At 53.6% G+C, this 57,544-nt stretch carries 54 protein-coding genes and 1 pseudogene; 10 read left to right on the top strand and 45 right to left on the bottom strand.

What is annotated here, in order from left to right; all coding sequences use genetic code 11:
* Positions 1-177: 177 nt before the first annotated feature.
* Together V7787_RS16715 and V7787_RS16710 are read right to left on the bottom strand one after the other, a co-directional pair.
* Positions 178-666, bottom strand: a complete 489-nt coding sequence (locus V7787_RS16715) for a GNAT family N-acetyltransferase (protein ID WP_336088718.1) — start codon at positions 664-666, stop codon at positions 178-180.
* A 357-nt stretch (positions 667-1,023) separates the two neighbouring features.
* Positions 1,024-1,530: a hypothetical protein gene (locus V7787_RS16710; RefSeq protein WP_336088717.1), complete on the bottom strand. Its 507-nt coding sequence runs from the start codon at positions 1,528-1,530 to the stop codon at positions 1,024-1,026.
* 469 nt (positions 1,531-1,999) lie between these two features.
* Here V7787_RS16710 and V7787_RS16705 point away from each other — a divergent pair, with 469 nt between their 5' ends.
* Positions 2,000-2,869 (top strand): hypothetical protein, encoded by an 870-nt coding sequence (locus tag V7787_RS16705; RefSeq protein WP_336088716.1) that lies wholly within the window; start codon positions 2,000-2,002, stop codon positions 2,867-2,869.
* Positions 2,870-3,145: 276 nt separating this feature from the next.
* Here the strand turns inward: V7787_RS16705 and V7787_RS16700 are convergent, their stop codons facing one another.
* From V7787_RS16700 to V7787_RS16615, 18 genes are all read right to left on the bottom strand, one after another.
* Positions 3,146-4,030, bottom strand: coding sequence for an alpha/beta fold hydrolase (locus tag V7787_RS16700; RefSeq protein ID WP_336088715.1), 885 nt, complete (start codon positions 4,028-4,030; stop codon positions 3,146-3,148).
* 78 nt (positions 4,031-4,108) lie between these two features.
* Positions 4,109-6,709: a bifunctional aconitate hydratase 2/2-methylisocitrate dehydratase gene (gene acnB, locus V7787_RS16695; RefSeq protein ID WP_336088714.1), complete on the bottom strand. Its 2,601-nt coding sequence runs from the start codon at positions 6,707-6,709 to the stop codon at positions 4,109-4,111.
* 79 nt (positions 6,710-6,788) lie between these two features.
* On the bottom strand, positions 6,789-7,976 hold the full coding sequence (prpF, locus tag V7787_RS16690; protein ID WP_336088713.1) for a 2-methylaconitate cis-trans isomerase PrpF: 1,188 nt from the start codon (positions 7,974-7,976) through the stop codon (positions 6,789-6,791).
* 18 nt (positions 7,977-7,994) lie between these two features.
* Entirely contained in the window at positions 7,995-10,583 is a 2,589-nt protein-coding gene (acnD, locus tag V7787_RS16685) for a Fe/S-dependent 2-methylisocitrate dehydratase AcnD (RefSeq protein ID WP_336088712.1), read from the bottom strand.
* A 55-nt stretch (positions 10,584-10,638) separates the two neighbouring features.
* Complete coding sequence (gene prpC / locus V7787_RS16680) at positions 10,639-11,766, bottom strand: bifunctional 2-methylcitrate synthase/citrate synthase (RefSeq protein WP_336088711.1); 1,128 nt, start codon at positions 11,764-11,766, stop codon at positions 10,639-10,641.
* Between the two features lie 43 nt (positions 11,767-11,809).
* Positions 11,810-12,697 (bottom strand): methylisocitrate lyase, encoded by an 888-nt coding sequence (gene prpB / locus V7787_RS16675; RefSeq protein WP_442965317.1) that lies wholly within the window; start codon positions 12,695-12,697, stop codon positions 11,810-11,812.
* An 11-nt stretch (positions 12,698-12,708) separates the two neighbouring features.
* Complete coding sequence (locus tag V7787_RS16670) at positions 12,709-13,404, bottom strand: GntR family transcriptional regulator (RefSeq protein ID WP_179052640.1); 696 nt, start codon at positions 13,402-13,404, stop codon at positions 12,709-12,711.
* A 335-nt stretch (positions 13,405-13,739) separates the two neighbouring features.
* A complete protein-coding gene (locus tag V7787_RS16665; RefSeq protein ID WP_336088709.1) occupies positions 13,740-14,504 on the bottom strand; it encodes a CbtA family protein in 765 nt (254 codons plus the stop codon).
* A 12-nt stretch (positions 14,505-14,516) separates the two neighbouring features.
* Complete coding sequence (locus tag V7787_RS16660) at positions 14,517-14,729, bottom strand: CbtB domain-containing protein (protein ID WP_179052638.1); 213 nt, start codon at positions 14,727-14,729, stop codon at positions 14,517-14,519.
* A gap of 149 nt (positions 14,730-14,878) precedes the next feature.
* Positions 14,879-15,880: a helix-turn-helix domain-containing protein gene (locus tag V7787_RS16655; RefSeq protein WP_179052637.1), complete on the bottom strand. Its 1,002-nt coding sequence runs from the start codon at positions 15,878-15,880 to the stop codon at positions 14,879-14,881.
* A 349-nt stretch (positions 15,881-16,229) separates the two neighbouring features.
* Positions 16,230-16,604 carry a nitrile hydratase accessory protein gene (locus tag V7787_RS16650; RefSeq protein WP_336088708.1) on the bottom strand — a complete coding sequence of 125 codons (375 nt, stop codon included), beginning with the start codon at positions 16,602-16,604 and terminating at the stop codon, positions 16,230-16,232.
* Positions 16,605-16,607: 3 nt separating this feature from the next.
* Positions 16,608-17,219, bottom strand: a complete 612-nt coding sequence (gene nthA, locus V7787_RS16645) for a nitrile hydratase subunit alpha (protein ID WP_336088707.1) — start codon at positions 17,217-17,219, stop codon at positions 16,608-16,610.
* 20 nt (positions 17,220-17,239) lie between these two features.
* The gene (gene nthB / locus V7787_RS16640) at positions 17,240-17,938 is read right to left on the bottom strand and encodes a nitrile hydratase subunit beta (RefSeq protein WP_256873150.1); all 699 of its coding nucleotides are present in this window, start codon (positions 17,936-17,938) and stop codon (positions 17,240-17,242) included.
* Positions 17,939-18,266: 328 nt separating this feature from the next.
* Complete coding sequence (locus V7787_RS16635; RefSeq protein ID WP_179052633.1) at positions 18,267-19,187, bottom strand: NAD(P)-dependent oxidoreductase; 921 nt, start codon at positions 19,185-19,187, stop codon at positions 18,267-18,269.
* Between the two features lie 100 nt (positions 19,188-19,287).
* Positions 19,288-19,572 (bottom strand): YciI family protein, encoded by a 285-nt coding sequence (locus V7787_RS16630; RefSeq protein WP_179052632.1) that lies wholly within the window; start codon positions 19,570-19,572, stop codon positions 19,288-19,290.
* A gap of 169 nt (positions 19,573-19,741) precedes the next feature.
* The gene (locus V7787_RS16625) at positions 19,742-20,644 is read right to left on the bottom strand and encodes a LysR family transcriptional regulator (RefSeq protein ID WP_179052631.1); all 903 of its coding nucleotides are present in this window, start codon (positions 20,642-20,644) and stop codon (positions 19,742-19,744) included.
* A 27-nt stretch (positions 20,645-20,671) separates the two neighbouring features.
* Entirely contained in the window at positions 20,672-21,601 is a 930-nt protein-coding gene (locus V7787_RS16620; protein ID WP_336088706.1) for a LysR family transcriptional regulator, read from the bottom strand.
* A gap of 29 nt (positions 21,602-21,630) precedes the next feature.
* The gene (locus tag V7787_RS16615; RefSeq protein ID WP_336088705.1) at positions 21,631-22,605 is read right to left on the bottom strand and encodes a quinone oxidoreductase family protein; all 975 of its coding nucleotides are present in this window, start codon (positions 22,603-22,605) and stop codon (positions 21,631-21,633) included.
* Positions 22,606-23,041: 436 nt separating this feature from the next.
* On the opposite strand from V7787_RS16615, the gene V7787_RS16610 reads away from it, so the two are divergent.
* Positions 23,042-24,673, top strand: a complete 1,632-nt coding sequence (locus V7787_RS16610; protein ID WP_179052628.1) for an MFS transporter — start codon at positions 23,042-23,044, stop codon at positions 24,671-24,673.
* A gap of 38 nt (positions 24,674-24,711) precedes the next feature.
* Positions 24,712-26,238 (top strand): CoA-acylating methylmalonate-semialdehyde dehydrogenase, encoded by a 1,527-nt coding sequence (locus V7787_RS16605; protein ID WP_179052627.1) that lies wholly within the window; start codon positions 24,712-24,714, stop codon positions 26,236-26,238.
* A gap of 89 nt (positions 26,239-26,327) precedes the next feature.
* Here the strand turns inward: V7787_RS16605 and V7787_RS16600 are convergent, their stop codons facing one another.
* The 6 genes from V7787_RS16600 to V7787_RS16575 all read right to left on the bottom strand — a co-directional run bounded on the left by V7787_RS16600 (position 26,328) and on the right by V7787_RS16575 (position 33,327).
* Entirely contained in the window at positions 26,328-27,011 is a 684-nt protein-coding gene (locus tag V7787_RS16600) for a hypothetical protein (RefSeq protein WP_336088704.1), read from the bottom strand.
* The gene (locus tag V7787_RS16595) at positions 27,008-28,525 is read right to left on the bottom strand and encodes an AAA family ATPase (RefSeq protein WP_336088703.1); all 1,518 of its coding nucleotides are present in this window, start codon (positions 28,523-28,525) and stop codon (positions 27,008-27,010) included. The genes V7787_RS16600 and V7787_RS16595 overlap by 4 nt, the downstream gene beginning before the upstream one ends.
* A gap of 298 nt (positions 28,526-28,823) precedes the next feature.
* A complete protein-coding gene (locus V7787_RS16590) occupies positions 28,824-30,299 on the bottom strand; it encodes a purine-cytosine permease family protein (RefSeq protein ID WP_336088702.1) in 1,476 nt (491 codons plus the stop codon).
* Between the two features lie 128 nt (positions 30,300-30,427).
* On the bottom strand, positions 30,428-32,023 hold the full coding sequence (locus V7787_RS16585) for an amidase (RefSeq protein WP_336088701.1): 1,596 nt from the start codon (positions 32,021-32,023) through the stop codon (positions 30,428-30,430).
* A gap of 153 nt (positions 32,024-32,176) precedes the next feature.
* Positions 32,177-32,866, bottom strand: a complete 690-nt coding sequence (locus V7787_RS16580) for an LrgB family protein (protein WP_179052692.1) — start codon at positions 32,864-32,866, stop codon at positions 32,177-32,179.
* Positions 32,867-32,868: 2 nt separating this feature from the next.
* Entirely contained in the window at positions 32,869-33,327 is a 459-nt protein-coding gene (locus V7787_RS16575; protein ID WP_336088700.1) for a CidA/LrgA family protein, read from the bottom strand.
* A gap of 109 nt (positions 33,328-33,436) precedes the next feature.
* Between V7787_RS16575 and V7787_RS16570 the strand changes: the two genes are divergently transcribed.
* On the top strand, positions 33,437-34,387 hold the full coding sequence (locus V7787_RS16570; RefSeq protein WP_336088699.1) for a LysR family transcriptional regulator: 951 nt from the start codon (positions 33,437-33,439) through the stop codon (positions 34,385-34,387).
* Here the strand turns inward: V7787_RS16570 and V7787_RS16565 are convergent.
* The 6 genes and pseudogenes from V7787_RS16565 to mmsB all read right to left on the bottom strand — a co-directional run bounded on the left by V7787_RS16565 (position 34,368) and on the right by mmsB (position 37,903).
* Positions 34,368-34,958 carry an NAD(P)H-dependent oxidoreductase gene (locus V7787_RS16565; RefSeq protein ID WP_336088698.1) on the bottom strand — a complete coding sequence of 197 codons (591 nt, stop codon included), beginning with the start codon at positions 34,956-34,958 and terminating at the stop codon, positions 34,368-34,370. The genes V7787_RS16570 and V7787_RS16565 overlap by 20 nt on opposite strands.
* Before the next feature lie 42 nt (positions 34,959-35,000).
* The gene (locus tag V7787_RS16560; protein ID WP_336088697.1) at positions 35,001-35,414 is read right to left on the bottom strand and encodes a hypothetical protein; all 414 of its coding nucleotides are present in this window, start codon (positions 35,412-35,414) and stop codon (positions 35,001-35,003) included.
* Positions 35,415-35,543: pseudogene (locus tag V7787_RS53105) on the bottom strand (TetR family transcriptional regulator); the annotation flags it as partial.
* A 147-nt stretch (positions 35,544-35,690) separates the two neighbouring features.
* Entirely contained in the window at positions 35,691-36,566 is an 876-nt protein-coding gene (locus V7787_RS16555) for a LysR substrate-binding domain-containing protein (protein WP_336088696.1), read from the bottom strand.
* Positions 36,567-36,699: 133 nt separating this feature from the next.
* Positions 36,700-36,987 carry a DUF1330 domain-containing protein gene (locus tag V7787_RS16550; protein ID WP_179052616.1) on the bottom strand — a complete coding sequence of 96 codons (288 nt, stop codon included), beginning with the start codon at positions 36,985-36,987 and terminating at the stop codon, positions 36,700-36,702.
* A gap of 4 nt (positions 36,988-36,991) precedes the next feature.
* Positions 36,992-37,903, bottom strand: coding sequence for a 3-hydroxyisobutyrate dehydrogenase (mmsB, locus tag V7787_RS16545; protein WP_336088695.1), 912 nt, complete (start codon positions 37,901-37,903; stop codon positions 36,992-36,994).
* Positions 37,904-38,097: 194 nt separating this feature from the next.
* On the opposite strand from mmsB, the gene V7787_RS16540 reads away from it, so the two are divergent.
* Complete coding sequence (locus V7787_RS16540; protein WP_179052614.1) at positions 38,098-38,985, top strand: LysR family transcriptional regulator; 888 nt, start codon at positions 38,098-38,100, stop codon at positions 38,983-38,985.
* Here V7787_RS16540 and V7787_RS16535 read toward each other — a convergent pair whose 3' ends face one another.
* Positions 38,986-39,909: a LysR family transcriptional regulator gene (locus V7787_RS16535; RefSeq protein ID WP_336088694.1), complete on the bottom strand. Its 924-nt coding sequence runs from the start codon at positions 39,907-39,909 to the stop codon at positions 38,986-38,988.
* A gap of 79 nt (positions 39,910-39,988) precedes the next feature.
* On the opposite strand from V7787_RS16535, the gene V7787_RS16530 reads away from it, so the two are divergent.
* Positions 39,989-40,645, top strand: coding sequence for an SDR family oxidoreductase (locus V7787_RS16530; protein ID WP_336088693.1), 657 nt, complete (start codon positions 39,989-39,991; stop codon positions 40,643-40,645).
* 41 nt (positions 40,646-40,686) lie between these two features.
* Here V7787_RS16530 and V7787_RS16525 read toward each other — a convergent pair whose 3' ends face one another.
* Together V7787_RS16525 and V7787_RS16520 are read right to left on the bottom strand one after the other, a co-directional pair.
* The gene (locus V7787_RS16525) at positions 40,687-41,082 is read right to left on the bottom strand and encodes a VOC family protein (protein ID WP_336088692.1); all 396 of its coding nucleotides are present in this window, start codon (positions 41,080-41,082) and stop codon (positions 40,687-40,689) included.
* A 17-nt stretch (positions 41,083-41,099) separates the two neighbouring features.
* Positions 41,100-42,176: an NADH:flavin oxidoreductase gene (locus V7787_RS16520; RefSeq protein ID WP_336088691.1), complete on the bottom strand. Its 1,077-nt coding sequence runs from the start codon at positions 42,174-42,176 to the stop codon at positions 41,100-41,102.
* 194 nt (positions 42,177-42,370) lie between these two features.
* Here V7787_RS16520 and V7787_RS16515 point away from each other — a divergent pair, with 194 nt between their 5' ends.
* Complete coding sequence (locus V7787_RS16515; protein WP_336088690.1) at positions 42,371-42,751, top strand: winged helix-turn-helix transcriptional regulator; 381 nt, start codon at positions 42,371-42,373, stop codon at positions 42,749-42,751.
* 58 nt (positions 42,752-42,809) lie between these two features.
* Positions 42,810-43,715, top strand: a complete 906-nt coding sequence (locus tag V7787_RS16510; protein ID WP_336088689.1) for a LysR family transcriptional regulator — start codon at positions 42,810-42,812, stop codon at positions 43,713-43,715.
* Positions 43,716-43,956: 241 nt separating this feature from the next.
* Here the strand turns inward: V7787_RS16510 and guaB are convergent, their stop codons facing one another.
* The gene (gene guaB / locus V7787_RS16505; RefSeq protein ID WP_336088688.1) at positions 43,957-45,432 is read right to left on the bottom strand and encodes an IMP dehydrogenase; all 1,476 of its coding nucleotides are present in this window, start codon (positions 45,430-45,432) and stop codon (positions 43,957-43,959) included.
* 137 nt (positions 45,433-45,569) lie between these two features.
* Positions 45,570-46,241 carry a gamma-glutamylcyclotransferase gene (locus tag V7787_RS16500; RefSeq protein ID WP_336088687.1) on the bottom strand — a complete coding sequence of 224 codons (672 nt, stop codon included), beginning with the start codon at positions 46,239-46,241 and terminating at the stop codon, positions 45,570-45,572.
* A gap of 344 nt (positions 46,242-46,585) precedes the next feature.
* On the opposite strand from V7787_RS16500, the gene V7787_RS16495 reads away from it, so the two are divergent.
* A complete protein-coding gene (locus tag V7787_RS16495; protein ID WP_336088686.1) occupies positions 46,586-47,233 on the top strand; it encodes a TetR/AcrR family transcriptional regulator in 648 nt (215 codons plus the stop codon).
* A 343-nt stretch (positions 47,234-47,576) separates the two neighbouring features.
* On the opposite strand, the gene V7787_RS16490 is transcribed toward V7787_RS16495, so the two are convergent.
* The 5 genes from V7787_RS16490 to V7787_RS16470 are packed head-to-tail and all read right to left on the bottom strand — an operon-like array spanning position 47,577 to position 53,059.
* A complete protein-coding gene (locus tag V7787_RS16490; RefSeq protein ID WP_336088685.1) occupies positions 47,577-48,647 on the bottom strand; it encodes an asparaginase in 1,071 nt (356 codons plus the stop codon).
* Positions 48,648-48,703: 56 nt separating this feature from the next.
* Complete coding sequence (locus V7787_RS16485; RefSeq protein ID WP_336088684.1) at positions 48,704-49,201, bottom strand: prolyl-tRNA synthetase associated domain-containing protein; 498 nt, start codon at positions 49,199-49,201, stop codon at positions 48,704-48,706.
* Between the two features lie 54 nt (positions 49,202-49,255).
* Positions 49,256-50,668 carry an aspartate ammonia-lyase gene (locus V7787_RS16480; protein WP_336088683.1) on the bottom strand — a complete coding sequence of 471 codons (1,413 nt, stop codon included), beginning with the start codon at positions 50,666-50,668 and terminating at the stop codon, positions 49,256-49,258.
* Positions 50,665-51,642 carry a LysR family transcriptional regulator gene (locus V7787_RS16475; RefSeq protein WP_336088682.1) on the bottom strand — a complete coding sequence of 326 codons (978 nt, stop codon included), beginning with the start codon at positions 51,640-51,642 and terminating at the stop codon, positions 50,665-50,667. Before V7787_RS16475 ends, V7787_RS16480 begins: the two co-directional genes overlap by 4 nt.
* A 43-nt stretch (positions 51,643-51,685) precedes the next feature.
* On the bottom strand, positions 51,686-53,059 hold the full coding sequence (locus V7787_RS16470; RefSeq protein ID WP_336088681.1) for an MFS transporter: 1,374 nt from the start codon (positions 53,057-53,059) through the stop codon (positions 51,686-51,688).
* A 716-nt stretch (positions 53,060-53,775) separates the two neighbouring features.
* On the opposite strand from V7787_RS16470, the gene V7787_RS16465 reads away from it, so the two are divergent.
* Positions 53,776-53,970: a DUF7740 domain-containing protein gene (locus V7787_RS16465; RefSeq protein ID WP_336088680.1), complete on the top strand. Its 195-nt coding sequence runs from the start codon at positions 53,776-53,778 to the stop codon at positions 53,968-53,970.
* Between the two features lie 221 nt (positions 53,971-54,191).
* On the opposite strand, the gene V7787_RS16460 is transcribed toward V7787_RS16465, so the two are convergent.
* From V7787_RS16460 to V7787_RS16450, 3 genes are all read right to left on the bottom strand, one after another.
* Entirely contained in the window at positions 54,192-54,977 is a 786-nt protein-coding gene (locus tag V7787_RS16460; RefSeq protein WP_336088679.1) for a DUF5677 domain-containing protein, read from the bottom strand.
* 120 nt (positions 54,978-55,097) lie between these two features.
* Complete coding sequence (locus V7787_RS16455; protein ID WP_336088678.1) at positions 55,098-56,069, bottom strand: hypothetical protein; 972 nt, start codon at positions 56,067-56,069, stop codon at positions 55,098-55,100.
* A 116-nt stretch (positions 56,070-56,185) separates the two neighbouring features.
* Positions 56,186-57,316 carry a hypothetical protein gene (locus tag V7787_RS16450; protein WP_336088677.1) on the bottom strand — a complete coding sequence of 377 codons (1,131 nt, stop codon included), beginning with the start codon at positions 57,314-57,316 and terminating at the stop codon, positions 56,186-56,188.
* Positions 57,317-57,544: the final 228 nt, after the last annotated feature.

Genomic DNA, 57,544 nt, shown 5'->3' with positions numbered 1-57,544 from the left:
CATGAGGTTTCACTCCCCCTGCGCCTTCAAACTACGCTTCTGAAGCGGTGGCGGTGGCGGTGGCGGCAACAGACTACTGGCGGGACGTTCGAGCCCTCAAGGCTGAGAGATCGACTCCTTGGCTTCTCCAGGACATGACATGGTGATTTCCTCATGGGAGCTGCCGCCCCTAGCCGATCAAATGGTGAGATGCCTCTCCATAGCAACAAGCGAGATATCATCGTATTCATCAACGTCGCCTGTCTCAACAAATCCTCTGTTTATCCAGAATCTACGAGCGTGCGCATCGGTACTGGAACAGCTGAGGTACACCTCTGAAAAGCCTTCTCTGCGCAAATTTTCCAGCGTCAAAGAAACGATCTGGCTTCCGAGCCCTTTGCCCTGATAATGCTTTTTAACCATCAGCAGCCCAATCATCGCACAGCAATCGTCGGGATAAGACTTCACCATCTCCACATACGCGACTAACTCGCCGCCCATAAAAATACCCAGATTGCACTTTTGCGATGGAATTGTTCCTGGAGGAAGTGATTCAAACGTATGAGCCACGAAACTTGATTCCGGGGCTTCATTCATATGGTAGTAGTAGTCAACATTCCCAAGACAAATCTCGGCAATAGATGGCAACCAAGAAGAATCAAGAACTTTTATTTCAAGCTTATTCATATATGACTTTTCGCAATCCACTTTATAGGGCTAACCTTAAGTGCTCAACACCCAAAGAGCCGCACCACTTCCTAAAAAATAAACTTCTCTAGTACCGGTTTAATCGAAGCCGCGCAGGCAAACGGTGTTACACACCGAGGCCGGGCGCCACCTGTGTGGCAAAAGCTCAGCAATCTCTGTCACCCTCGCATTGGTCGGCGAACTAGCAAACCCTTCAATTTTTCATACAAATCGTGTCCATATCACGGGCCGAACGGATCATAATTTTCCTTGATAGTCAAAAACGTCGAGCTTAACTGGCACCACCATGCACATAGCTCGCCATTTCTTGAAAAAACACATTTAGAATTTGACCATTCAGTCACGAATCCAGCGAACTATGCTTATGGCCATGAACTGCTTGATTGCCAGCGCACCTCGCTCATTCCTGGCTCTCGATCCCGGCACCCTCAGGGCAGCCTCCACCTTGTCACGGCTGGCTTCGTACATAGCGAAGGCATTGAAGTCGGAATCAAGTAGTACCAAAAGCACCGTATCGAAGACTTGCCGTAAATCGATAGAGCCCATACGTCCCGTAATTTTCTGCGGGTTAGTAATGCACCGGCCTTTAATCTGGATCTTAACCAAGCCTTCCTGACGAACCTCCGTGGCGTCGTAGCCAGCCTGCCTAGGCGGGTGAAGTCGAAGATTCAGCTTCGTGGCAGCTTCGTACTCTGCCACTTCTCCCGTGATACCCAACGGCTTTCCAGTGAGATCGTAGTAGCGCCGAGCGAGCACCTTTGCATCCCGTAGCACCTCCAAAATTTCGACTTGGGGAGACTCATCGGCACGGAAAATTGGAGAGATTTTAGAGGACGTAGGCACGGCCTGAGTTCCTGAAAATTAAGGTGCATACCATGACCACCCACTCAAGCGGATAAGCGGCGCGCCCGAAGCATAGAATTGATGAACTCTAGCAAAAGGTGACAGAATGTCCCCTCCTCCGCCCTACCAAGGCAATTTTTGCCTTTGCCTGCTCTAAAATCGAGCCGCTCATGAATTTTACAGACACAATCATTACCTTACTATTCACAGAGCGCACCCACAGGGCACGAAACCAACTGCTGGTCTGCAAAAAATTGGCCAAGAAGCTGCCGCATAACGATCCAACTGTACATATGAGACTGGCACTACAAACCCTGCAGCATTGACTTGGCGTCTGTTTAATCCAGACAAATAGCGACCAAAAAATGGCCGCATATTTACTCGGGCCTCAGCCACCACTATCAAATCTTACCGCCACGCAAACAACAGACCAAAGAAAATAAAAAACATTAACCACTAGGATTATCAAATGAAATGGATGTTCGGATTTGGTGTTATTTTTGGGTTGGCCGCCTCTATTTTCTCGATACTCCTTGCGCTTGCTTTCTACCCGAGCGCAGAACCAATGCTACCATCGAGAACCTATGATTTTTTCAAAGACATTCTGGGCCCTGTAGCCGCTGGCTTTGGGGGCGCTATTGCCGGTGCGATTATGGGTGCAATAGCCAATGCTCGCGTTCAAGAAAAATTTGAAAACAACAAAACGGCCATCATTCAAATCACCAACTACAACCTAGGAATAACGATACTGGTCTCTATGTACCGAGAACTAGCTACACTTAAGAAAGACTTAGTCCTTCCCGTCAAAGACAGCCCGTTACGTTTTCTTCTAATGCCTATCACCCATGAATTAAACGTCTCAACCGACCGAGCAACAACCAGCCTAAACACCCTACTTTTCACACATGGATTATCAGACCTTCAATCCAAACTAATGATTACCGAGCAACGCTACATCGCGACCATGAAAAGTCTAATAGAGCGGAATCGCATCGTACCTGAATACCGAGAAAAATTTGACGCTGCAGTATCAAAAAAGCAAGGAAGACAAAAAGCTGGCTTCAAAGAGATCGTAGAAATACATGGCCACACCGCATTATTACGACTGTATAATTTCAGTGAAGCCACCATCAGTAGCCTGGATCAATCGCTCATCAGCCTGCATAATGTTATAATGCGCCTGGATTCCGAGCTTGCGCCGCTTGTTAAGTACAAAGAACACAAAATACTCGGATACACAAACTCAAAAGAATACTTAGAGCCCACTCCCCCTCCGAAATACTCCAGCGCAGATGACCTCTCAAGAGCCATGAGCGAAGCGATTAACATCCCTGGATAGGGTGCCGCACCAAAAACCTTGAAAACTTTTCATAAGCACTAACACCCCTACACTCCTCCTTAATATTCCCCTCACATGAATAATCGAATCACAAACCTCTGACCAATAACACACCCCTTTCGGGAGCCACAAAATGCACGAACCCGGCCTTACCAAAAATGCAAATTCAAACCTCAGCACGGAGCTATCCTTCACCGAACGAACATGCACAAGCCTTCAGAAAGGCGGCTCAATAGCCAGCCGCTTGGCGCCCGATGTCACAGAGCAGGCCCAACGCTACCTTAGAAAAGCCTTTATACGTTGAGCCACGACCTGCACCGCCTCACGCTGCGGAAAGTGCCCCACGCCAGGCAACACATGCCGCTCATACCGCCCAGTGAAAAAGCCTTCCTTTCCCTCCGACGTGCTGGGATGGGTGCACGTATCGGCACCACCATGCAGCATCAGCACTGGAAGAGATAATGTAGGGGCCGGACTCAGAGCTGCTTCAGCATCAGCATAGGCTGGATCGCCTTCAGCCATAGCCCATCGGTGCTGGTAGGAGTGCATAACGATCAAGGGCCAATCGTCTCCCTGGAAGGCTTCAGCGGCCTCATGAAAATCCCGATCCTCATACCACCCAGAAGGCGACCAGGTATCCCACATGCGCTTGGCGAACGCCACACGATCATCCCACAGCGCCTGCTCTCCAGGCTTCGTTGCCAAGTACCACTGGTACCAAAAGTTCTGGGCCTGACTGAGTGACAGAGACTGACCAGGGCCATTGGTGCCGTAACCAACAGATAGCATCACTAGGTGAGTTGCCACCTCCTCTCTTAGGCCACACGCGTTGGCCGCTGCGCGTGCTCCCCAGTCGTGGCCAATCAGTGCAGCTCGCTTGATTTCCAAAGCATCTAGGAAGTCGAGAAGATCCTGGCCCAATGCAGAGAGCTGGCCGCTACGTGGCGTCTCTACCCCCAAGAATTTGGTGGGGTAATAGCCTCGGAGTGCCGGCGCCAAAACTCGATAGCCGGCCTCTGCGAGCACAGGGGCCACGTCTTTCCAGCACACTGGACTATCAGGCCAGCCGTGGATCAACACTGCGACCCTGGCGCCGTCAGGATTCCACTCCAGATACGCCACATCGAGAACTGCAGTTTTGACTGACTTGTATTCGAACATTCATGGCACCTTCGAAAGGCTTAAAGCCAAAAGCGAGTGTCCCACTTGGATCGTGGGGCACTCGCTCTGCGTGGCGGGTTACACAGAGATCGCGGAAATCCGAGCTTTCTCTGCAGCCATTTTGAAGCTCGCTATCTGGTCAAAGCTGAGGTACTTGTAGATGTCGCCGGACAGCTTCTCGATCACCTCAGCGTAATGCATGTACTCGTCCAGGCTGGGCAGCTTGCCGAGAATCGCCGCGACGGACGCCAGTTCAGCTGACGCCAGGTAGACGTTTGCCCCATCGCCCAAGCGGTTCGGGAAGTTACGGGTAGAGGTCGACACCACGGTCGAGTTCGACGCGACTCGTGCCTGGTTGCCCATGCAAAGCGAGCAGCCTGGAATTTCTGTGCGTGCACCGACTCGCTTGAAGACCCCGTAGAAGCCTTCTTTGATCAGTTGGTGCTGATCCATTTTGGTGGGCGGCGACAGCCACAGCCGAGTTGGAATCGAGCCCACTACCCTGTCCAGAAGCCTGCCCGCAGCCCGGAAGTGGCCAATGTTGGTCATGCACGAACCGATGAACACCTCGTCGACCTTGTCGCCGAAGACTTCGGACAGAAGCCTAGCGTCGTCTGGATCGTTCGGAGCGCAGAGGATGGGCTCACGGATTTCATTCAGATCAATTTCGAGCACTGCGGCGTATTCGGCATCGGCGTCAGCAGCCATCAGAGAAGGTGCGCGCAGCCACTCCTCCATCGCTTTGGCGCGGCGCTCCAGTGAGCGGGCATCACCGTAACCCTCAGTGATCATCCAACGCAGCAGCGTGATGTTCGAGCTCAGGTACTCAGCAATCGCCTTCTCAGGAAGCTTGATCGTACAGCCCGCAGCAGAACGCTCAGCGGAGGCGTCGGAGAGCTCGAATGCTTGTTCGACCGTCAGGTGATCTAAACCTTCGATCTCCAGAATGCGCCCGGAGAAGACGTTCTTCTTGCCCTTCTTCTCGACGGTCAGCAACCCTTCCTTGATCGCGTAATACGGAATGGCATGGACGAGATCACGCAGGGTAACTCCGGGCTGCAGCTTGCCGCTGAATCGCACCAGAACGGACTCAGGCATATCCAGAGGCATCACACCGGTCGCCGCCGCAAATGCAACAAGGCCGGAACCAGCAGGGAACGAAATACCCAGAGGGAAGCGGGTATGCGAGTCACCACCCGTACCTACAGTGTCGGGCAGCAGCATCCGGTTCAACCAGCTGTGGATGATCCCGTCACCAGGCTGTAGCGAAACGCCGCCTCGGTTCTTCATGAAGTCTGGAAGCGTGTGGTGAGTCACCACATCAACAGGCTTGGGGTACGCTGCGGTGTGGCAGAAGGACTGCATCACCAGGTCTGCGGAGAAGCCCAGGCAAGCCAGATCTTTCAGCTCGTCACGCGTCATCGGGCCGGTCGTGTCCTGAGACCCGACTGTCGTCATTTTTGGCTCGCAGTAGGTTCCTGGACGTATGCCTGCCACACCGCAAGCGCGTCCCACCATTTTCTGCGCAAGGGAGAAGCCCTTCCCGGTATCGACAGGTTGCTCCGGCTTGTGAAACAGCTTCGATGGTTCAAGGCCAAGTTCGACGCGCGCCTTTTCAGTCAAACCACGACCGATAATCAACGGAATGCGGCCACCTGCACGAACTTCATCCAGCAGGACTGGTGTCTTCAGATTGAACGTTGCCAACACTTCATCGGAGCCTTGAGGGCAGACCTTACCTGCCAGCGGGTAGACGTCGATGACATCTCCCATGTTAAGGCCCGAGACATCAAACTCGATCGGCAACGCCCCGGCGTCTTCCATGGTGTTGTAGAAGATCGGCGCAATCTTGTTGCCAAAGCAGAACCCACCCGCCCGCTTGTTCGGCACATACGGAATGTCATCGCCAAAGAACCAGAGCACCGAGTTAGTGGCGGATTTGCGAGACGAACCTGTACCCACCACGTCGCCCACATAGGCAACTGGATAGCCTTTGGCTCGAATGCTCTCAATCTGCTGGAGCGGGCCGACCTCACCAGGCACCTCGGGCTCAATGCCGTCGCGACTCATCTTAAGCATCGCGCGTGCATGAAGCGGGATATCAGGACGTGACCAGGCATCCGGGGCCGGCGATAAATCATCAGTGTTCGTTTCACCAAGCACCTTGAACACAGTCAGCGTGTACTTTTCCGCGATCGCGGGACGCTTTGTGAACCACTCGGCATCTGCCCAAGATTGCAGCACCTCCTGCGCAGCGGGGTTGCCTGCCTTCGCTCGTTCAGCGACATCATGGAATGCGTCGAACATAAGCAAGGTATGCTTCAGCTGCCCGGCTGCCACCTCCGCCAGTGCAGCATCATCCAGCAGCTCTACGAGTGTTTCGATGTTGTAGCCACCCTGCATGGTACCCAAGAGCTCTACGGCTCGTTGAGGGTCGATCAGGGGCGAGGTTGCCTTTCCTTTCGCAATGGCTGAGAGGAAGCCAGCTTTGACGTAGGCAGCCTCATCGACCCCAGGCGGCACTCGATTAGTGATCAGATCCAGTAGCTGTTGCTCCTGGCCTGCTGGAGGCGACTTCAGCAACTCCACCAGACCAGAGGTTTGTTCTGGGTTCAACGCAAGCGGAGGCAAACCCTCAACAGCTCGTTCACGCACATGGTTCAGGTATTGTTCTAACACGGTTGTGGTTCCTGATTAGGGTCGCAAGGCATCAAACGTCAACCGGCAAGTGGTATTGCCGGGACATTCAGTTCGGGCACTACCAAGTCTTAGGGACGCAGATAACGCCCTCCATGAGGACTCTCGCGCTACGGCTCATCACGGCACGAGTAACCGTCCAGAGACCGTCGATGTATTCAACGCTGGCACCTACGCGAAGCGTCCCAGAGGGATGGCCGAAACAAACCGACTCTCTCTGCCCACCACCTGCTGCGAGGTTCACGAGCGTTCCTGGAACAGCTGCTGCGGTACCAATAGCAACAGCAGCAGTCCCCATCATGGCGTGGTGCAATTTCCCCATCGACAGTGCTCGAACCAGCAAATCCACTTCATCGCGATGTACCGGCTTTCCGCTACTCGAAACGTAAGCCTGTGGTTTGCTCACAAACGCTACCTTTGGCGTGTGCTGCCGACCTGCCGCCTCATCCAGAGTGCTTATTAAGCCCATCCGTAAGGCTCCATAAGCCCTTATCAACTCGAAACGCTTGAGCACCTCGGCGTCACTATTGATGTCGTCCTGCAGCTCGGTGCCTTTGAATCCAACACTTTCTGCATCGATGAAGACAGTAGGAATACCGGCATCAATCAGAGTGGCCTGAAGAATCCCGACGCCAGGAACGTTCAGCTCATCAACAAGGTTGCCAGTGGGGAACATCGCCCCACCCTCTCCTTCATCGCCTGCAGCAGGATCCAGGAAGGCAAGCTCGATCTCAGCTGCCGGAAAGGTCACGCCGTCCAGCTCAAAATCACCAAGCTCCTGAACCTCGCCATCCCTCATTGGGATTTTCGCAATGATCGTTTTGCCGATGTTCGCCTGCCAGATCCGAATGGTTGCTACACCATTCTCAGGAAGCTGCCCGAAAGGAATCAGATTTTTGGCGATAGCAAATGCCCCCACCGCTGCTGACAAGTTCCCGCAGTTCCCAGACCAGTCCACGAAAGGACGGTCGATTGAGACTTGCCCAAACAGGTAGTCGATGTCGTGGCCTGGTCGTCGGCTAGGGCTTACGATCACCGTTTTACTGGTACTCGACGTAGCGCCGCCCATCCCATCAATTTGCTTACCGTAAGGATCTGGACTGCCGATGACACGCATCAGCAGAGCGTCTCGCTCACGACCTGGCTGCTGAGCTTCGAGGGGTAGGTCATCCAAGGAAAAGAAAACGCCCTTGCTGGTACCACCCCGCATGTAGGTAGCTGGGATTCGCAACTGTGCGAGAAAACTCATGACTGCTTACTCCGATTACTACGCTGAAGCGGCTTCAAGGAAGTCATCAGCGAATCGCTGCAGCACACCACCAGCCTCGTAAATCGAGACTTCTTCAGCGGTATCCAGACGACATGTCACGGGAACTTCCAGGCACTCACCATTACGACGGCGAATCACCAGTGTCAGCGTGGCCCGAGGTGTCCGGGCTCCAACCACGTCATAGAGTTCGGTACCGTCAATGCCGAGGGTCTTACGGGTGGTGCCAGGAAGGAACTCGAGGGGCAGAACACCCATACCGATGAGGTTAGTGCGGTGGATTCGCTCAAAGCCTTCCGCCACGATTGCTTCCACCCCAGCCAACCTCACACCCTTGGCCGCCCAGTCGCGCGAGGAGCCCTGACCGTAGTCAGCGCCAGCAACGATGATCAGCGGCTGCTTGCGATCCATGTAGGTCTCGATGGCTTCCCACATCCGCATGACCTTGCCTTCAGGTTCGACACGAGCCAGCGAGCCCTGCTTCACCTGACCATCGACCACAGCCATTTCGTTGACCAATTTAGGGTTCGCGAATGTCGCACGCTGGGCCGTGAGGTGATCCCCGCGATGGGTTGCGTAGGAGTTGAAGTCCTCCTCTGGCAGGCCCATTTTTGCCAGGTACTCACCTGCCGCACTGTTCGCCATGATGGCGTTCGACGGAGAAAGGTGGTCGGTCGTGATGTTGTCTGGCAGAACTGCCAAAGGACGCATACCCCGCAGAGTACGCTCGCCGGCCAAAGCACCTTCCCAGTAAGGTGGACGTCGAATGTAGGTGCTTTGAGGGCGCCATTCGTACAGGGGGGCAACCGATGGCCCGCGATCATCCTCGATGGCGAACATTGGGATATAGACCTTGCGGAACTGATCCGGCTTCACAGCAGCCGCCACTACTGCGTCAACTTCAGCATCGTCCGGCCAGATGTCCTTCAACCTGATTTCGCGTCCGTCTACCACACCCAGGACATCATTCTCGATGTCGAACCGGATCGTGCCGGCGATGGCGTAGGCCACAACCAATGGAGGCGAAGCAAGGAAGGCCTGCTTAGCATACGGATGGATCCGACCATCGAAGTTACGGTTACCCGAAAGGACTGCCGTCGCGTACAGGTCGCGATCGATGATTTCCTGCTGGATAACTGGATCGAGAGCCCCGGACATGCCATTACAAGTGGTGCACGCGAAGGCAACAACGCCGAAGCCTAGCTGCTCGAGCTCCGAAGACAGCCCCGCCTCATCTAGGTAGAGGGCAACGGTCTTGGAGCCTGGCGCAAGGGATGATTTGACCCAGGGCTTGCGTGTCAGGCCTAGGCGATTCGCGTTTCGGGCGAGCAGGCCTGCAGCAATGACGTTGCGTGGGTTACTGGTGTTCGTGCAGCTCGTGATGGCGGCGATGATGACGGCCCCATCTGGAAGCTGCCCAGGGGTTTCCGTCCAGTCACCAGCAATACCTTTGCTCTTGAGGTCAGCAGTCGCCACACGCGCATGCGGGTTCGACGGGCCAGCCATGTTCCGACCTACTTTCGACAGGTCGAAGGTCAGGACACGCTCGTACTCAGCCTCAGCGAGATCATCAGCCCAGATTCCTGCGGCCTTGGCGTAGGTTTCCACCAGACGAACCTGCTCATCCTCTCGCCCTGTGAGGCGGAGGTAGGACAGGGTTTGCTCATCGATGGAGAACATTGCTGCAGTTGCCCCATACTCCGGGGCCATGTTCGAGATGGTGGCGCGGTCACCGATGGTCAGCGATCTTGCGCCTTCACCGTAGAACTCGAGGTAAGCACCGACCACCTTTTCCTTACGCAGGAATTCAGTGAGCGCTAGCACGATGTCAGTGGCAGTGATCCCAGGGTTGTGCCGCCCTTGGAGCTCTACGCCAACGATGTTCGGGAGACGCATCCAAGAGGCGCGGCCCAGCATCACGTTTTCAGCCTCCAGGCCACCAACACCCACAGCGATGACACCGAGAGCGTCAACATGTGGGGTGTGGCTGTCAGTACCGACGAGCGTGTCAGGGAACGCCACACCCTCTTTTACCTGGATGACTGGCGACATCTTCTCGAGGTTGATCTGGTGCATGATCCCGTTGCCAGGCGGGATCACATCAACGTTCTTGAACGACTTCTTCGTCCACTCGATGAAGTGGAATCGATCTTCGTTTCGACGGTCTTCGATTGCACGGTTCTTGGCGAATGCGTCCGGGTCGTAGCCACCACACTCCACGGCTAGCGAATGGTCAACGATCAGTTGGGTAGGTACAACCGGGTTTACCTTGGAAGGATCCCCACCGCGAGCAGCGATCGCATCTCGCAGGCCAGCGAGGTCTACTAACGCAGTTTGACCCAGGATGTCATGGCACACGACACGAGCCGGGAACCAAGGAAAATCCAGGTCGCGCTTGCGGTAGACAATCTGCTCAAGCGATGCCGTCAACGTGGCTGGATCACAGCGGCGCACAAGGTTTTCGGCATGGATACGGGAGGTATAAGGCAGGCCAGCCCATGCTCCCGGCTCGATGGCCTCAACAGCCTCACGGGCATCGAAGTAGTCGAGGCGAGTACCTGGCAATTGCTTCCGATATTTGTTGTTCATAGGCAGACTCACGGTGTGCAGTGGCAAGCCGCCGTGAAGCGGCTCGCGGATGTTGTCAGCGCTGACTGATGTTCACGAACGGGCGCTCAGCGTGCCCGGTGTACTCGGCGCTAGGACGAATGATTCGGTTGTTCGCACGCTGTTCAAAGACATGCGCAGCCCAGCCCGTCAGGCGGGAGCACACGAAGATCGGGGTGAACAGCTCGGTAGGAATGCCCATGAAGCGGTAGGCCGATGCATGGTAGAAGTCGGCATTCGGAAACAGCTTCTTCTGCTCCCACATGACCCGGTCAATCGCTTCGGACACGGGGAAGATAACGGTATCCCCGCTCTCCTCTGCCAGCCGCTTCGACCACTCCTTGATGATCTCATTACGAGGGTCGGAATCACGGTAGATGGCATGGCCGAATCCCATGATCTTCTCTTTGCGCTCAAGCATGTCCAAAGTGCCGCGAGTAGCCTCGTCTGCACTCGAGAATTTCTCGATCATCGCCATGGCAGCTTCATTAGCACCACCGTGCAGCGGCCCCCGCAGGGAACCGATCGCGCCGGTGATGCAGGAATACATGTCCGACAGCGTGGAAGCGCACACCCGGGCAGTGAAGGTCGAGGCGTTGAACTCATGCTCTGCATAAAGAATCAGCGAGACATCCATCACCTGGCGGTGCAGGTCGCTCGGCGCCTTCCCGTGCAGAAGCTCGAGGAAGTGGCCTGCTACACCAGGCTGCTCACTGGTGGTGTTGATACGTACACCTTGATGAGCGAAGCGGTACCAGTAACACATGACTGCCGGGAAGGTGGCGAGCAAGCGGTCGGTCACATCTTGCTGCTGAGCAAAGCTCGCCTCCGGCTCCAGGTTGCCCAGGAACGAGGCACCAGTTCGCATGACATCCATGGGATGCGCATTCGCAGGGATTCGCTCAAGCACTTCCTTCAAGGCTTGCGGCAGATCACGCAGTCCCTTCAGCTTGGTTCGGTACTGATCCAGTTGACGCTGAGTGGGGAGTTCGCCGTAAAGCAGCAGGTAAGCGACCTCTTCAAACACCGCTCCGCGCGCCAGTTCGCGGACGTCATACCCGCGATAGGTCAGACCTGCTCCAGTCTGGCCAACGGTAGAAAGTGCAGTTTGACCAGCGACCTGCCCACGCAGACCCGCTCCGCCCAAATTTTTTGCTTCGGCCATTTTCGTACTCCAGTTCTTGAACGTGATGTCTGGGAACAGGCCGTTAAGCCCGGCTACGTGCAAAGAGTTCGTCGAGCTTCTGCTCGAAGTCGTGGTAACCGATGGATGCGTAAAGCTCCATGCGGGTTTGCATGGTGTCCACGACGTGCTTCTGAGTGCCGTTAAGGCGGAGGGATTGATAGACGTTCTCTGCCGCTTTGTTCATGGCACGGAACGCCGAGAGTGGGTACAGCACCATCGACACGTCGACGGAGGCCAGTTCTTCGGTGGTGTACAGCGGAGTCGAACCGAACTCAGTAATGTTGGCCAGGATTGGGGCACCCACGCGATCAGCGAACTGTTTGTACATGGAAAGTTCGGTAATGGCCTCAGGGAACACCATGTCAGCACCGGCCTCAACGCAGGCCGACGCCCGATCCAGGGCCGACTCGAGCCCCTCGACTGCGAGGGCGTCAGTTCGAGCCATGATCACGAAGCTATCGTCGGTACGAGCATCGGCAGCTGCCTTGATCCGGTCGATCATTTCGCGCTGGCTGACAATTTCTTTGTTGGGGCGATGACCGCAGCGCTTGGCACCCACCTGGTCTTCGATGTGAATTGCGCCGGCACCGAACTTGATCATCGACTTGACGGTGCGTGCGATGTTGAAGGCTGAAGAGCCAAAGCCGGTGTCCACGTCCACCAGCAGAGGCACGTCGCAGACGTCGGTGATGCGCCTTACATCAGTGAGCACATCATCCAGGCTGCTGATGCCCAAGTCAGGAATCCCGAGCGAACCTGCGGCAACGCCACCTCCAGACAGGTAAATGGCGCGGAACCCTGCACGCTTAGCCAACAACGCGTGATTGGCGTTGATTGCGCCAACAATCTGCAGTGGATGTTCTTGAGCAACGGCGTCACGGAAACGCTTACCGGCAGAAATTGCAGTCATACCTACCTCCATTATTTTTGTTGAGCGGTGTTCAGTAACTGGAATTCGATGTTGCGACGCGAGGCGCCGATGTGGCGGCGCATGAGGAGATCAGCTAGCTCGCCATCCCGGTCGGAGATTGCGTCCAGGATTCGGTGATGCTCCGCGAAGGCGTGATGCGGGCGGCTCGGTGCCGCTGAGAACTGGATGCGGTACATCCGGAAAAGTTGATAAAGCTCATTGCAGAGCATGCGGGTCAGGGTCAGGTTTTTGCTGCCCTGAATGATCTTGTAATGGAAGTCATCATCCCCTTCCTGCTGGTAGTACCCAGTACCTGCTTGAAAGGCTGCATCCTTCTCATGGGCATCCAACACATATCGAAGCTGATCAACCTCTGACTGGCTCATGCGCTCAGCGGCATGACGGCAGGCCAGGCCCTCCAGGGCTTCTCTGATCTGATAGAGCTCAACCAACTCTTCAAGTGTCAGCGACACAACCCTGGCACCTACATGGGGCACGCGAAGCAAAAGCCGCTGGCCTTCCAGTCTGTGAATCGCCTCGCGCAATGGCCCTCGGCTTACTCCGTAGACCCGCGCCAACTCAGGCTCAGAGATCTTGCTGCCGGGTGCGATGTCACCTTTGACGATGGCTGACTGAATCAGCCTGAAGACCTGCTCGGACATCGTCTCTGGTTCGCCGCCAGAAGAAGCACTGAATGCTCGTTCCATAGTGTCGACACCTGCCACCGGCTGACCCCAATTGGCCGCGCCTAATTGAGATCCACACTACCAGATTGTTGACACATTGAAAGATGCGAACATCACCTAGATTTCACCACAGGGCAACAAATCACCACTGAGCAATGAAAACAAATCTAATAAATCCTTTATTTTCAGTGATTTATTCAAATCATGGTGAGCTACGATTGCGGCACATGCAGAAGTGTTGTGCACGGAGTGAAGCAACAAAACTTCTCTGAATTCAAGAATTGTCGACAAAACACCACTCATGCCCATAAACGCAAACTGCCGGCATTAGCCGGCAGTTTGCTTTGAAGGGAGACTCAAGCTCGTTTGGGGTTGGCTTGCTTGGGATTCAGAACCGCATCGAGCAGCCTGTCGGACAGGAGCGAGAATGCCACCGCAATTCCCCCCCACATCACCGCCTGGACACCCATTGACGCAAGCCTGAAATCCCATAGCAGATCAGCAGGGAAATGGTCAGGTACTTCACTGAATGATGGGAAGGAACCGCCAACTACCGCCATGATGATTGCGTAACTCAGCACCCCTGCCGAAATCGAGCGACCATGCCTCATCGACCCAGAAAGCCTCCGAGTGACGTTCACGGCAATAAGAGCAGCAACCACTGACACGAGGATCATCAGGAAGAACAGCTGCGTGCGCTCCTGGAACGTCTCTGGATTTCCAATAGCGGGTGGGTTGGGGGGATACTTGAGGGCTGGCACCAGGTAGATGATCACAAAGGCTGACAAAGCAAGCAGCACCGGAAACATCTTGGGATTCGCTTTGCCTATTCGCCCCATGCAGAATGCATAGACCAGGGCGAAAATTCCGCCCATGGCAAGGCTGTAAGTCACGATTGCAACGAACAGCCCAAGCGTGCGTTGAACCTCTCGACTAACACCTTCATCAGCGGGCGCAGCAGGCTCATGGGAATGCTCAACACCGTGCGAGTGAGGAGCAGCATCTTCAAGAGCAATGGCTCGCTCGATCAGAGGCTCACCGATTACCTTGGCGACACCGAAAGCGAGAAGGCCGGCGAGAAGCCCAGCCAGCATTCCCCGATAGAGCAGACGACCAGTCATGCTTGATCCCTCCTAGTGGCAAGGGAAGCCAAGCGAATGCCGGCCATCGTGAACGAACTCGTGAATGTCGGTGCCGGCAAACATCGACACGGCGCCCTGCTCGGCGCCGACGAAGTACAAGGCGAGGAGCAGGATCAAACCTGCAAATATCGCCCATGGCATGACGTCACGCAGAGGAATCGCAGGAACAGAGATTTCGTTATTGGAAATGGCACTCACGGTCATGACAGCCTCCAGCTAAGCATGTGGGATGGGTACGCTGTCCAGAATCCCCTATGCCCGTCACTTCCGCTTGGCTACCACTGCCATTCTATTGGACTAAAACTGCCAACAACTTCAGATACGCGCAGCGGCGCCACGCACCGCTGAAGAGGCTAGATCCGCGCCACAACCTTACCTGGGGTTACGCCAAATTCTTTGCGGAAAACACGACAGAAGTGGGAGACATCACTGAAACCGCTTTGATAGGCGGCCTGTGTGACACGCTTCACCTGCCCGGTCTCGAGCAAATCGTAGCTGCGTTTCAAGCGAGCGAGCCACAGTTGCTGCATAGGGGTTGACTGGTGCTTGGCAAAGGCCCGGAACAAGGTACGCTCGGACACATGCATCGCAGACGAAATCGTCTCCATACTAAGCGTCTCGTCTTCAATGTTGGCTTGAAGGTAGGCCATGGTCTTGATGTAAAGCGAATCAGCGTGTGAAGGTGAAAGATCATCACCCGCCTGCAGGTCAATTGCGACCGACAGGGTTTCCAGAAACGCTGTAGCCAAGCGCCCTAGGGACGAACTGTCCGAGCCGTTTGGAAGGCATAGTGAGGCTTTCATCAGCCCACCGAGCACAGTGGCCATCCCATTGTGATTGCCGATCTTCATCCCGACGATGCGCTCAGCACGATTGGTTCTCGCCATCAACGCACCACGAGGCATTCTCATGAGCAACAATGACTTCGCTGAAACTTCCTGAATAAATGGGGTAGCAGCGTCATAGAGTGCGATCTCACCGGAGTTCAGTGTAATGTTATTGCCATTTTGCTCCAGCCTGACACAACCATCCTCTACGAAATAGGCGACTAAATCATCACCAGGACTGTACCTAATATTGTTGGGCGTCCTGTGCCAGCAATGCTCACTGGCATCGTACTGACCTATCAACAACCCCCCCAAACTATGACCCTTGAGCTCACCGACAAACCCATTATCTTTAGGCTTCCAACTTTCGGCAGGAATAAAATGCGTGCAAATAGCATGATGCCAATATTCAAAACGCTTGGGGGTGTCCACTAAGGACGTCGCGTAGAGAAATTGCCCGCTGGATATCTTCGAATCTCCTCGGGGAGCATGTAATAGCTCAACGCCACCAGAAACTGAATTAACCATTCTTCTATCCTCTCGAAAGCCTACGTCTGGAGAACCAGCCGTGTTCAACACCTTTCTTGAGAAGCAAAATTGAGGCCAGGAACAGACGAGAACGTCACCTCCCTACCACTTCTCAGCATCGAGCATCCATACCAAGAAAAAAACTCTATTAATCAATAAAATACCGCACAAAAATGGTTCGAAATGCACCAGATCAGCGCGCCCCAAATTTCTCAAAACGGAAAAAAAGGGGAGCAATAGCTAGGCTATCAACTCCCCATCAAGGTACTGCATGAATGAGTGTTTACCAAGGAAACAATTGTTACCGCCAGACGGCAATAACTGACCCAAAGGTTAGGTACTCAATACTTCAGAAAACCTCGTCACGCTCATGATGCTCGAACTCATGCTCGCGCTGGCAGATTGCCTCAGCATCTAGAGTTTTGGTTTGAGTGAGGCACACCTCAAGCGCCTCCAGCCAGCACAGATAATACTCGGTCAATCCATTTTGATTGTTCCGCTTAATAGCGCTCGCTAACTCAGCCCGGAAGGTGTCCCACGTGAAGAGTCCTTGCTGAGAAAGGCTGACGGCCATACCGAATGCACGGCTTTGCCAAGGAGCGTCAAAAACGAGCTCACCGTTTTCTCGCGGCATGGACTCAGCACCCGACATAGCGCTGATCTGAAGATTCACGGCATCGCTTGGCGAAGCAGACTGGCAGCTGATTTTTGGCTCGACGGACATGGCTTATTTCCTCACTACCGGTGGGAGCACAGTGACACCAACCATAGAGTCGCGAGTGATAAGGGCTGCCAACTCATTCTCGGTCATGTCTTCGGAGCCAGCGGGCCGCTGAGGCATGATGAAGTAACGTACCTCGACGTTACTATCCAGGACTTTCACTTCTTTCGAGTCAGGCACCACAGTACCAAACTCGGCCAATACAGAACGCGGTTCACGCACTACGCGGGAACGGTAAGGCGCATCTTTATACCAACGAGGTGGCAGGCCCAAGACAGGCCAGGGATAGCATGAGCAAAGGGTGCAGACGATTACATGGTGAACATCGTCAGTGTTTTCAACTGCAACCAGGTTCTCACCTTCCATCCCGCTGATACCAAGCTCGGCCACAGCCTTGGTGGCATTAGCCAGGAGACGCTTTTTGTACTCCGGGTCGACCCAGGCCCTGGCGATAGCTTTGGCACCGTTCATTGGCCCGATGTCCTGGGTGTACATAGATACGATGCTGTCGACTACATCACCTTGGAGAATTCCTTTTTCCTTCAGCAAAGACTCCAGCGCTTTCGCCCTGACCTCCCCCTCCGAGAGATCATGCTGATGATGCTTATGCTCGGACATAGCTGTTCCTCAATTCTGGCTTATTGTTCTGTGACTGGATCCATGTAGCACTCATAGAGATCTATGGTGATGGAGGTATTTGGCTCTGCGCTGTCACCCCAGATCTCACTGCCCTCAAAGCGAACGGCATAAGTTGGCTGAGCGTGCTCACCGCGCCGGTGAGCAACCGTGTCGGCCAGGGGGTAGGTACCACTGTAGGAGAGGATCACCCCGACCTTGCCCCAGAGATATCGCGGAAGTCGTGTGTGACCCGGCACAGCCAAGGTACGAGCGCGAACCTTCGATCCAATGGCAAACGACTGAGGTTGATCAGGACGGCGAGCCTCCAAGCCCACATATGCGATTTTCCTCGCACCGGCGATGAGCTTGTCTACAACCTGCTGATCAAAGGCTCCCGCGTACTCTGGGAACTTCGTCTGCCCGGACAGAATCGCCTGCTTCCTCTGCTCAAGCTCTTCTCGAGTGACATGACCATCACGGACACAAAGCTCTTCAATCGCTTCAAGCCAATGCACGTAGTATGGTGTTTTGAGATAGTCCGCTGGTGGCATGCGCTCGATAATGTGGCGGAACTCGTCAAGCGCCCAGGTTCCCACGGTGCCCGAGACCAGAAGCAGTGCGAAGGTCAAACCCTCCCAGTGCTCATGAAAGACCTCGTCATCGCGAGTATTGATAGGGCCAAGGTGATGCAAGCCGCCTATATCATGAATCCCAATCATTTTTTCCACCCTGTCAGGCTACTGTTGGTTTTATGGCCAGACCACCTACATCAGTTGCCCCCTCGTCAGAGGAGTGAGTCAATGGCGGCTTGGATAACTGCCGACATCGAGAAGCAGGCTCTATAGATGAGGATAGGCTTGGGTGTGAAGCGTGTCTTGGTTGAGAGCGACAGGCTGCTTAGTCCAAAACTGTCATTTTTCTACCACGGTCTACTTTGCGTGCAGAATCTGGATAGGCCCTTCGGGCATTCCCCGACAGATAAAAAAACGGCCCGGAGGGTGAGCTCCGGGCCAAAGGGTGACATTCGTTGTGAGATGTAACGGCGAATCAGGCGATGGCTTTCTGAGGAACTACCTTCTCAGCAGCCTCTTTCAGGCCCAGCACCAGGGAGGTAGCGTCCATGTCAGCCCAGCCGTTATCGATGTGTTTTTTCAGCAGGGCGTGAGCAGCTTCGGCGGTCGCGATGGTGGCGCCAACTTCGCGGCCAGCATCCATGGCCAGGGTCAAATCCTTGGCCAACAGCCAAGTTTTGAAGCCCGCCTGGTAGCCCTTCGAAGCTGGAGCGGTCGCAACCACGTCCTTGCCCGGGTTCCAGACGCGGAAAGTCCAGTTGTCGGCAGTGGAGCGAATGGCGATTTCGAAGAACTCTTTCAGGTTCAGGCCCAGGCGCTCAGCCAGAGCGGTGGCCTCGCAGTTCACTGCCACGCAAACGCCCATGATCAGGTTGTTCACGACTTTGGCAGCCTGGCCAGCTTCTGGGCCACCAGCGTGAGCAACGTACTCTCCCATTGGGCTCAGCAGCTCTTTGACGCGGGCAACGTGCGGATCTTCGCAGCCGATCATGAAGGTCAGGGTAGCGTCGATCGCGCCTTCGGTACCGCCCGACACAGGGGCCTCGGCGAAGATGCGGCCTGCTTTCTTGGCAGAAGCATGCAGCGAACGGGCGTTTTCGATACCGATGGTGGAGCAGTCGATGACCACGGTGTTCGGATCGATGCTGGCGAATACGCCATCCGGGCCGGCCAGGACTTCTTTAACTTCGGTACCAGTTGGCAGCATGGTGAAGACGGCGTCTACACCTTTGCAGGCCTCGGCGACGGTCGAAAAGATCTGAACACCGTTCTGGGCGGCGCGTTCACAGGCTGCCGGGTCGATATCCACGCCTTTTACGGCATAGCCAGCGTTCAACATGTGTTTGGACATCGGGTTGCCCATGAAGCCGAGGCCGATCCAAGCGATAGTCTTCATTTTTGTTCTCCATTGCTCTACGAGGGGTTGTACCAACTAACTTTTACATCTGAATGATTCAGTAACTTGCATGGGGCATGCTGATAGCGCCCACTAATGCTCAGCGCTGATCAATTGATTTCAGATAGGGGTTAACACTGACTTCGCTCCAGACGCCATTCAGAGCGAATGGATCATTACGCTGGAACTGGAGAGCTTGCTCGAGCGTTTCCGCCTCAACAACAAGCATGCTGCCGATTTTCTTGTCGCTATCCACCGAAGTGTAAGGGCCAGCGATCAAGATCTTGATGGTGGCGCTTTTCAGATAAGCGCGGTGCGCATCATAGAATTCATCGCGCCTGGTGGGAGTAGACGGATTATCCTTGCAGTAGATGACGTATAGCATGCTGCACCTATTATTATTGACTGGTATCTGCATTCGAACTTAGGCATTTAAAATGTCTTCACTCGATGAGATTCACAGTACGCCCGCCGGTTGTGCCTTCACAACGTAATAAACACACATCCGGCGTGCAAAAATTCACTGATGGCGGTGCGGGCCATCAGCGAATTTGTCAGAGGAAGATCTCCCGGTTAGCATCCACCTGCTCTGCGATGAACCTCGCTACCTCGCGGATGTGTGCTGCCTTCCTGTGATCCTCATGGACGTGCATGTAGAAGGAGCGCTTAATGCTGACCTCGTCTGCGAGAACAGGGATTAGCTTGGGGAATGACGTCGCGATGTAGGCCGGAAGGATGCCAAGCACCTTCCCTCCCAAGACAGTGTGTACCTGAGTGAGTAGGTTGGTACTGCGAAGGCGCGAGACGAGATCTACCTCCAAGCCACTGGAGAAATTGAGCTGTGGTGCGAACAGGAGATCCTCGACATACCCTACAAAGGGATGCTGCTCGAGATCTTTCTGGCTTCGTATGGGAGGGGACTCTTCAAGGTACTGACGGGTGGCATAGATTTGGAGTCGGTAGTCAGTCAGGCGGCGAGAAGCGACCCGCATGTGCTCTGCAGTCGCCAAGCTGATGCCGATGTCCGCCTCTCGCTTAGAAAGACTAAACACCCGCGCTGCCGCGTAGATTTCCACCTCAAGATTGGGATACTTCCTTGTCAGTTCTGCCATTCTAGGCGCCAGGAATACACTCCCGAATCCGTCTGGAGCCCCAATCCTGACCAGACCTGAAATTTGCCCTGGATCAGTCTCATCACTTTTATAGGAGAGCAAAATGCTTTCCATACTTTCTACAGCATTGAGTACCCTCTCCCCTTCAGGAGTCAACTCATAGCCAGAATTGCTTTTGTGGAACAGTCTTATTTTCAAGCCATCTTCCAAGGCTGAAATATGACGTGCAACAGTTGTATGTTCTGTACCTAATCTCTCGGCAGCGCCAGACAAGGTACCAGCCCTCGCCACGGCCAAAAAATATCGAAAGTCATCCCAGTTTTCATTTTTTTGTTTTTTTGCCATAACTTAATTCTCAATCACGGTACAGACTTACCCTTCTAAATCCTCCCAAGGCGCCTTGGCAGCAAAACGGGAATCAATGAAGGTTTTGAAAGCATCAACTTTCGCAGAGGTGTAAGCAGATGACGGTCTAACAAGGTAAACGCCAGAGTCGGTACTAAATGTCCACTCAGGTAGAACTCTAACAAGCCTGCCAGTGTGCATCGCCTTGGCCATCAGCCAGGTACTGCCGGCTACGATACCCAAACCATGGGTGGCGGCGATGAGCAGACCTTCGTTGTCGTTACTCTTGATCGACCCCTTGGGCCGAATGGTGACAGCTTTGCCTTCCGATACGAGGCGCCAGTCCGGGTAGGTGCTGAATCCGGTATAGGAAAGGCACTGGTGATTCACCAAATCGTGGGGATGCGCGGGTGCTCCACGCTGCTCAACATATTCAGGCGAGGCGCACAGGATACGCGTTTGATCGCAAAGCTTGCGCGCGATAAGTCGGCTGTCCGGCAGATCACCGATGCGTATGGCCAGGTCGTAACCCTTGGAGACGATATCCACGAATTCATCCGTGTACTCGAGCTCCAAGGACAAATGCGGGTGCCGTTTGGCGAACTCAGCGATCAATGGGCTCAGCCACATCCGCCCCATGGCAGATGGCAGCGACAGCCTTAGCGTTCCCTGGATCTCGGAAGAGTCCTGTAACGCTTCAGACTGAGCCTCGCCGATCAGCCTCGCAGCGGCACGGATATTCTCGACGAATCGAGCACCGACGTCGGTGAATCGAACAGCGCGGGTAGTCCTCTCAACCAACCGAACGCCCAACCTCATTTCCAACGCGGAGATCCGCTTGGACAGAACGGATGGATGCCGTTCGAGAACCTTCGCCGCTGCTGAAAACGTTTGATGGTCAGCAAGCGCAAGGATCGCTGAGAGTTCATCGGCTTTACGGCTATCGAACGGATCCATCTACAACCTCAACAATACAAATGTGCTGATTAAGGGATCAATACAATCGAACCCTTGGAATGGCCATGCTCGATGTCCTGCTGAGCCTTCCCGGCCTCTTTCAGCGGATACGTTTTAGAGACTTGGGCCTTGATGATGCCTTTGGCAAGGGCATCCAAGACGTCAGCCGCACGCTCTTGGTAAGCCTCAGCCGTAGCAACATGTGCAGCCAAGCCAGGCCGAGTGAGGTAAAGCGAGCCTTTGGCGTTCAGTGTTCCTACCGCTACCGGATCGGGCACCCCACTCGTGATGCCGTAGGAAACCATAAGGCCGCGCACTCTCAAGCAATCCAATGAAGTCTCGAAGGTTGGCTTACCGACACCGTCGTATACAACATCTGCCTTCTTACCACCCGTGGCTTCTTGGACATTGGCTGCCAAAGTAGCGCTGTCGAAGACGAAAACGTGATCACAGCCTGCAGCACGCGCTCGCTCGATGCTCGCTTCTTTCGAGACGACACCGATGACGTTCGCACCCAAGTGCTTCGCCCAAGATGCCAGCAGTTGACCAACGCCTCCTGCAGCACCATAGAGGAGAATGTTCGTGCCCTTGGTGACCGGGTAGGTGGTTTTGATCAGGTATTGAGCCGTGATGCCTTTGAACAGAACAGCAGCTGCTTCTTCAAAGCTCACATTGTCCGGCAACTTTACCAGGCGCTCTGCGGGGAAGAGCCTAGTGGCTGCATAGCTACCAATCGGGCCGGTGGCATATGCAACTCGATCACCCACTTTCACGTTTGTCACGTTGGGGCCCACGGCCTCGACGACACCGGCGCCCTCAAGGCCAATACCCGAGGGAAGCGGGATCTTCACTTCACCACGGCGCTGACTGATATCCAGCGGGTTTACACCTACTGCGTGCTGCTTGAGACGCACCTGTCCTTCAGCAGGCTCACCGACCTGGACGCTCTCCAGGTGAAGTTGATCAGCATCGCCAAAGCTTTCGAATCGCACTACATCAACCATGACTCACCTCCAGTGATTGCACTGCACCAAAGGTCGCACCTTGCACCACGTGCAACAAGCCAGGTTTCTTGCACTACAGACCTGCAAGATTTGCACAAATGCCTATCGCCCACCTTTCCATCATCAGCTTAAACGGCTGTGCAGCAGGTAAGGGGTGACCAGTGGTGCATTCCCTATTTTTTGCACATCCATTGAGCAGATTCTGCTCTGTGCCACTCGCAGGGGCACTCATAGACTCGGTTCCACTACCACTGGTACTTGGAGACCTAGCCCCACGCTGTCCGCAATACGAACCATCGAGCATTACCGAGTTATCGGGGCACCTGCTTTCTGCAAGGTCACCACCTGCTTTCTGCAAGGTCACGATGGCGGCCACTCGAATGGCCGGCAGTCTAGAACAAAAACAAAACGAGCCCACTGGGCCGAGGAACTGCAAATGAATGAGATAGCCCAAGAGCGCACCGTTGGCTCTGACGAAATAGGACGGCAAGACAAGAAGGTAATTTTTGCCTCTTCTCTTGGAACGATTTTCGAGTGGTACGATTTCTTCCTGTATGGCGCCATGGCCGCCATCATCGGTAAGCACTTCTTTTCCGGCGTTAACGACACCACGGCCTTCATCTTTGCGCTGATGACCTTTGCTGCCGGCTTCCTGGTGAGGCCGTTTGGCGCGCTTGTATTCGGTCGGTTGGGCGACATGATCGGCAGGAAATACACGTTCATGGCAACCATCGTCCTGATGGGCCTATCGACCTTTCTGGTTGGTATTCTGCCGACCTACGCGTCGTGGGGTATCGCCGCTCCGATCATTCTCGTCGTACTGCGTATGCTCCAGGGCTTGGCTCTCGGCGGTGAGTACGGTGGTGCGGCGACTTACGTGGCAGAACATGCGCCTAGAAACAAGCGTGGCATGTTCACTGGATGGATTCAGTCCACTGCAACCTTTGGCCTGCTGCTCTCTCTCCTCGTCATCCTAATCTGCCGCAAAATCACTGGCGATCAGTTCGAAGAGTGGGGTTGGCGTATTCCGTTCCTCCTTTCTCTGATCATGGTTGGCATCTCGGCCTGGATCCGCATGAGCATGCACGAGTCGCCCTCCTTCAAGAAGATGAAGGAAGAAGGCACGACCAGCAGCTCGCCAATCCGTGACTCGTTCGGTTCTTGGGAAAACTTGAAGGTCGTACTGACTGCCCTTTTCGGTATTAACGCCGGTCAAGCAGTCACCTTCTACACCTCGCAGTTCTACGTACTGTTCTTCATGACGCAGTTCTTGAAGATGGATCCGGCACAGTCCAACACACTGCTGATCATCAGTGTCGTGATTGGTGCGCCCTTCTTCGTCATCTTCGGTTCGCTCTCCGACCGAATTGGCCGCAAGCCAATTCTAATGGCAGGCCTGCTGCTCGCTACCCTGCTGTACTTCCCACTGTTCAAAGCTCTGAGCTACTACGGGAACCCACAGATCTCGCAGGCTAGTTCGAGTGCACCTGTAACGGTCACCGCCGACCCTGCATCGTGCAACTTCCAGTTCGATCCTGTCGGCAAAGCCAAATTTGATAGCGCCTGCGACAAGACCAAAACCTACCTGGCCAAGATGGGCATCCCATACGAGTCCGTCGCGGGCCCTGCTGGGAGCGACATCAAGATCGCTGTCGGTAGCACTGTACTGAACGGCTTCGATGCAGAGCTCATCAAGAAGGTAACAATCGAAGCAGGCTACCCAGCAGCCGCTGACCCAGCTCAAGTGAACAAGCCGATGGTGGTCGCCATCATAGTTGCCTTGATCCTCATTGCCTGTATGACCTACGGCCCACTGGCAGCAACAATGGTCGAGCTGTTCCCAACCCGTATCCGTTACACCTCGATGTCCCTGCCCTATCACATCGGTAACGGATGGTTTGGTGGTCTGCTGCCGACCATTTCCTTCGCTTTGGTGGTGTACACCGGCGATATCTACTACGGCCTCTGGTACCCCGTGCTTGTAACGGGCATCAGCCTCGTGATCGGCCTCATGGCTCTGAAAGAGACCAAGAACGTCGACCTCGATGCCGTTGAAACCTCCAAGTAAAAGCTTCGATTTCAAGCCTGTAACCCAAGGAGACACTCATGAATGCTTCACTGAACAAGAACGACACCACAGTGGCTCAGGTCAAGTTGCTGATCAACGGTGAGTGGGTCGATTCCAAAACCACCGAGTGGCTCGACGTGGTTAACCCTGCCTCGCAAGAAGTGCTGGCGAAAGTCCCCCTGGCCACCCAGGAAGAAGTGAAGGCCGCGATCGACTCTGCCGAGCGCGCCTTCCACAGCTGGAAGAAAACGCCACTGGGCGCCCGCATGCGCATTATGCTCAAGCTTCAGGCCCTGATCCGCGAGAATTCGAAGCGCATTGCGGCTGTCCTGAGCGCTGAACAGGGCAAAACCCTGGCCGACGCCGAAGGCGACATCTTCCGTGGCCTGGAAGTGGTGGAACACGCCTGCTCGATCAGCACCCTGCAAATGGGCGAGTTCGCCGAGAACGTTGCCGGTGGCGTTGACACCTATACCCTGCGCCAACCGATCGGTGTATGCGCCGGCATCACCCCGTTCAACTTCCCGGCCATGATCCCACTGTGGATGTTCCCGATGGCTATCGTCACCGGCAACACCTTCGTTCTGAAGCCTTCGGAGCAGGATCCGCTGTCGACCTTGATGCTGGTAGAACTGGGCCTCGAAGCCGGTATTCCTCCAGGTGTACTGAACGTCGTGCACGGCGGTAAAGAAGTCGTTGACGCCCTGTGCACCAACCCTGACGTCAAAGCCATCTCGTTCGTAGGTTCGACCCACGTCGGTACCCATGTCTACAACCTGGGCAGCCAGCACGGCAAACGCGTTCAGTCGATGATGGGCGCTAAAAACCACGCGGTGGTACTGCCTGATGCAAACCGTGAGCACACTCTGAACGCCCTGGTGGGTGCTGGTTTCGGTGCTGCCGGCCAACGTTGCATGGCCACCTCGGTCATCGTACTGGTAGGCGAGGCGCGCAACTGGCTGCCGGACATCAAAGAACTGGCTCTGAAGCTTAAAGTGAACGCCGGCTCCGAGCCTGGCACCGACATCGGCCCAGTAATTTCGAAGCGTGCCAAGCAGCGCATCCTGGATCTGATCGAGAGTGGTGTTCGCCAAGGCGCCAAACTGGAGCTGGATGGTCGTGACATCAAGGTTCCTGGCTACGAAGACGGCAACTTCATCGGCCCTACCCTGTTCTCGGGTGTGACCACCGAGATGGACGTCTACACCCAGGAAATCTTTGGCCCGGTGCTCGTGGTACTGGAAGCTGAGACCTTGGACGACGCCATCGAGCTGGTGAACGCCAACCCGTTTGGTAACGGTGTAGGCCTGTTCACCCAAAGCGGCGCCGCTGCTCGCAAGTTCCAGAGCGAGATCGATGTCGGCCAGGTTGGCATCAACATCCCAATCCCGGTACCGGTTCCTGCGTTCAGCTTCACCGGCTCGCGCGGCTCCAAGCTTGGTGACCTGGGCCCATACGGCAAGCAAGTTGTGCAGTTCTACACCCAGACCAAAACCGTCACCAGCCGCTGGTTCGACGACAAGACCGTGAATGACGGTGTTAACACCACTATCACGCTGAAGTAAAAGCGCAAGGCTGTCCGGAGCAATCCCGGGCAGCCTTCACTATATGGACTCCTTAACTCAGGAGGCACTTAAGGCATCAATAACGAAGCCTAGATAAACTTCCAACCGTTTTTTGCATAGTCTCCCGCATAACCCATAAGCTTCTTCCCTCGCACGAAGTTATCTTTCTCAAAGCATCGCACTGCTAAATTTTGAATTCTAACGATCCGATCAAACAGCGCCACCTTACCAGCCTCAATATTTGTTATTTGATCAAGCAAACAATCCTTGATCATCTTCCTTGCGCGCTCTGGCCTTGGCGCCTCCGCCTTGACAAGATAAATCCATGCATCCACTATTTCAATATTATCAAAATAATCATCGAAGTAAGGATGTATCCATGAATACTCTCCCGAGTTACCAGTCAACGTTGATGCGCTCGAAACTGCTGCATCCCCCATATCCCTTGTTGTCTTCTGAATATTACATGGATGACAGGCCAGCGCCAGATTCACAGCAGAAAACGCCCACTTCTTATACTTAGGCTTAGATTTATCTAGAAAGTGCTCAATATCTTCTGCCGCATTCCTTCTCTCAATCGTTATTTTGCGCCTACAATATATGCACCGACCATCCTGCTGCGCCCTGAGCGAAAGACGCAGAGCCTTCTTAAGCTCATCAAAGGCTGTGCTTTTCCATTCTAATTCTCCTGCATCAAAACGTGCAATTTCTCCCGGGTACTTCTTTAGGATATCGTCATGCAGAGGCTGAAGTCTTGAGGGGCCGAAACTCATGCATACTTCTCCCTCAAAGAATTGATGCGCTTTATCGTGTCATGAAGTGGATCATTCTCATCCAGCTGTATATTATGACTCAACAGATTATCTGCAGCCGCCAAAAACTTTCTAGGCTCACTATGAACATCTGTCAGTGCCGTGAGACAGTCTTGAATGAGTGATGCCACAGTAAGCGAGCGTGGTGAAGTAAGCCCGAATTGCTCCGAGAGAATGGTGTCAGCATTACGACCATAAAGCTCAGACCTCAGCCAAGGCTCAGTTGACGGAAGATCACGTATATAGCTGATATCATTCGGGGCGCTTGAAACAATAAGCGGGGAATGGGTGGCAATCACTACAGTGCACTCATCAGCCTTGTTCCTGATGATACTCACCATATCTTTAATAATCTTTGCCTGCCACTGAGGATGCAAAGAGTTTTCAGGTTCATCAAATAGCACCAGCGTGCGCTCAACCACACAGAAGCATAGAGCCATTGTACTGAGAAGATAGAGTCGCTCACCAGAGCTCAAATCAGAGAGCCCTAATCGCCTATTTTCTTTTTCAAATTGCATATCAATCAGTTGGATTTCACGACCATCCAAAGCCGCCAACAACTCCTCTGCCTTGAATGTTTGCTGCAGAGTATTATCAAACTCTAGAGTGATACCTATAGTTTTTTTATTCTTATAGATCGAATCAGACTGGCTTATTGACTGCCCTGGAGAAAAGACTAGCCTGACTTGCCTACTAAATCCAAGCTCCTCAAGAATTTTACCAGCCATGTCACCTGCAAGCCCATTGCAACCCTCACCCAATATAAAACTTGAGAGTATTCGGAAAGGCGCCTTCTCTGACAAAAAATTGTTATTTACACGATTTCCAAAGTACAGATACTCACATGAATATTCTGAGGTTTCACTTTTCTTAGGGAATCTGTCATACATCGTTCCAGATAAGCATATAATCCTCTGGCAATAATCTTGAACAAACGAGTTATCTGCAAGAAATCTAAGATAGCGAGATTTCCCTAAGCCATTAATCCCAGTAATAATATGAAACTTACCCTTGTTCGGTAACTGATTGTAAATCCTCTTCTTATCTTCAAGCTCTTCTAGTTTGAAGTCGAGGCGCGCCTGCTCTAGCTTATTAAGCTTGGCCTGCTCTAGACGCGCTACTCTATCTTGAACTGCCAGGGCATTTCTTTCCTGCTCAAGTTCCTGAAGGCGCTCTTGTTTCAACGACAAATTGAGCTCGTGTTGAGCTTCATGCAGCCGACCTGTTTCTTCATGGATTTTTTTATCTAACTGCACCACTTTATATTGAATTTTCGTAATAACGTCGGACAGCTCCTCAATCCGTTCGCTCGCCTTTAGGCCTCCGTCAGGTGAACGAGCAGCCACCCGAAGGACTTGAGCATACTCTTGCTCCGCCTCAGCTGATTTGAGCAAAGACTTTTGTCTGTCAAGGTGTAGCTTCGCTATATTTTGCTGAAGAGCAAGCACCGCTAGCTTGTAGCTTTCAATATCCATTCTTCTTCCTGATTGGACTTTTCAATATACAACCCTGCTTTTTTTTCACTGCTATCGACTGGCGCTCCAAGTTAGAGGTCAGCTAAGCAGCATTCTAAGGGGTGGCCAGGTGACATCACATGGTCGCTGTTACGTGCTCCCTTAGCAAGCGATGCACACTTTGATTTGTGTAGTCGTATTCACCCGCAGGTTCTGCTGATCATCCCGCATCAGCCGCATCGCTACTGAGCACAGGAAGTTAACCAATCCCAAAACGAAACGGGCGCCAATCGGCGCCCGTTTCGTTGTTCACAACGACTCAGCTCAACTCAACCGCAGGCTTCGGCCCCTGGTAGGTATCGTGGGGTTTCCAGCTGGTCTCCACGTCCTGGGGAAACTCAGAGAAGTAGTACCGCCCTTCTGTTATCTTGGTAGCGATCACGTGCAGGATCGGCCCTACGATCATCGCGATGAAGGATGCGTAGTACATCGGGTAAGCACCCAGTACCCCGGCAGCACCAATCGCCACTGCGATCAGGAGGCTGAACACGCCACAAGGGTTCCACTTGCACAGGTACTCTTTGCGGAACTCAATGAAGTCGTCAGGGGCAAGCTTCATGACCTTCCGGCAGATGTAGTAGTCAGCCAGGATGATGAACACCCAGGTGTTGGTCAGGATGCCGGTAATGGCGAGGAAGGTGCCGGTGTACTGCAGGATGTTGCACACGTAGAACACGACGCCAAGCACCAATACCAGCAGCATCCACCACTGCCGACCAGGTCGGAAGTTGAAGGTCATGTCCATGGTATTGGAAAGGGCGATCGAGCCCGAATACAGGTTCAGCACGTTAATACGAACCTGGGTGATGATGGTGAAGATAACGCCCGTCAACGCCATGACTGCCGGGAAGACAAAGCCTGGATCTTTGGCCAGCGAGAAGGCATCACCTGACTCCAGGGTTGGGATCAAGGTGTATGCCAGGAAGGCCCCACAGAGCATTACGAACACGATCGGGAGTAGCATGCCAAGCATGATGACCGAGGTGCCCTTGTGCGTGATACCTGGCTTGGCAAAACGCCCGTAGTCAGTGGCCAGCAGCCCCTGGAACACGATCTGACCGTTGGCCATGTTCATGACAGCCCAGAAGGCAGCGGAATTCACCTCCCCCTTCGGCTTCCAGTCATTTGGCATTACGACATCGTAGTTGTGGGTGAGCTGGTAAAGGCAGAAACCAAACAGCACGATGAAAATCGGCACACCCCAGGTCTGCAGGAACTGCATGGAAGACATGCCCTTCCACACAAACCAGATGGTGACAATGCCAATAGCCGCGAAGATACCTATACCCGCCGGCGACGCGACCTCAATGCCCGCGTAATGAGCGATGCCGTGGGAGACGATGGTGCCCTCGAACAGGAAGTAGAAAATGAAGTTGACCGCGTAGATGAGGGAGGTGAAGGCCGACCCCATGTACCCGAAACCCAATCCTCGGGTCATAAGGTTCATCGACAAGCCTTCCTTGCTTGCAAGCTTCATGATGCAGGAGCCGATGACCGTGGCGATGACCGTCATGTAAAGCAACGGCCAGATCATGTTTGGCCAACCCACCTCATAGCCCATGTCGGCGCCAAGGCTGAACCAGAACATGGCTGTTGAGTTACCCAGCAACACCAAGATGATGGCCGGGATAGGCCACCGATAACGTGCTGGTACTCGACCAACCGCATAGTCTTCAACCGCTTCAGCCTCGGTAATATCCTGAGGCCCTTGGAACCACTCTTTGAGCTTGCTCATAAACCACCCTCACACTTTTGTAGTGCTGCCCGGGCAGGCAGCTGTTTTATTGCGGGCAGGGAAGCGCGACGACAGCTAATTAGCTGCCGCCGCATACGTATGTTTTTATTAGGGGTACAACTTCTTACTTAGCGAAACTTGCCTTCGCCGGTGCTCTCGAAGGCCTGAGCCGCGCGGAAAATAGTCGATTCATCGTAGTGACGACCGACCAGCATCAGTCCCACTGGCAAACCTTCAACGCCACCGCAGGGCAAGCTGATCGCCGGGTGATGGGTCATGTCGAACGGGGCCGTGTTCAAAGCCATCGGGTGGGAAGTCTTGAGCTCTTGCTCGACAGTCGTCGCGGCATCAGGAAGAGTCAGCGCGGTCATTGGCGTGGTCGGCATGAGCAGCAGATCAACCTTGTTCAGCAGGTTGTCATACTGGCCACGGAGGATACGCGCTGCGTTGATCCCGTTACCGTAGCCCACGCAACCAATGTGCTTACGGGCGTATTCGGAGATCAGGAAGAACAACTTGATGCTTGGCGGGGCGAGATGGATGCCAGCGCCTTGCTCGTGCACCCACTTCATCAGGTGAACCGGATAGTGATCATTGCGCATGATCCCGAAGCCATTGGTCTTGATGGCGGTTTCAGTCATGCCAGTCCAGCCTACGGTCGTCCAGATATCCAGGCCATGACGATGCATCGGAACAGAGACATCCACTACCGTTGCACCCAGCTTCTCCAGAATGCCAGCCGCCTCACGCACCCGGGCGCCAACACGAGGGTCACTACCTGGCACTTCGAAGGCTTCCTTGAGGATACCGATTCGCAGGCCTTTCACACCCTGACCAAGAGCAGCTTCATAGTCAGACGCCTCAACGCCCTGCTGCCGAGCATCAACACCGTCTGGGCCAGCCAGCACGCTCATCATGAGTGCGCAGTCGGCAACGTTGGCGGTCATCGGGCCAACATGGTCGAAAGATGCATCGAGCGAAGGGATGCCGGTGTACGGCACGAGACCGAAAGTCGGCTTCAGTCCCACAATACCGCTGAAGGAAGCAGGCATGCGGATCGAACCTGCCTGGTCGGCCCCCAAGGCCATGTCAACTTCACCGGAAGCAACCAGCGCAGCCGAGCCAGAAGAAGAACCACCGGCAGAGCGGGATTGATCCCAAGGGTTGCCGATCCGGCCACCAACACTGGTATGGCTGCTACCGGAGAAGCACAGGTACTCGCAATGTGCTTTGCCGGTGATGGTGCCGCCAGCCGCGAGGATCCGTTTCACCACTTCGGCATCGAAGTCAGGCACATAACCATCGAAGATGTTGGAGCCAGCGAGCATCGGCAAACCGGCGACAGGGATGCTGTCCTTTACTGCGATGGTGCGCCCCGCGAGCTTACCGGTTTTGCACTCTTGAACGTTCGAGCGAACATACCAGGCGTTGTTCCTGTTCTCGCCTACAGAGGGGATCATGAATTCGCGTTGGATCTTTGAAGGGGCGACATGATCAGCCAGCAACCCATCGACGATGTTGTAGTTGTGAAGGCTTGTACCAACCACCTCAGCGTATGCAACAGCGTCTTCCGGACTGATCTTCAGACCGAGGTTTGCTGAGATAGCCAGGATGTCCTCCGGTGTTGGAGTCGGGATTCCCAGGCCAATGGGTTTGCTTGCGTTGGGCATTGTTCTACCTTCTCTTGTTAGCTCAAAAAACACTGGATTTTGCGCTTCGTGCACTAAATCCAAGTCCTGATCTAACCTAACCCCCACACGCCAGCTTGGCCTGCCTGTCACTGCCAATCTTCATAGACTAAAACTGACACCTGCCCGCCCCCATTTTTGCGCAGGGAAAGGACACGGTGCCAGACTGCCCGGTCTAGATGCGTTTGACTACGCCACCATATTCGCAATCATGGGTGATAGCACCACCATCAAAACACCACTGAAAATCATCGTGAGACTCGCTACCGCTCCCTCCTCGTGGCCCAGACTTCGAGCAATGCTCAAACCAAAGCCGTGCGCTGCGGTGCCAAGTGGGGCCCCTTTCGCAAGTCGACTGCGCAGCGGTATCAAGGTCAGAATCACCTCGCCGAGGACAATCCCGAACAAGCCGGTGATGACCACGAAGACGCCAGTCAGCTGTGCGGTACCTCCAAGTTTGGCGGTCGCTTCCAAGGCAAAAGGCGTAGATACCGATCGGGAAAGGAGGCTGCGCGTGATCTCCTCATCCAAGCTCAGCGCCTGGGCAGCTAGCAGCGTTACCACTACCGACACCGCGATACTGACCAAGCTACCTGCTACCAAGGCCATCCAGTATTTCCGGACGATCCGACGGTTCTGATAAATCGGTAAAGCGAACGCTACTGTTGCCGGGCCCAGAAGCCAAACCAACCACTGGGTATCCTTAAAGTAGAGCGGATAGCTGGATGACGTTGCCTGTACCAGAGCGATCAGCAGGATCGACGTCGGGATTGCCGGAATCAACCAAATGCGCTGATGCTTCTTGTAGACGGCCTGGTTCCCGTAGAACACAGCAATCGTGACGAACAGGAAAAGCAGAGAAAGCATTGAGTCTTTCATGATCATTTCTGCCCTGCCACAAGCGCGCGAGTCCTTCGAGCTTCAATGAGATTGCTGTAATGACGCTTCCGGATCAGCTGACAAGCCCACTCCACGACAAAAGCGGTGACTACTAGAACGGACAGAAATCCGACGCCGATGGCTACCATGAGCTTCAAGCCCTCGGTCTCGAAGAGATCCGTGTACTGAACCACCGACACCACCAAGGGGATGAAGTAGAGAAGCATGTTGGCAAGAATCAGTTCTGCCCCACCTTCCACCCAGGTTGGCTTGATGACGCCTGTCATTAACAGCACAACCAGAATCCCCAAGCCAAAGATGCCACCCGAAATGGGAAGTCCGAGCACCTTTGCACCACGATCTGCAGCAAACCAAATCACACTCAAAAGCAGCACCTGGGCGACAGCTCTAACCCACCGTCTTGCAGGGTTAGGGTCGATCAAGCGAGATACAGAAGACATCGTTTTATACCTGGGGAGTAGCTGAATTGGTTAAGTGAATGCTACCGATTAGGCATGCAAAGAAAAAATGAATTAAAATTATGAAAATCATGCAATACAGGAATGATCAATGGATATCCGTGCTCTGCGTTACTACGTGGAGGTGGTGAATCAAAAAAGCTTCACCAAGGCCGCAGCCCACCTGCACCTCACCCAGCCCACGGTAAGCAAAATGGTTCAGGTGCTGGAGCAGAACTTTGGCGTCCCCCTCCTGGCACGCGAGGGCAAGCGCTTCACCGTCACTGACGCCGGTGAGATCGTGTACCAACGCGCAAAGGAAATGATGGCGTTGCACGACCGCATGAAGCTTGAGGTGAATGACCTTCAGAAGGTCGAACGGGGCGTTTTGCGGATGGGGCTTTCACCGTCGACTCACTCCATCCTGGCCCCGGTGTTCGGCGCTTATCACTCAGCCTTCCCCAAGATCGAGCTCAAGCTTTTTGAAATCGGCAGCAATGCCACCCTCGGATACCTCCGGGATGGTGTGCTGGAGCTCGGTACGCTGCTGGATTTCTCAGGTGCGAGTGACCTGTGGTCTGAATTCGATTCGCTTCCGCTGTTTGAATCTCCTCTTTGCCTCCTTGCGCCCAAGAACTCACCCTGGCAAGGCCGAACAGCAGTGGATCTCAAAGAACTGTCAGAGAGTGAGTTCATCCTCTACGGGGACTCCTTCGCACTCAACGACCTCGTGACCAATGCCTGTGGTGAAGCAGGTTTCACTCCCAAGGTCAGCGGACGCAGCGGTCAATGGGATTTTATGGCTTCGCTGGTGAGTCTCGGGGTGGGCGTCACCCTGCTCCCCAAAGTCTTCTGCGAGACACTCGACGCAGGCAGCTTCACCGTCGCAGAAATCCAGTCACCTTCGCTTACCTGGAAGATTTCCCTCGCCTGGCGCCGACAAGGCCAGCTTTCGTTTGCCGCCAAAGCATGGCTGGAGCTGGCACGAAAACTCCTGGTCTCGCCAAGCGCACCAATACAGGGTTGGACAGCAGGCACAGAAGCTACCACAGGTACCGAGTGAGGCTTGGTGGCTCTTCCTGACCGCCCCTTTCCGAATCCAGACGCTTCTCGATATTCTGCCAAAGCGCCTCGATCCTCGGGCCAGTCAGAGGATGACTCAGGACACCTTCAACGTCCTGGTCAGGCAGGATCATAGGCTCATCCAAAGTCGCTTTGGGGCTGCACTCCTCCACCTCTCGAGTGCCCAGGATGTGAAGCGTTTCGGCCAACTGAGCATGAGCAATAGTGGCCCGGGGAGAAATGTTCGGAAAAGCTAGTAGCTTGCCCATTAGCTCCCCGCTACCGGCAATCCAGTCGAATGCGTTCTTGATCGCACCTGGCACACCATGGACGTACTCGGGGCTCGCCAAGAGAATCATGTCGGCCCCCAGAAGCATCTCTCGCCATTCGGTCACCACGTGACCAGGTTCGGCTTCATCGTCAGGGTTGAAGATCGGAATTCTTCCTAGATCAGAATAGATCTTGAAGGACACGGTATCTGGGCAGGCCCAAGCCATAGCCCTCAGAAAAAGGCTGTTGGTCGACTGGGATCTCAAGCTACCAGAGATCCCCAGTACCCGATGCTTAGTCATTACTTACTCACTCAATTCTAGGATGCGGAGCACCCAGTAACCTCAGTAGCCACGGCCAGGCTTCAACGTAGTGACCATGGCCATACCAGCACTGACGACTTCATGACAAGGGCGTGCAAAGCCATCTTCCATCCAGTCGATGGCAATACTCGAAAGTGCACGAGCAACCGCCGCTGGCAGCATCCCTCCTGGACAATAGCCATCAGGGTTGATGGTCTCGGCCAGGATGCCTCCCAACGTCGAGCGCCACTTTTTGCAGACTGCATGGGCATCAGCACCGATGTAGACAGCCTCTGCCACGAAAAGCCGCGCTTCGGTGGGATGGGTGAAGAAGAAATCAAAGAAGCGGCGGAGCATCTCTTGTACTTCTTGTTGAGCCCCCACCACCAAATCGGCCTTCACCTCCAGAATCGCGTCGATGATCCGCTTGCTTGTCTCGCGGTGGAGCGCGAGCAAGAGCGCCTCGCTGTCCTGAAAGCTCTCAAAGAAGCACCGCTCAGTAAGGCCAGCTTCAGTGCAGACTGCCTCCACAGTCGCGCCACGAAAGCCCGATCTTGCAAAGACAGAGACGGATGCTGTGAGCAACCTCCTACGACGCTCTAGCCGGCGTTCCTCCGCGCTGCATCCTCCCAACTGGCTCAATCACTTCTCCTAAAGGCCGGTGGGAAAGGTACTATCTGACAATGTTTAATGTCAAATTAAGGCTTCCCCCCCTTATCCAGCCCTAAGGGCCTACCTTAGAGCTGAGGAGAATTCGCTAGCCAATGCCAACCAGGCTCGTGCGGGAGTCGTCAAGAAAGCGCTTTTTCGCCACATGAAGGAGAGTTGCCACCGAAGCTCGGGAGAGGAGAGAAGTGCCACCCTGACAGTCCCAAGTCTGTGCACTGCGTGCGCCACAATCCTTGGGAGGAAAAGAACCCCCTGCCCTGAGGCTGCAAGCGAAATCAGAAAATCAAGCTGGGCGCTGCTGCAACCAACATGAGGCGCAAAACCTTCCTGGACGCACGCCTGCAGAATCCGATCGTTCAGACACAAGCCCGGTTGATGAAGAAGAAACGGATGGTCTGAAAGCTGAGTGAGGCTTAGCGTCGTTGCGGATGCGAGGGAATCAGAATCACACAGGAGAACCTCGACAGGCTCATCACAGAATGGCTGACTATCGAATGAAGCCTTGGCCGAAGAGGAGCCGACACCAATCTCTATCTGCCCCGCTTGAAGTACATCACTCAGACCTCGGCTAGTACCTTCGAGCAGGCGAACAGCTACGCGGGGATACCTGAGCCGGTACTCCGCGAGGAGCTTGCCAAAAAGCGCATCGCAACCTGCCTGAGGAAGGCCAAGGTGGAGTTCACCTTTGCACTGCCCCTCCAACTCATCCAAGTCAGATTGCAGGCCTGCGCGGATCATGAGCATCTGCTCACCACGCCGATATGCCACCTGGCCTGCCGGCGTCAGCAAGACACGGCCTACCGTGCGCTCAAGCAGCGCGTATCCGAGATCTTTTTCAAGCTGAGAAACCTGTTTGCTCACTGCCGACTGAGTCAGCTGGAGCACTTTGGAGGCTTGGGTGAATCCCCCCTGCCGGACGACCTCCATGAAGGTCTTCAAGTGCCTAAACTGCATCGTTGCCTCATGACCAGGCCACATCCCGATGTGTGGCCAGATCAAGTAACACAAAACAAGCTGCACATTTGCTTCACCCCACGAAAAACAAATGTGCAGAAAATGCAGCAGTCGCGATTTAAGCGCCTTCTACGATCAGCAGCTCTGCTTCTGCCTTACCCTCGCGATGAGCTTTTGCTTCCTGGTACTCCGGAGAGTTGTAGCAGGCCAGCGCGTGATCCATCGATTCGAATTCGATCACCACGTTGCGCGCCCGCACCTTGCCTTCCAACCCTTGGAAAGGGCCGCCCCGTGCCAAGATATTTGCACCGTGTTTAGCGAAACATGCGCTCGCCAGCTTTGCGTACACGGAGTAAGGCTCAGCATCTACAACGTCCACATGCGCAATCCAGTAGGCCTTCGGCATTTGATCACCCCTTATAGTTATCGATATTTGCGAAGTACAGTTTCTGGATACTTGAGATATCCAAGAGCTCATTCCCCTCCACCAGACTGCCATGGAGTGCGAAGAGATTGCGGGCTGCGGCCCCCAGCGGCACGGCAGCATTGGAGTCCTGAGCACAGTCGATGGCCAACCCCAAATCCTTGAGCATCAGCTTCACGTGAAAGCCGCCGTGGTAATTGTTGCTAGCAGGCACGCCGGGCATGAGGTTAGGCCAGGGATTCCATTTCTCGACCATGAAATTCCCTCCACTGCTGCCGACCATCACCTCGCTGAGGACTTTGGGTGAAAGACCGTTTTTGGCGCCTAGAGCTAGGGCCTCAGCGGTTCCTGCCATCAGGATGCCTGCCATCAGGTTGTTGCAGATCTTGGCAAGCTGCCCCGAGCCAGGCCCACCAGCATGGATGATCTTTTTACCCATACACTCGAAAACGGGATTCGCTCTAGATAGAACGTCCTCTCGCCCCCCTACCATGAAACACAGGGTGCCTGCTTGAGCTCCCATGATTCCGCCTGAAACTGGCGCATCCAGGAAGGCACCATCCAGTGCTTCTAATGCAGCGGCAACCTTTCTCGAGGTAGATGGATCGATCGTCGAGCAGTCGATGAACAGCTTGCCTTTGACGCCCTGAGCGATGAGCCCGCTTTCTCCCATGTAGACGCTTTCCATCACACTGCTGTTAGGCAGCATGGTGATGACGATCTCGCTGCCCTCAGCAGCATCGACAGCACTGGATACTGCTTGACCGCCTTTAGCCGTGACCGCGTCCATTACTGAAGTGTTCACGTCAAAGCCTTTGACCGAGTGGCCGGCCTTGATGAGGTTCAGCACCATGGGAAGCCCCATGTTTCCTAACCCAATAAATCCGATGGACGACATACACCCTCCCGACTTCTTATTATTGGAGTCCCTGCAGAGCAGAGGCGTTGAATGTTCGGGAATAGGTATATCAGCCCCGCAAAGAGCCTTGAAGACAGGCCGGGCGCACACCTTCTGTGCATTGATGCACAGTGAGGGAAATCCTGATCCGAGGTACAGTGACACCTACCGGCACTAACTTCCGAGGAGATACCTTGAACTGGGATGACCTTCGTTTCTTCCTCGACCTTGCCAGAACCGGCAAGCTCACTGCCTCCGCCAGACGCCTCGGGGTTGAACACACGACGGTCGCCCGCAAAGTCAGGGCACTGGAAAACACACTGGGAGGACAGCTCCTGGTCAGGACACAAGACGGCTACACCCTGACCGAACGAGGCAAGCGAATACTCGAGAGCGCGGAGGACATGGAGCTCGCCTACAGCCATATCACCGCGAGCGTGGACGAGAATGCCGACGTCTCGGGGCTCGTTCGAATTGGCTGCAATGAAGCTTATGGCACACAGATCCTGCCTGGGCACATCGCGCAAATCATGGCGAACTACCCGGCACTGCGAGTGGAAACTCTCGCCCTCCCCCGCGTTATTCCACTTCAACGTAACGAAGCCGACATCGTGATTACCATCGACCGACCTGAGCGAGGGCCGTACATCGCGTCGAAGCTACAAGATTACGAACTGGGCCTATATGCCTCATCCCAGTACCTATCCTCTCGTCCTACCGTGATTTCTCAATCAGATCTTTCTGAGCATGACTTCATCGATTACGTGTCGGAGATGGTGCTTGCCAAGAACGTTCCTAAGCCTGCGGAGTACACCGCCCCAGGTCATATCAAATACCGCAGCACCAGCATTCTGGGGCAGATGAAAGCAGCCGAGTCCCATCTGGGCATCGCCATCCTGCCTACCTTCATCGCAGAGCAATCCACTCTCCTTCGCGTCCTACCGGACGAGATTGTGCTCAAGAAGAGCTACTGGATCACGATGCATTCGTCACTCAGAAAGGTTTCTCGCTTCATCACTGTATTCAACCAACTGCGAGAACTGGCCCGGCAAGGGAAACACAGCGCTCAAACCGATCCTTAGTCACAACCAGTCGCAGGACAAAGCCTCAACCAACTCGTCCACAAAGACTCGTGATTTTGCCGGAACCAGCCGGCCTGGCGGCAGAATCGCATAGATCCCTCCATCACCGGCGCTTCTCCACTCGGGCAATACACGTACAAGCTCTCCCGATTGCATTTCCTTGGCGAATAACCAGGTCGGCCCAAGGATGATTCCTGTGCCTGCGACGGCAGCCATGGAGAGCACCTCACTGCTATCCGACACCAGTGGCCCTTGAGGGCGAATCGCCCTGCGTTCTACATCATTGGTAAGAATCCAATCAGGCCAGCTCGCGTGATTTGAGAAGCCCAAGCAGGCATGATCGCAGAGATCCTCCGGACAGCTGGGCTCTCCATGCTCAGCCAGGTAATCGGGTGAGGCAACGAGGATGCTGCGGTAGGAAGCAATCTTACGGGCCACCAGCGAACTATCGTCCAGGCTACCGATACGTAACGCCACATCAATGCTTTCGCCTACCAGGTCGACGTAGCGATCGGTGAAATACGAATCGATCTTCAGCTTGGGGTATTTCTTCAAGATGGCCGGCAGTAACGGAGCGACAGACTGCTTCCCAAAAGTCACAGGCAACGAAACTCTCAGCGAACCTTGAGGGGTCGACGTGAAATTTCTTGCTTCGTTGGTGGCGTCGTCGAGGCTTCGGAGCAGCTCCGAGACACGAACAAAGTAGGTTTGACCAACCTCTGTCAAAGCAACGTTTCGCGTGTTCCTGGCAAGCAGACGAACCCCCAGGTGCGTCTCCAATTGCCCCACCCGCCGAGAGATCACCGTTGAGTCTTTCCCGAGCGCTTTGCCGGCACCCTTGAAGCTCGAAAACTGGACTACTGCCACGAAAGCCGCAAGCTCATCGATGGAAACGTTGCCAGGAAACTCATGCTGATTTTGCATTTAACACCTGCCAATACTGCCAATTATATAATCATAGCGCATGAATTAACCTATGAGCATCAACACTCGGAGGTTCCTTATGAAAACGTTTTTGAGCATCGGCGCCGGCCCTGGCATGGGCCTGGCTACTGCAGAGCGATTTGGTCGCGAGGGCTATCAAGTGATCCTGGCTGCCCGCACCAAAGAGAAGACTGAGGCACTTGCCGCCCAGCTCGTCGCTAAGGGCATTAAGGCTGTGGCGCAGACGGTAGATGCTACCGATCCTGCTTCGATCCAGAACCTGTTCAAGCAAATGGCTGCCTCTCATGGCCGACTGGATGTGGTGCACTACAACGCAGCAACTCTACGCGCCTCGAACGTTCAGGATCAGCCTGCAAATACTTTCAACGCTGACCTGGCCGTCAACATCGGTGGTGCGCTCACCACTGCTCAGAGCACCCTCTCCGCATTGTCTGGACACGGTGGCTCCCTGCTGCTGACGGGCGGAGGCTTCGGTCTTGCACCAAGCCCTGACTACCTGTCGCTAAGCATCGGCAAAGCCGGTATCCGCGCTCTTGCTCTTGGCCTGTTCGACAGCGCCCGCGCACTTGGCGTGCACGTGGCCACTGTCACCGTAGCTGCCTTCATCGATCCAGGCAGTAAGGAAGCTCAAGATGTAGCGGAGCACTTCTGGGAGCTGCACAGCCAGCCGATCGATGCCTGGAAGGCAGAGGTCATATATCCAACCCCAGCCTGACCTGCAAAGAAAAAGGGCAGGTAATCACCTGCCCTTTTCGATCACTCGTAGTTACAGAAAAACGCAACCTTGTTCCCAGCTGGATCGCGCAGGTATGCAACGTAGAAGTCATCGCTATACTCCTCACGAATGCCCGGCGCCCCGTCGTTGTCCCCTCCAGCAATCAGTCCCGCTGTAAAGCAAACGTCGACTTCCTTGCGGGTTTGAGTCCGGAACGCTGCCATGGTGCCGTTACCAGCGGTTGCTGGCTGACCATCATAGGGCTTGGCAATGTAAACGGCTCCAGGGCCATTCCACTCATCTGGCGTGCCTGGAATGGTGAAAATTGCTTTGCCAGACCAGTCTTTTCGCTCGTAACCAAGCGGGAACAGAATTGCCTCATAGAATTTTGCAGAAACGTCGACATCATTGGCACCTAAAAACAAATAGCTCAGCATTGAGCAATGCCTCCAAATTAACGAACGAAATTATCCCAGTTTTTCATGTAATCGATAAAACGATCACTTAACCCTTGTTCCGTGAGAAAGGAAGTGGTCACAGGAACGTCGGGGGATTTGTAGTTGGTTTCTAATTGGATCATTTTGGGAAAGCGCGGCTCCAGAATCGCTGCCTTGCCCACCATGACAAAGTCAAATCCGGAATTCAGGGCATCATAAAGATCCGAAGCATCTAGGACTTTTCCAGACACTACAAACTTGACGTTGCCACGCGGAATCTCAGTGAAAAGGTCGATGATGCGGCGCCCGGAAAACTCTCCTTCTTGCACCATCTTATTTACGTCCCAAGGAGCAAGATCGAGATAGTCGACTTCCCCTTCCTCAATGACCAATCGAGCCAGCTCGACGATGTCAGCAAGCTCCAGACCATATCGCTCCATTGAGAGTCTAAGGCCGATCTGGAAGTCTCTCCGGCATTCAGCACGGATCCCACTGATGATTTCTCTGATCAAGCGGGTGCGATTTTCGAAGCTGCCGCCGTATTCATCCACTCGACGGTTCAAGGCCGGGGACAAGAATTGGGTAAGGATCCAGCCAAAAGCTGCATGTACCTCAACACCATCAAAGCCGGCAATCTGAGCGCGCTTTGCCGCCCGGATGAAATCATCTCGGAGCTCTTTGACTTCAGAGTTGGACAGAGCCCGAGACTCGTACATCAGATTCTTGGTCGGCCCAACGCGATTCTCGGGATCTGCAAATGCGGCCCGCATGCCACCGTGATGCAACTGGACAGACGAGACCACTCCGCGCTTCTTCAAGGTACAAGCGATCTTGGTCAGACCTTCCAAATGACGATCAGAGTAGATCCCAAGCTGCCCGCTAAAGGCTTTACCATTAGCTTGGACATTGGCAGCACAAGTCATGACGAAGCCATACCCGCTACTGGCAATGATCTCGAACCACTGAAGATCATCATGCGAAGCCGTTCCATCATCATTACTTTGCTGATTAGTCAGAGGGGCTAAAGCAACTCTATTTGATAGCGCTGACCCTCGGGCCAGTTCCAATGGTTGAAACACATCCTTCAAGTTCATAAGCCAAGCCCCCTAGGTAAGCTTTTAAAAATCCATTACACTGTGCCTAAACGAGGAACATTATGTCTATTAGGAACTTTTCGGAAACCTGGTAACCTTTTGGTTACCTAGTAGACCTATTCCCTTGAATTTTCTCGACAAATGCAAGGTGCGCATTTCACTAATGCAGCATACGCACCAATTGAGAGGGTCATATGTCAGACGTTAGCGAATATATTGTTTACGAGGATTGCCCTCCTCGGCGAATTCACAATCTGCTGTCTCCCAAGTGGACTTCGATGGTTATTTACGCACTGGGAATGAGGAGCTTCCGCACTAATGAATTGCTGCGGGTTATGCCTGGCATCTCTAAGAAGATGCTGAATCAAACACTAAAAGAGCTTCAAGCAGCAGGTCTGATACACCGCAAGGTGCATCAAATCATCCCACCTGTGGTCGAGTATTCACTGACAGAGCTCGGACAAAAATTCGTTCAGCCATTGATGGAACTGTATAAATGGGCTTCAACTAATGCTGATCTGCTTGATCAGGTTGACGCCAACTTGAAACTTACACAACTTGAGCAAGCGATTTAGCGAAGAACCACCGAAGAACGCTGGACATATCTAGCAATTGGCATGCTACGGATTATTCATGAAAGAACTTCTGGAACTCGACTTTAACTTACTTAAGTGCCTCGACACTCTCCTTGACGAGCAAAGTGTGAGTAAAGCAGCATGCCGGCTTGGCGTTAAGCAGCCAGCGATGAGCGCGGCGCTTGTTAGGTTACGAGAGGCATTCAAGGATCCGCTGTTCGTAAGGGGGCATCGAACAATGATCCCTACAAAACGCGCCCTGGCGTTGAAGATCCCAGTAAAAAACATCGTGAAGGACATTGCGGCTCTGCTGGAGCCGCCGTCTTTCGACCCACTAACGACTGACGGGACGATCGCGATTGCGACCTGTGACTGCATTCTCAAGGCAATTGTGCCCCAACTGCTTCACGCACTCAAAGCAGAAGCGCCTGGCTTAGGAGTAACGCTGATTTCAGAGAGGAGTCACTATCTGATCAGCGCATTAGAATCCGGTCACGTTGACCTCGCATTGATCTCTCATCAGCATGATTCAAATGAGCTCCATTCAAAGCAGTTATTCGAAGATCACTATGTCGGTGTTGCCCGAAGCAATCATCCAATCTTCCAGCGTGAAAAGGAGATTTCAATAGATGAATTCTGCGATCTCGAGCACGCCATCGTTGCCTCATCGAATGAGCTGTCCATTTGCCCTATCGATGAAACCCTGCGGAAGATGGGTAAAAGCCGAAGCATCAGATTAACAGCCAATTACTACACATCGCTCCTAGACTTTCTCAAGTCCAGCGACCTCGTATCAGTCCTGCCAAGCCGCTTGCTATCCAATACAGCTGAATTGTCGTCATTCAAACTACCGATGACAACACCTACCTTGAAGGTCATGATGGCTTGGCACCAGCGGTCAGAAAGCATTGCGATGAATGCCTGGCTCAGGGCACAAGTCCTATCTCAGTTCAAGAAAATCTGACGCCAACCAACAAAGCACCGCCCACGCCAAAGACTTTCACCTCAATTTAGGCAAAAAAAACCCAAGCAGAGCTTGGGCCAGGAGAGTCGTCACGCTGGGCAGCGCAACTAGGTAATTATACTAACACTAGAACAACTTTACCACCAAAACAGCCATTGACCTTACACACTTCAAAACAACAAAAATCACAATAAACCCAAACTTCTATTGATGCCTTTAAGGCCTGCAAAAAAGATTTACTCTAGCCTGCTCGGTAATTTGGCGCCTCAGCTGTAATCTGAACATCGTGAACATGGGATTCATTCATGCCCGCAGAGCTAATTTGAACGAACGATGCAGTTTTTTGCATTTCCGAAATTGTGGGGCACCCACAATAACCCATAGCTGCCCGCAATCCACCTGCCATTTGATAGATGATGCCAAGCGCTGAGCCTTTGTAAGGGACACGGCCCTCAATACCTTCAGGTACCAATTTGTCAGTATTCGGATTCTCAGCTGAACTTTCCTGGAAATAACGATCTGCACTACCTTGAACTTGCTGCATTGCTGCGATACTGCCCATGCCACGGTAGCTCTTGTAGCTACGGCCTTGGAACAGAATGGTTTCTCCAGGAGCTTCATCCGTCCCTGCAAAAACTCCCCCCATCATTACCGTCGATGCGCCTACAGCGATGGCTTTAGGAATGTCTCCGCTGAATCGGATCCCACCATCAGCGATCACAGGAACACCTGTTCCCTTGAGCGCCTCTACCACGTTATCGATGGCAGTCATCTGAGGCACGCCGACACCTGCCACGATGCGTGTGGTACAGATTGACCCTGGGCCAATACCGACCTTTACGGCATCTGCGCCGGCAGCAACAAGCGCTAGAGCTGCGGATCCGGTGGCGATGTTCCCTCCCACTACATCAACTTGGGGGTAGTGCTGTTTGATCCATCGCACGCGGTCGATGACGCTTTTACTATGACCGTGAGCAGTGTCCACGACGATCACATCAACCCCCGCCTTGACCATCAACTCCACACGCTCATCAGTTCCGGCGCCGACACCAACCGCCGCGCCAACCCGCAAGCGGCCAGAAGCATCACGAGCAGCATTAGGAAACTCAGTCTGCTTGTTTATATCTTTTACTGTGATCAGGCCTGCAAGCTCGAGATCGTCCCCAACAACCAGCAGACGCTCGAGCTTGTGCTTCGTGAGTAGGGCTTTAGCCTCCTCAGGAGCGGTGCCTTCCTTGACGGTGATCAGGCGCTCACGAGGCGTCATAATTTCACCTACAGGCAGGTCGCAGCGGGTTTCAAACCTCAAGTCACGGCCAGTCACGATGCCAACAACCTTCCCGGCTTCACACACAGGGAAGCCTGAAATGCCCAGCTTGGCTGAAAGTGCTTTGACCTCACCCACAGTCGCTGTCGCCGTAGTGATGACCGGGTCTCGGAGGATGCCCGCCTCGTATCGCTTCACAAGCGCCACTTGATCCGCCTGCTGCTGGGGCGTGAGATTTTTGTGAATGATCCCGATACCGCCTTCACGCGCAATGGCGATGGCCAGCCGCGACTCGGTAACCGTGTCCATAGCAGCAGAGGCGAAAGGCAGGTTCAATCGAATGTTACGAGTAAATTGACTCGCCAATGACACCGACTTGGGAAGTACCTCTGAGTATGCGGGCACCAACAGAACATCATCAAAGGTAAGGGCTTTCTCAAGAAGGCGCATGGTAAACTCCAAAAATTCTGTGTAATAGATACCACTCAACGCCATCTTCGATAGCGCTGTATAAGTGTGTAAATGTCAGGTAGCTTCGAGACAGAAGCTTAATTGGGATGAGCGCATTTGCTATCCCAGATTAAATTTTACTTTTGTGAATCAAGACGCCTGGCATGAAGCGCACAAGCCACTTCATTGATATAACAATCTGAAATACCAAGCTCCGCCAAGGACGCTTGGAGCTGATGTACGTAGTCCGCATTTGAACCTAAATAACCCTTGGCATTCAGTACAACCTGCGCGACTGTTTGCGAGCTGCTATCAACCTCATACATCGGGTGGTCTGCACAGCCAGCAAAAACCAAGGCATTGGCTATGGTTCCATTTTCGAGTTGAACCGGCATCCATTTAGGCGCGTAGAAGCCCGCCACCATTTCACGCACCCACGCCACTTTCAATTCACGCTCTAGATTCTGGTCGGATATCCGAAAAGCGATGCCTTCCGTCCGCCCACCAGGCCCGAGCGAAAGCATACGACCGGGTGACTCAACAGTCGCACGTCCCGAGGTCAGCCTGATGGAGAACTGACGCTGCCAACCCTCCAAAGTCGCAGCCTGAACCTCCTCAAACTCAACCAAGGGATTCCACATCAACGACCCGTATGCAAAAAGCCATACAGGGGCTGATTCATCTCGGTTGCTGAGCGTGGTACTCATCGAACTCTCGATGTCGGCAATCGACCAAAGAATCTCAGCAGGCAAAAGGGCCTCGTGGGCTTTCAGGTACTCACCGTTGAGCAATGTATCTCGGGTCATCATGAGGTGCTGCCCTCCTGCAGAAACTGGACAACACAAACCGACAGCTCTCTACCTGGCCAGCTAAGACAGTCTGCCAAACGCATCCAAGGCGCTCGCCTGAGCGAAAGCCCGTTAGAGGAGTTCATCAGCAGGAGAAAATTATCGGTTCGCATTGTCAGATTCCACAGTCGAGCAGCGGTTCCTAAAGCGGTCGGGCATCAATTTCCACCGGGATGTGGAGACCACCTAGGAGGCCACACCTTAAATCTGACAACGCTTATTGTCAATTAATCATCGACGAACGAAATGCCGATCAAGCCCCCATAGCGCTTGAAACAGCCTTCCCGGGGCCCTATCCTGCGCGGATGAAAAATGCAGAATCTGACCCAGAAAGCTCACGCAAAGCGCCTCGAAACTACCGTGGCAGCTCGTCCGAAGAGAGGCGCCTGGAAAGGCGTTCCAAGCTGATTTCAGCGTCCAAAGACCTGTACGGTACACGCGGCTTCCATGCCACCACCGTTAAGGCTATCTGTGAGGCTGCAGGCCTTACAGAGCGCTATTTCTATGAGAATTTTACGAATAGCGAAGACCTGTTCATCGCGATGCACAAAGACACGAGTGCGCGCATCATTTCACGCCTGCACCAGGCCTCTTTTCAAGAAACGGAGCCTTCGAAGAAAGTCATCGCCATGCTCGACACCTACTACGGTGATATCGCTGAAGACCCGGTCACGGCTCGCTTGTTTGCGGTAGATGCCGCGAGCATCAGCCAGCTAGCCCGGGAGGTTTGTACCTTCTGGCGCCAGTCCTTTGCCCAACTGTTGTCCGAAGCCCTATCCCAATCAACGCCAAGCAGCGATGTACTGCGCCATGGGGTTATCCGTGGAATCATTGGGATAGGTGTGGACTGGATGGAGTCAGGATTTGCATTGCCCCGGAGGAACGTAGTTCATGCCGGCGCAACGCTGGTTAGAGCCATGGAAATCGACAGCCAAGAAGGCAAGACCGCCTAGGTCGCCACCCAGACGCGGGCTGGAAGGATTGGGTTGGGATGGGATGGGGCTCTATAACTTGGACTACCCTGCCCGCCCTGAAGCGCAATGGTGGCAGCCCTGCATCTCTAAATGGCTCCAGGGCCATCCGGCTCAGGCTGATAAAACGAGATGCGTTCTTTACCATCTGCGGTCGGGTCGCCATTTCAGACGTAACCACGGATACCCAGAGCCATAAAGCGAGTAAGACCAGCAATAGATTTATATATTCATCACTCAAAAAAAGGCACTACAGTAGTAGTGCCAGAGAGGTAAATTTAAACAACCATCAACAGCTAATCACACTCATAAATATTCACTTAACTCAAAAACGGTTAAACATCTTCTGAATTTCAGAGCTATCTTTAGTTACCGTAAGAGCTAGCATAAGAAGAATACGAGCTTTCTGTGGGTTCAAGTTGTTACCCAGCAGCCCTGGGTAGGCCTCGTCCATCGGAATATAGCCAGAACCGGTTCGAGAGGAGCGAACAACGACTACCCCCTTTGCGATTGCCTTATCAAGCGCAGGAATGACGAATTTTGAAGCACTACCGGCGCCAACACCAGCAATGATGATACCTTTGGCTTCGTGAGAAACCGCAGCGTCTACCATGTAGCCGTTATCGTTCTGATAGCCATATACAATGTCAACTTTAGGCAGCATATCCAGCTTTGAAACGTCAAACGGTGTAGCTTGTGTATGATCACGGGTCACTTTTTGGTCAAACTGCGGTTTTTGGTTGACCAAGCGCCCGATGTATCCGTTCTCCAAAGACTGGAAAGTGTCCAGTGAATTAGCATCGGTCTTGCTGATGAATCGTGCAGCACCTATACGGTCATTCAGCACGACCATTACGCCTCGGTCTCGGGCTTCTGAGTCTGCAGCTACAGTGACGGCCTGAAGAAGGTTACTTGGGCCATCAGCACCGATCGCAGTAGACGGGCGCATGGCACCTGTTACCACCACTGGTTTATCACTTTTGACCACCAGATTCAGGAAATAAGCAGTTTCCTCTAATGTGTCAGTACCATGAGTGATCACGACACCCGATACATCATCCCGCTTTAGCAACACATTGATGCGCTTAGCCAACTTGAGCAAAATTTCATTATCCATGTTGTCACTACCAACATTGGACACTTGCTCTGCGGTGATGTTTGCCACTTTGCTTATTGAGGGTACGGACGCAACCAGTGCCTCACCGGTGAGAACACCCGACTTGTAACCTGTGGTCTGGGTTTCAGATGCAGCGGTACCAGCGATGGTGCCCCCAGTTGCCAAGACAACAACATTTGGTCGAACTTGGCCATCACTATTCGCAGCCTCAGCCATAACATGCCCAACTGATAAAAGTGACAAAAAAACCGCGCAAACACCCGCCTTGGAGAATTTCATCTCTCACCTCTACGTTATTTTTAAAAACAAAGGCAGAAAGCAGTTACAGCATATTATTATTCACGACCACCCAAAGCAGCCCAGGTTGTAAAATGCCCCTTGCCCTGCAGGTAATCGACTAATTCATTAACACGTAATCGTACCGTCATTTGATTACATAACGGGTGAAGCAAAAAGTATTCTGAATCCTTCAATTCCGAATCAATGACAAGCTTTACACTCTGCTCTGAGTCATTGACCAACGCCAACGGACTTAACGAACCAGACCTTACACCTAATGATGCGTAAAGGAGATCAGGCGACCCCATGGACATGCGGGCCGAATCTAGGACAGAGCGTAGTGATTGTAAATCGAGCGATTTCTGTGCTGCCGTAACAACGAGAAACTTGCGGCCTTTTTTATCGCAAAGAAATAAATTCTTACACCGCTCACCGTCCAGATCAAGACCAAGCTCGCCCGACTCGATCATATTGAAAACAGGGGCATGACTGCGGACTTCATAATCAACACCCTTTGACTGCATATCAAATAGTAGATCTAAAGCTTGTAGCATAAATTAAAGACTCTCGTGCAAAGGGCGGGATATTAAGTCCCGCCCTGGCTAATGTCACACGTCAAATACAGGGCGTGAGGCTTTCTCGATAGCTTCCATCGCTTCGGACTTACTCATAACGCCTTTTTCTTCCATGATATCTAGGAGTGAACGGTTTTCAGCCACAGACTGCCGAGCCAGCTTACTAACGGACGCGTAACCCAGCTTAGGCACTAGCGCAGTCGCGACCGCCATAGACTGAGTCAGGTGATCCTTGTTCCGCTGGTCATCGGCAGTCAGGCCTTGAATGCATTTCTCCCGGAACTGCTTGATGCCCCGAGTAAGCAGAGTAATGCTGTCGAAGACTCGAGACGACACGACTGGCTCGAAATGGTTGATTTCCAACTCACCATACTGAACAGCCTGTGCCACCGCTACGTCATTACCGATGACGGCAAAGCTCAACTGAATCATCGACATCGGCAATACTGGATTGACTTTGCCTGGCATGATAGAGGAGCCAGCCTGGGCTTCTGGAAGCTTGATTTCACCCAAGCCCGCCACAGGCCCGGAAGACAATACGGTCAGATCCGCTGCAATCTTGCCCAGCGAGGCAGAGCAGGTACGCAGTTCGCCAGAGACACGGGAGAAAACGTCCATGTTTTGCATGGCATCGAATGAATTTTCAGGTGCTACGTAGCTAACTCCGGTGATCTCCTGAAGGTGATTGTATACGGCAGCCCGATACGATGCTGGAGCCCCAAAGCCGGTACCAATGGCAGTCCCGCCCAATGGCAGAGTCAACAGCTTAGTACGAACATTAGCCAACTCAGCAGCCAAACGGCGGGTCAGCGACGCGTAGCCTGAGAACAGTTGGCCAAGGCGCATAGGCTGAGCGTCCTGCAAGCAAGTGCGTCCAAGGTGGAGGATGTCTGCGAACTCTTCAGCCTTCTTCTCGAACTGCTGTGCCAGCAACTCAACTTCGTTGATCAACCCTGCAAGCATGGCATAGGTGGCAACTTTCAATGCTGCCGGATAAACATCATTGGTCGACTGCGAGCAGTTAACATGATCGTTTGGATGCACTACCTCATAAGAACCTGCTGAGTGCCCGAGATACTGTTGTGCCCTATTAGCAATGACTTCGTTGAAGTTCATGTTAGTAGAGGTGCCGCCCGAACCTTCCAGAAGATCAACAATCAGCGAGGCATCGCAGTTCCCTTCAATCATGTCCCGGCAGGCCAGTACAATAGCTTCGCATTGCGGCGCTGCAAGCACACTACTATCAAGGTTTGCCAAAGCAGCTGCCCATTTGATTTGAGCAAATGCATTACGAAACTCTGGGTAGTGAGCAACGGTGATCGGCGATACTGTAAGATTCTCCTGCCCGCGCACGGAGTTAACGCCAAATAGCATGTCGGAGGGAATACTCACCTCGCCTACGTAATCACTTTCCTGGCGTACACCGGCCTTATCAAACGAACTCATGATTCTTCTACCTCATTAATATCCATCAAGTTCTCAACACCTTTACCCAATACACTAAGTTTTGGAAGAAAGGTTTTAAGCACTACGTCATGCGCAATCTTGCAGGCGTCATGAAAGAACGAGCTGTACTCATCCCTACGCGCCACTAAATAAAGCGATCTCTCCAAGCCTAAGCCTGGCTCTAAATGGACATCAACTTCATTGACCCACGAAGCAGCTTGAAGGAAACACATCGGGCTTGTCACAGCCCAACCAATTCCTTCTGCAACCATAGACGTCAACGCGTCGGCGTTGTCCAACTCCAAGCGATTTGGCACCCGGATATCCAAACTCCGAAGATGTCTTTCAATCTGAAGACCTACTTGAGAGACACGGTTGAATCTGACGACAGGTAGGACATTGGCAAGGGCTCTTATGTCCTCGATCGATCTCATGGGGTGCTTCAGCTCTCGTGGAGTGATGACGAAATATCTCTCCGACAAGATCCTGTACCTCACCACGTTAGCGTCCATAAGCGGATCGCTAGTAACGATCAGATCAAGGTCTCGCCTTAGCAGAGACTCTCCCTGCTGGGGGCTCAAGCCTGTTCGGATCGATAATTGAGCCACTTTTCCGAGTAGCTGCTTCGTAAAGGCTGATCCGCAGGTAGCGGCAAAAGAATCTACCAGGCCAATCCTCAAGTCCGGCTTTACGCCCCTACCCGCATCAAGGACTTGAGCCTTCAGGTGGGAAAGCTCCTCGCTCAGCAGCGAGCCACGGTTGCGTAAAGCGACACCAAAAGGCGTGAGCGTCATTGGACGGGTAGTCCGATCAACGAGTATCACACCCAAGTCGTCTTCTAACTGCCTGACAGTCTGCGATACACCAGACTGAGAGATCCCCATGCGAGTCGCTGCGCCCGACATGCTCCCGGTTTCTGCAACAGCGATGAACACTTGTACGGCATACATGTCGATGAGTTTGTCGGCAGGCATACTGGGTCTCTCTCTAGAATTAATCGCTCATCCTACCCAGAAGTCAGTCGCCTTTTCTGGCAACCGCAGCCTCGGCGAAGCCAGCAGCGCTCTCAACAGCTCCATGAGTGTCGGTTGAAACAGCGGAAAGCTGCTCTTTACTCGTTTCCGGGGCAAACATGTGGCAGACAACACCACCGAAAACCAACACGCCCACACACACACCCAATGCGGTATGGATCCCAAGAGTCTGGACAGCGATTGGCAGCAGGAACGTAGCAAACGCCGAACCAAAGCGGCTTGCCGCTACGGCAATACCGATACCCGAGGCACGGAGGTGGGTCGGGAACAGTTCCGGTGGATAGACAAACTCAAGATTGACCGCAGCAGCCAGGACGCACGCAAAGAAGCCGAATGCAATGATAGTTCCCAGTGGGCCGAAGCCTGCATAGGCAAGCGCTGCCAGGCCAATGGCACTGAGGTAGAAGGTTCCTACTAGGAATGCTCGACGAGAGATTCGGTCGATGATCAACAGACCCAGCAATGCGCCAACCATCAAGAGAATGTTGTAAACCAACCCACCGACGAATTTATCTTGAACGTTCAGCGCTTCCAAAACACGAGGCGAGAACGTGCCAAGAGCAAAGAAAGGAATTACTTGGCAGGTGTAGAAGACACATCCAACAATCGTATTCTTTCTCCAGCGCTTGCTAAACAGCTCGGCCCACTTACTCTTGCTCCCTTGCGGAACAACAGCGGGGCTAGGCAGGTACACGTTGGGGCCGAACTTGTCTCGCACAATGGCCAGCGCTTCGTCTTTACGACCACGAGCCATCAGCCAGATCGGGGACTCGGGTACGCCCATCCGCAGCGGAAGGATGAGCAAAGCGGGGATGCCGCTCACTGCAAGCATGAGTCGCCATGCATCTGGGCCAAGATCCCGAAGAACGAAGCCAACCAGATACGCAGCCACATAGCCAGCAGCCCAGGCAGCAGCAAGAACGCTGAGAAGGCGACCGCGATAGCGACGCGGTGCGAACTCAGTCACTATCGACTTGCTCACCACGTAGTCGAACCCGAGCACGAGCCCGAGTAGTAACCGTAATACCAACAACTGCTCTGGAGAGGTTACGAAAAACTGTGAAGCGGAAATGATTGCAAACAGCAGCATATCCCAGGCAAAAATTGTTCTTCGCCCAAATTTATCTGCCAAGGGGCCAGCAACAAGGCTGCCGATGAAGAGGCCTGCCAGAGATGCGGCTCCGAGCAAGCCCATCCAGAGCGCATTTAATTGAAGGGGGCCAGCTGCCATGCTGACTGCAATGCCGATAATCCCTAGCACGAACCCGTCACTGAATTGGCCGCCGGTACCACTCAGCACAGTGCGAATGTGAAAGCGACCAAGTGGTAGATCTTCTACCGATGTCTGACTGTTCATTCGTGACTCCACAAGCGTTTTTGTAATTGTTTGGTACAAACCGGAAACCATCACCGGCTGACCTGAGTCTACGCTCACAAAATTACGGAATCAGCTAGTGACCTTATAGTATTAGAAATCCTGATAGTGTTTGCCGCAGTTTCTAATTATTCCTGCGCCCATTACCTCTTGGGACTTTGCCAATGACTCTCGGAACTCGTATCACGCTCCGCTCTATCCCGCACCATACCGGTCTGCCGCTAAGCACCGTCGCGACCGTGTAGAGGCTGTCGTAGTGACGAGATATCCCCGGATTTGACGAGGGCCTGAATGCTTCCTCGACAGAGCTTCAGGTAGGATGAGAAGCCAGCATAGGTTCATGGGCATAGGGGGGAGACTCCACGATACTCTTGAACCCGCAATAAGGCGTACCTTGAGGTGCTAGCCTGGGAAATGGTGAAGGCCACGCCCCCATCAACGGATTAGCAGACAGGTCTAGCTATTAGGGCCAGCTATGATAGATGCTAGCGCTACCAGGTGATGCAGGCTCGTGCTTTCCATGGCATTGCACCCCGGAGAAGCGCCCCCCTTCTCCGATCACTTGGCAAGCCTCAGATAAGCTGGTGGCCTTCGCTTGCTTTGCTGCCAAATGCGCCGCAGCCCATAGCTGGTTGGACAGCCATTCCGCTTCATCAGGACTAAGCAGCCCTTGAACCCCCATTAGCCGTGACCAGATAATGACGCTTACAGATGCGATAATTGTGCTGCTTCTTGCTGAGAGAATTCATGGCACTGACGCGGCCATACGAAAGTCAGCGAAAAACGTAGCCAAGAAGCTCCCTCGCAGTAAACGCGGCGTCATGTACGACATCGCTGAGAGCAAGAGCCCCCGGGAATTGATGCGACATATAGCCCTGGGCCTAGACGACTGACAGCTCAAAGTCAGCACTGGCTCTCCAAATGCCAGAACGCGGACACATCTGCCCCGATTTCGAAGCTCACGATTCAGTACGACCTGAAAGCCGCACCTTGGCAAGCGGAGCGCGCAGGCCTAGAGGGCCGAAGGCGAAAAGGATGGAAGCCCGCTAGGGCCGAGACTAGGCGATAAGCCGAGGCTCGGTTTACGACAGCCTGGCCGCGAAGCGGCACGCCCCTACCGCTCTTCAAAAAGATGATCCATATCGTCACCCGTGAACCCCCAGAAGTAGGCAACCTTCTGAGCCTCCTCTGACGCCGCTTCTAATACAGATCGCCCCCTTGGGAACAGCTCAGCATAAAACGCCACCGCTCTCGCCATCACATGCACGACAGTTTGCAGCGCCACCAGAGCCAGCATTCGCTGATCCTCCATTGACTGTGCTTCCCCCATCTGCATAGAGCTGATGTAAGAGCTATGGGCATACCCGCAGAAATGGGAGTAGACGTTCTGGAAATATTTCTTGTGGAATCCTGCCCTCACCGCTTCGTCCGTCCATGACCACCCTACCCTCCATTCCCCCTTGAGCAGCCGCTTTGCTTGCTCAGGCTTGTAGTCGCCCAGGTACGGTGAGGCTTCGATCTCCGCGACTTGCTCTATCACCTGCAGGCGAGTCTTGCTTATGGTTTCCCTCGCCTCGTCGGTTGAGGGGTGAAGCTTGAGCCGATCCCTGAGACCGCCCAAACGCCAGACCCCGTGCCTGAATTTTCTAAGCGCGGGATCATGGCTCTGGAAGATCCAATGGAACACGATGAAGGTTTCAAGGCAGGCGCGGGCAAGGATCGTAGCGGACGAGTGATCTACGAAGACAATCTGCTTACCGTCCTGGAAATCCAGCTGGGTCGTGTTGATGAGCACTCTGACGGAGCAAGCCTGCTTAAACAACTTCATCGCTAAAATCTGGGCATGGTTGACCCAGGCGTCGTCTGGCGACAGGGGCTGACCACGCTGGGATTCGATCATCGCTGCGAACAGGTCAGTTATGGTGGCGAAGTCTTGTTCTGGATCACGTTTGGGTATTGGGGTTGGAGCTGATGACATAGGAAAACCTCAGATGAAATTAACTCGCGAACAATACTTCAATCACCTAGAGCCAGAGAACAGCTTAGTAAGGCCATCTTGAGTCGTTGGGAATCGATATTCCCAATACACATCGCCTTTTCGTTCAAACCGACTAAGATTTTCCTTAGAGATGCTCGCCTTCCGCTTATCAAACTGAAGGGTCATAGAGCCCAACTCAAACTTAGTATCCACAGGCGTATAGTAAATCTTTTTGTTACCTTGCCACGTCCAACTGTGCATTGGCTTACCACATGTGGAGATCAAAAGCTGTGAACCAAGGAGATCCGGAATTGAAACAATTTTCCCACTAACATCCTCCCAAGCGGAAAACTCTAGCCGACCGGTAATTGAATAGCCGCCTGTCTTTAGATCTTTCGCAAGGGGGAAAGGCTTAGGCATAAAATTATCTGCACGCAAATCGCCAAGACCATTTCCAAAATGATGTAACGGGTGGTATTCAGACGCGTCGATGGGCTCTTTAAAGAAAACAAATCGGTAACACAAAGGAAAAACCATCGCGCTTATCCCTTTGCCATCCTTGGAAGAGGGGTAATATTTACCATCCGGCTCAACCTCAATTGACGTAGGCTGGTAGTCATCTCCTCGCCCAAATCCAAGCGGCCCGGATATATCTCGATCCATCATCTGATCTCTTTGACCTTTCCGTAAATAAACGGCTATCGCCTTATCCAATCTACGTTTGTAACCATCAAAAGCGGGATCGTCTAATGAAACTTCTGCCTGAAAAATGAATACACTAAATGTCCCGAGCGGCTGAAGAGTTCGACTCAAATCTGTCATGATTTGCTGAAGTTTTCGGGCAGACTCTAGGCTTTCCGCCTGCGAAGCGGCCTGCGCCTGACGCTGAACGTATGTTTCTAAGATCTGGGAGATCAGCGCAATACACAAGCCGCCTACACTGCCCGCGATAAAAACCTTACCCTTTGTTGTCAACTGCCCGGAGGCGTCCCTGATTTTCAGGACACTACTCAAAACTCCGAGAACCCCTGACATTAGTATCCCGAAAATCTTAAAAAACTACCAGCAATATTTCCACAGTTTAAATTTCCCAAACCGCTTCAAGTAAACTTTTAGTAAAAATGTATATTCTAGAAGGACTGGCCACTCGCCAAAGCAACTGCTGCTTCATTCACCCACTCTTTAGCACGGCACCCAAGATCGTAGCCATTGAACTCCTGGACGGGAATTTCCTGAAGCGTCTTCAGTGCCGCCCAAGCATCGTAATCGTGGAACGGATTCAACCCCATCACATTTCCCAGATTTTGATCAACAGCCCCTCTAGAACTGGCGATCTGAGCAAAAAGCGAAGCGGCCTGATTCAAATCCCAACTGCTCAAGAAAAGCAGAAGCGCGGCGAATGCCATAAGCGGCTTACTCGCTTTTACATCGAAGTAGTTTCTGCCAAGTGCTCTGCAAACAGGATCATAGTGGGTAGATATGAAGCGGGCGAGCTCCTGGGTGGAGTCGTAATGAGCCTTGAGGTTGGTCGGATCGAACACAAGCTTAAGGTTGTTGGCACTCATGAGTTTTTCAATGCGGCTAACCAGCGGCCTCAGCATGACCCCTCGATCGCTCAGGTAAGTCAGCAGCGACTCGTGACGACGGGCTAGCATCACCTCCATCGCCGTCTTCATCAGGAAGCCAGGTACCCTCATAAGCTCTTGGTTTACAGTCAGCCACCTAGGCTGATATCGCACAGGCCAAGCCGCCGCTTGCACCGCCGCTACCCACTGGAAAACCCTCGGATCAAGGGTCACTTGAAACACGGCGCTGAGTTTCTGGTGGTGGAACCACTCGCGCATGTCCCTGATCTTGGCCTGGTCGAGAAGCCCTAGCTGGATCCCACGGCACACCAGTTCCCGAACTGCTCGCGACAACCCATCGCGAGCCGTGGCGCTGAACTGCACCAAGCCCTCTGGAGCTTCGCCTGGCGGCAGAGCAGCGAAGTCACAGAACGCATGATGCCCACCTGGAAAGCGGAAGTAGGCTTGTTTGATGGCCTCGCCGGTGACCTTTGAGCTAGTGGCGCGAACGACCTCGGCGCCTTTAGCAAAGCACGCCGGGCACTCAACATCAGCGTAAATGACCTGCTTCCAGATCTCCGGAATAGTCTCAGTCTTTTTCAGTTTCGGGCGCTGATGCTGGTCAGCGAAAAGCTGAAGAAGCTGGTCTACATCCAACTCCTGTTGGCGTGAAACGGAGAAAGCAGTCAGCGGCATATCAAAGCTCCATTTGAACGCTGAAGCCGTCCCAGATCTCATGCCGTGTGATAGCAGGAAGACACTAAGCGGCGGTCGAACGCTAAGCTATCGCTTTCCACTCTCGACTACCAGTTCAGTGCGACTTATGCCCAGCCAACAAATTGAGACAGGGCGTGAATTCGAGCCTAGTCCTTCGCTGCCACGTTGGCATGGTAGGAGCACAATCCACGATTGCGCTGATCGTCC

The organism is Pseudomonas sp. CGJS7 (genome assembly GCF_036961695.1).
This window is presented reverse-complemented; position numbering and strand designations above follow the sequence as displayed.

What these genes read in the sequence shown, in the direction of transcription:
- V7787_RS16580 (WP_179052692.1), bottom strand. Translation starts at nt 32,866, where the DNA reads ATGAAAGACTCAATGCTTTCTCTGCTTTTCCTGTTCGTCACGATTGCT.
- V7787_RS16485 (WP_336088684.1), bottom strand. Translation starts at nt 49,201, where the DNA reads ATGCTACAAGCTTTAGATCTACTATTTGATATGCAGTCAAAGGGTGTT.
- V7787_RS16450 (WP_336088677.1), bottom strand. Translation starts at nt 57,316, where the DNA reads ATGCCGCTGACTGCTTTCTCCGTTTCACGCCAACAGGAGTTGGATGTA.
- V7787_RS16660 (WP_179052638.1), bottom strand. Translation starts at nt 14,729, where the DNA reads ATGACCGTGAGTGCCATTTCCAATAACGAAATCTCTGTTCCTGCGATT.
- nthA (WP_336088707.1), bottom strand. Translation starts at nt 17,219, where the DNA reads ATGTCCGAGCATAAGCATCATCAGCATGATCTCTCGGAGGGGGAGGTC.
- V7787_RS16635 (WP_179052633.1), bottom strand. Translation starts at nt 19,187, where the DNA reads ATGAAGACTATCGCTTGGATCGGCCTCGGCTTCATGGGCAACCCGATG.
- V7787_RS16650 (WP_336088708.1), bottom strand. Translation starts at nt 16,604, where the DNA reads ATGTCCGTCGAGCCAAAAATCAGCTGCCAGTCTGCTTCGCCAAGCGAT.
- V7787_RS16490 (WP_336088685.1), bottom strand. Translation starts at nt 48,647, where the DNA reads ATGAAATTCTCCAAGGCGGGTGTTTGCGCGGTTTTTTTGTCACTTTTA.
- mmsB (WP_336088695.1), bottom strand. Translation starts at nt 37,903, where the DNA reads ATGTCGTCCATCGGATTTATTGGGTTAGGAAACATGGGGCTTCCCATG.
- prpB (WP_442965317.1), bottom strand. Translation starts at nt 12,697, where the DNA reads ATGACTGCAATTTCTGCCGGTAAGCGTTTCCGTGACGCCGTTGCTCAA.
- V7787_RS16500 (WP_336088687.1), bottom strand. Translation starts at nt 46,241, where the DNA reads ATGATGACCCGAGATACATTGCTCAACGGTGAGTACCTGAAAGCCCAC.
- nthB (WP_256873150.1), bottom strand. Translation starts at nt 17,938, where the DNA reads ATGATTGGGATTCATGATATAGGCGGCTTGCATCACCTTGGCCCTATC.
- V7787_RS16620 (WP_336088706.1), bottom strand. Translation starts at nt 21,601, where the DNA reads ATGGATCCGTTCGATAGCCGTAAAGCCGATGAACTCTCAGCGATCCTT.
- V7787_RS16630 (WP_179052632.1), bottom strand. Translation starts at nt 19,572, where the DNA reads ATGCTATACGTCATCTACTGCAAGGATAATCCGTCTACTCCCACCAGG.
- acnD (WP_336088712.1), bottom strand. Translation starts at nt 10,583, where the DNA reads ATGAACAACAAATATCGGAAGCAATTGCCAGGTACTCGCCTCGACTAC.
- V7787_RS16470 (WP_336088681.1), bottom strand. Translation starts at nt 53,059, where the DNA reads ATGAACAGTCAGACATCGGTAGAAGATCTACCACTTGGTCGCTTTCAC.
- V7787_RS16515 (WP_336088690.1), top strand. Translation starts at nt 42,371, where the DNA reads ATGTCAGACGTTAGCGAATATATTGTTTACGAGGATTGCCCTCCTCGG.
- V7787_RS16510 (WP_336088689.1), top strand. Translation starts at nt 42,810, where the DNA reads ATGAAAGAACTTCTGGAACTCGACTTTAACTTACTTAAGTGCCTCGAC.
- V7787_RS16530 (WP_336088693.1), top strand. Translation starts at nt 39,989, where the DNA reads ATGAAAACGTTTTTGAGCATCGGCGCCGGCCCTGGCATGGGCCTGGCT.
- V7787_RS16520 (WP_336088691.1), bottom strand. Translation starts at nt 42,176, where the DNA reads ATGAACTTGAAGGATGTGTTTCAACCATTGGAACTGGCCCGAGGGTCA.
- V7787_RS16600 (WP_336088704.1), bottom strand. Translation starts at nt 27,011, where the DNA reads ATGAGTTTCGGCCCCTCAAGACTTCAGCCTCTGCATGACGATATCCTA.
- V7787_RS16655 (WP_179052637.1), bottom strand. Translation starts at nt 15,880, where the DNA reads ATGGTTAATTCAGTTTCTGGTGGCGTTGAGCTATTACATGCTCCCCGA.
- V7787_RS16705 (WP_336088716.1), top strand. Translation starts at nt 2,000, where the DNA reads ATGAAATGGATGTTCGGATTTGGTGTTATTTTTGGGTTGGCCGCCTCT.
- V7787_RS16550 (WP_179052616.1), bottom strand. Translation starts at nt 36,987, where the DNA reads ATGCCGAAGGCCTACTGGATTGCGCATGTGGACGTTGTAGATGCTGAG.
- V7787_RS16715 (WP_336088718.1), bottom strand. Translation starts at nt 666, where the DNA reads ATGAATAAGCTTGAAATAAAAGTTCTTGATTCTTCTTGGTTGCCATCT.
- V7787_RS16605 (WP_179052627.1), top strand. Translation starts at nt 24,712, where the DNA reads ATGAATGCTTCACTGAACAAGAACGACACCACAGTGGCTCAGGTCAAG.
- V7787_RS16465 (WP_336088680.1), top strand. Translation starts at nt 53,776, where the DNA reads ATGACGCTTACAGATGCGATAATTGTGCTGCTTCTTGCTGAGAGAATT.
- V7787_RS16495 (WP_336088686.1), top strand. Translation starts at nt 46,586, where the DNA reads ATGAAAAATGCAGAATCTGACCCAGAAAGCTCACGCAAAGCGCCTCGA.
- prpC (WP_336088711.1), bottom strand. Translation starts at nt 11,766, where the DNA reads ATGGCCGAAGCAAAAAATTTGGGCGGAGCGGGTCTGCGTGGGCAGGTC.
- V7787_RS16615 (WP_336088705.1), bottom strand. Translation starts at nt 22,605, where the DNA reads ATGGTTGATGTAGTGCGATTCGAAAGCTTTGGCGATGCTGATCAACTT.
- prpF (WP_336088713.1), bottom strand. Translation starts at nt 7,976, where the DNA reads ATGAGTTTTCTCGCACAGTTGCGAATCCCAGCTACCTACATGCGGGGT.
- V7787_RS16670 (WP_179052640.1), bottom strand. Translation starts at nt 13,404, where the DNA reads ATGGAACGAGCATTCAGTGCTTCTTCTGGCGGCGAACCAGAGACGATG.
- V7787_RS16590 (WP_336088702.1), bottom strand. Translation starts at nt 30,299, where the DNA reads ATGAGCAAGCTCAAAGAGTGGTTCCAAGGGCCTCAGGATATTACCGAG.
- V7787_RS16525 (WP_336088692.1), bottom strand. Translation starts at nt 41,082, where the DNA reads ATGCTGAGCTATTTGTTTTTAGGTGCCAATGATGTCGACGTTTCTGCA.
- V7787_RS16535 (WP_336088694.1), bottom strand. Translation starts at nt 39,909, where the DNA reads ATGCAAAATCAGCATGAGTTTCCTGGCAACGTTTCCATCGATGAGCTT.
- V7787_RS16700 (WP_336088715.1), bottom strand. Translation starts at nt 4,030, where the DNA reads ATGTTCGAATACAAGTCAGTCAAAACTGCAGTTCTCGATGTGGCGTAT.
- V7787_RS16460 (WP_336088679.1), bottom strand. Translation starts at nt 54,977, where the DNA reads ATGATCGAATCCCAGCGTGGTCAGCCCCTGTCGCCAGACGACGCCTGG.
- V7787_RS16610 (WP_179052628.1), top strand. Translation starts at nt 23,042, where the DNA reads ATGAATGAGATAGCCCAAGAGCGCACCGTTGGCTCTGACGAAATAGGA.
- V7787_RS16665 (WP_336088709.1), bottom strand. Translation starts at nt 14,504, where the DNA reads ATGACTGGTCGTCTGCTCTATCGGGGAATGCTGGCTGGGCTTCTCGCC.
- V7787_RS16575 (WP_336088700.1), bottom strand. Translation starts at nt 33,327, where the DNA reads ATGTCTTCTGTATCTCGCTTGATCGACCCTAACCCTGCAAGACGGTGG.
- V7787_RS16475 (WP_336088682.1), bottom strand. Translation starts at nt 51,642, where the DNA reads ATGCCTGCCGACAAACTCATCGACATGTATGCCGTACAAGTGTTCATC.
- V7787_RS16570 (WP_336088699.1), top strand. Translation starts at nt 33,437, where the DNA reads ATGGATATCCGTGCTCTGCGTTACTACGTGGAGGTGGTGAATCAAAAA.
- guaB (WP_336088688.1), bottom strand. Translation starts at nt 45,432, where the DNA reads ATGCGCCTTCTTGAGAAAGCCCTTACCTTTGATGATGTTCTGTTGGTG.
- V7787_RS16595 (WP_336088703.1), bottom strand. Translation starts at nt 28,525, where the DNA reads ATGGATATTGAAAGCTACAAGCTAGCGGTGCTTGCTCTTCAGCAAAAT.
- V7787_RS16480 (WP_336088683.1), bottom strand. Translation starts at nt 50,668, where the DNA reads ATGAGTTCGTTTGATAAGGCCGGTGTACGCCAGGAAAGTGATTACGTA.
- V7787_RS16565 (WP_336088698.1), bottom strand. Translation starts at nt 34,958, where the DNA reads ATGACTAAGCATCGGGTACTGGGGATCTCTGGTAGCTTGAGATCCCAG.
- V7787_RS16625 (WP_179052631.1), bottom strand. Translation starts at nt 20,644, where the DNA reads ATGGCAAAAAAACAAAAAAATGAAAACTGGGATGACTTTCGATATTTT.